This is a genomic window from Streptomyces sp. NPDC057854, assembly GCF_042797055.1.
Taxonomy (GTDB): Bacteria; Actinomycetota; Actinomycetes; order Streptomycetales; family Streptomycetaceae; genus Streptomyces.
The window spans coordinates 56529-113111 of the sequence record NZ_JBHVMF010000024.1 but is presented as its reverse complement, the minus strand read 5'-3'; the positions used below and the strand labels follow the sequence as shown (position 1 = coordinate 113111).

At 73.8% G+C, this 56583-nt stretch carries 55 protein-coding genes (2 of these 55 running past the window's edge); 40 read left to right on the top strand and 15 right to left on the bottom strand.

Annotation, left to right across the window (positions count from 1 at the left end; translation table 11 throughout):
• From leuS to ACFVQZ_RS29325, 9 genes are all read left to right on the top strand, one after another.
• A protein-coding gene (leuS, locus tag ACFVQZ_RS29365) for a leucine--tRNA ligase (protein WP_030494110.1) crosses the window boundary here: on the top strand, window positions 1–52 show its final stretch. It extends 2816 nt beyond the left edge of the window; the window shows 52 of its 2868 coding nt (coding positions 2817–2868); its start codon lies off the left edge, out of view; it ends in the stop codon at window positions 50–52.
• Between the two features lie 132 nt (window positions 53–184).
• Complete coding sequence (locus ACFVQZ_RS29360; RefSeq protein ID WP_383627699.1) at window positions 185–970, top strand: hypothetical protein; 786 nt, start codon at window positions 185–187, stop codon at window positions 968–970.
• A gap of 100 nt (window positions 971–1070) precedes the next feature.
• Window positions 1071–1916, top strand: coding sequence for a DegV family protein (locus ACFVQZ_RS29355; RefSeq protein WP_030494112.1), 846 nt, complete (start codon window positions 1071–1073; stop codon window positions 1914–1916).
• A gap of 373 nt (window positions 1917–2289) precedes the next feature.
• Window positions 2290–3072, top strand: a complete 783-nt coding sequence (locus tag ACFVQZ_RS29350) for a ComEA family DNA-binding protein (protein WP_321192646.1) — start codon at window positions 2290–2292, stop codon at window positions 3070–3072.
• Window positions 3069–5591, top strand: coding sequence for a ComEC/Rec2 family competence protein (locus tag ACFVQZ_RS29345; RefSeq protein WP_383627696.1), 2523 nt, complete (start codon window positions 3069–3071; stop codon window positions 5589–5591). Before ACFVQZ_RS29350 ends, ACFVQZ_RS29345 begins: the two co-directional genes overlap by 4 nt.
• A gap of 108 nt (window positions 5592–5699) precedes the next feature.
• On the top strand, window positions 5700–6326 hold the full coding sequence (locus ACFVQZ_RS29340; RefSeq protein WP_030494114.1) for a helix-turn-helix domain-containing protein: 627 nt from the start codon (window positions 5700–5702) through the stop codon (window positions 6324–6326).
• A complete protein-coding gene (locus tag ACFVQZ_RS29335) occupies window positions 6323–7588 on the top strand; it encodes an MFS transporter (RefSeq protein WP_383627693.1) in 1266 nt (421 codons plus the stop codon). The genes ACFVQZ_RS29340 and ACFVQZ_RS29335 overlap by 4 nt, the downstream gene beginning before the upstream one ends.
• 27 nt (window positions 7589–7615) lie before the next feature.
• Window positions 7616–8443, top strand: coding sequence for an arylamine N-acetyltransferase (locus tag ACFVQZ_RS29330; RefSeq protein WP_030494116.1), 828 nt, complete (start codon window positions 7616–7618; stop codon window positions 8441–8443).
• A gap of 104 nt (window positions 8444–8547) precedes the next feature.
• On the top strand, window positions 8548–9438 hold the full coding sequence (locus tag ACFVQZ_RS29325) for a YceI family protein (RefSeq protein ID WP_030494117.1): 891 nt from the start codon (window positions 8548–8550) through the stop codon (window positions 9436–9438).
• A gap of 9 nt (window positions 9439–9447) precedes the next feature.
• On the opposite strand, the gene ACFVQZ_RS29320 is transcribed toward ACFVQZ_RS29325, so the two are convergent.
• Entirely contained in the window at window positions 9448–9690 is a 243-nt protein-coding gene (locus ACFVQZ_RS29320) for a hypothetical protein (RefSeq protein ID WP_030494118.1), read from the bottom strand.
• A gap of 77 nt (window positions 9691–9767) precedes the next feature.
• On the opposite strand from ACFVQZ_RS29320, the gene holA reads away from it, so the two are divergent.
• Window positions 9768–10760 (top strand): DNA polymerase III subunit delta, encoded by a 993-nt coding sequence (gene holA / locus ACFVQZ_RS29315; protein WP_383627689.1) that lies wholly within the window; start codon window positions 9768–9770, stop codon window positions 10758–10760.
• Between the two features lie 445 nt (window positions 10761–11205).
• Here the strand turns inward: holA and rpsT are convergent, their stop codons facing one another.
• Window positions 11206–11472, bottom strand: coding sequence for a 30S ribosomal protein S20 (gene rpsT / locus ACFVQZ_RS29310; protein WP_030494120.1), 267 nt, complete (start codon window positions 11470–11472; stop codon window positions 11206–11208).
• Between the two features lie 207 nt (window positions 11473–11679).
• Between rpsT and lepA the strand changes: the two genes are divergently transcribed.
• From lepA to hemW, 3 genes are all read left to right on the top strand, one after another.
• A complete protein-coding gene (gene lepA / locus ACFVQZ_RS29305; protein WP_030494121.1) occupies window positions 11680–13548 on the top strand; it encodes a translation elongation factor 4 in 1869 nt (622 codons plus the stop codon).
• Window positions 13549–13727: 179 nt separating this feature from the next.
• Window positions 13728–15605 (top strand): AMP-dependent synthetase/ligase, encoded by a 1878-nt coding sequence (locus tag ACFVQZ_RS29300; RefSeq protein ID WP_383627686.1) that lies wholly within the window; start codon window positions 13728–13730, stop codon window positions 15603–15605.
• Between the two features lie 46 nt (window positions 15606–15651).
• Window positions 15652–16884, top strand: coding sequence for a radical SAM family heme chaperone HemW (hemW, locus tag ACFVQZ_RS29295; protein ID WP_383627683.1), 1233 nt, complete (start codon window positions 15652–15654; stop codon window positions 16882–16884).
• 26 nt (window positions 16885–16910) lie between these two features.
• On the opposite strand, the gene ACFVQZ_RS29290 is transcribed toward hemW, so the two are convergent.
• Together ACFVQZ_RS29290 and ACFVQZ_RS29285 are read right to left on the bottom strand one after the other, a co-directional pair.
• The gene (locus tag ACFVQZ_RS29290; RefSeq protein WP_030494124.1) at window positions 16911–17714 is read right to left on the bottom strand and encodes a DUF3097 domain-containing protein; all 804 of its coding nucleotides are present in this window, start codon (window positions 17712–17714) and stop codon (window positions 16911–16913) included.
• Between the two features lie 93 nt (window positions 17715–17807).
• Window positions 17808–18545, bottom strand: a complete 738-nt coding sequence (locus tag ACFVQZ_RS29285) for an MBL fold metallo-hydrolase (RefSeq protein ID WP_383627680.1) — start codon at window positions 18543–18545, stop codon at window positions 17808–17810.
• Between the two features lie 138 nt (window positions 18546–18683).
• On the opposite strand from ACFVQZ_RS29285, the gene hrcA reads away from it, so the two are divergent.
• The 9 genes from hrcA to ACFVQZ_RS29240 all read left to right on the top strand — a co-directional run bounded on the left by hrcA (window position 18684) and on the right by ACFVQZ_RS29240 (window position 27635).
• The gene (hrcA, locus tag ACFVQZ_RS29280; protein WP_383627677.1) at window positions 18684–19703 is read left to right on the top strand and encodes a heat-inducible transcriptional repressor HrcA; all 1020 of its coding nucleotides are present in this window, start codon (window positions 18684–18686) and stop codon (window positions 19701–19703) included.
• Complete coding sequence (gene dnaJ, locus ACFVQZ_RS29275) at window positions 19704–20840, top strand: molecular chaperone DnaJ (protein WP_030494127.1); 1137 nt, start codon at window positions 19704–19706, stop codon at window positions 20838–20840.
• A gap of 125 nt (window positions 20841–20965) precedes the next feature.
• Window positions 20966–22063 (top strand): nitronate monooxygenase, encoded by a 1098-nt coding sequence (locus tag ACFVQZ_RS29270; RefSeq protein WP_036414364.1) that lies wholly within the window; start codon window positions 20966–20968, stop codon window positions 22061–22063.
• A complete protein-coding gene (locus ACFVQZ_RS29265; protein WP_030494129.1) occupies window positions 22060–22803 on the top strand; it encodes a 16S rRNA (uracil(1498)-N(3))-methyltransferase in 744 nt (247 codons plus the stop codon). The genes ACFVQZ_RS29270 and ACFVQZ_RS29265 overlap by 4 nt, the downstream gene beginning before the upstream one ends.
• 57 nt (window positions 22804–22860) lie before the next feature.
• A complete protein-coding gene (locus ACFVQZ_RS29260) occupies window positions 22861–24177 on the top strand; it encodes an ATP-binding protein (RefSeq protein WP_383627672.1) in 1317 nt (438 codons plus the stop codon).
• Window positions 24174–25301 (top strand): tetratricopeptide repeat protein, encoded by a 1128-nt coding sequence (locus tag ACFVQZ_RS29255; protein WP_383627670.1) that lies wholly within the window; start codon window positions 24174–24176, stop codon window positions 25299–25301. Before ACFVQZ_RS29260 ends, ACFVQZ_RS29255 begins: the two co-directional genes overlap by 4 nt.
• 60 nt (window positions 25302–25361) lie before the next feature.
• Window positions 25362–25721: a histidine triad nucleotide-binding protein gene (locus ACFVQZ_RS29250; protein ID WP_030494132.1), complete on the top strand. Its 360-nt coding sequence runs from the start codon at window positions 25362–25364 to the stop codon at window positions 25719–25721.
• 4 nt (window positions 25722–25725) lie between these two features.
• Window positions 25726–26631: a ribonuclease Z gene (locus ACFVQZ_RS29245; RefSeq protein ID WP_383627666.1), complete on the top strand. Its 906-nt coding sequence runs from the start codon at window positions 25726–25728 to the stop codon at window positions 26629–26631.
• A gap of 2 nt (window positions 26632–26633) precedes the next feature.
• On the top strand, window positions 26634–27635 hold the full coding sequence (locus tag ACFVQZ_RS29240; protein ID WP_383627721.1) for an adenosine deaminase: 1002 nt from the start codon (window positions 26634–26636) through the stop codon (window positions 27633–27635).
• Here ACFVQZ_RS29240 and ACFVQZ_RS29235 read toward each other — a convergent pair.
• The gene (locus ACFVQZ_RS29235; RefSeq protein ID WP_383627663.1) at window positions 27602–28930 is read right to left on the bottom strand and encodes an MFS transporter; all 1329 of its coding nucleotides are present in this window, start codon (window positions 28928–28930) and stop codon (window positions 27602–27604) included. The two genes, ACFVQZ_RS29240 and ACFVQZ_RS29235, sit on opposite strands and share 34 nt — an antisense overlap.
• A 430-nt stretch (window positions 28931–29360) precedes the next feature.
• Between ACFVQZ_RS29235 and ACFVQZ_RS29230 the strand changes: the two genes are divergently transcribed.
• The 5 genes from ACFVQZ_RS29230 to ACFVQZ_RS29210 all read left to right on the top strand — a co-directional run bounded on the left by ACFVQZ_RS29230 (window position 29361) and on the right by ACFVQZ_RS29210 (window position 34828).
• The gene (locus tag ACFVQZ_RS29230) at window positions 29361–30434 is read left to right on the top strand and encodes a PfkB family carbohydrate kinase (RefSeq protein ID WP_030494136.1); all 1074 of its coding nucleotides are present in this window, start codon (window positions 29361–29363) and stop codon (window positions 30432–30434) included.
• Window positions 30435–30538: 104 nt separating this feature from the next.
• Window positions 30539–32647, top strand: a complete 2109-nt coding sequence (locus ACFVQZ_RS29225) for a PhoH family protein (RefSeq protein WP_383627660.1) — start codon at window positions 30539–30541, stop codon at window positions 32645–32647.
• A 13-nt stretch (window positions 32648–32660) separates the two neighbouring features.
• Complete coding sequence (gene ybeY / locus ACFVQZ_RS29220) at window positions 32661–33158, top strand: rRNA maturation RNase YbeY (protein WP_030494138.1); 498 nt, start codon at window positions 32661–32663, stop codon at window positions 33156–33158.
• Window positions 33159–33170: 12 nt separating this feature from the next.
• A complete protein-coding gene (locus ACFVQZ_RS29215) occupies window positions 33171–34478 on the top strand; it encodes a hemolysin family protein (RefSeq protein ID WP_030494139.1) in 1308 nt (435 codons plus the stop codon).
• Window positions 34475–34828 (top strand): MmcQ/YjbR family DNA-binding protein, encoded by a 354-nt coding sequence (locus ACFVQZ_RS29210; RefSeq protein ID WP_383627656.1) that lies wholly within the window; start codon window positions 34475–34477, stop codon window positions 34826–34828. Before ACFVQZ_RS29215 ends, ACFVQZ_RS29210 begins: the two co-directional genes overlap by 4 nt.
• 1 nt (window position 34829) lies before the next feature.
• On the opposite strand, the gene ACFVQZ_RS29205 is transcribed toward ACFVQZ_RS29210, so the two are convergent.
• Entirely contained in the window at window positions 34830–36233 is a 1404-nt protein-coding gene (locus tag ACFVQZ_RS29205) for an MFS transporter (protein WP_383627653.1), read from the bottom strand.
• Between the two features lie 91 nt (window positions 36234–36324).
• On the opposite strand from ACFVQZ_RS29205, the gene ACFVQZ_RS29200 reads away from it, so the two are divergent.
• From ACFVQZ_RS29200 to ACFVQZ_RS29170, 7 genes are all read left to right on the top strand, one after another.
• A complete protein-coding gene (locus tag ACFVQZ_RS29200) occupies window positions 36325–37212 on the top strand; it encodes a helix-turn-helix transcriptional regulator (RefSeq protein WP_383627650.1) in 888 nt (295 codons plus the stop codon).
• 27 nt (window positions 37213–37239) lie between these two features.
• Window positions 37240–37602: a cytidine deaminase gene (locus tag ACFVQZ_RS29195; RefSeq protein ID WP_030494143.1), complete on the top strand. Its 363-nt coding sequence runs from the start codon at window positions 37240–37242 to the stop codon at window positions 37600–37602.
• 200 nt (window positions 37603–37802) lie between these two features.
• Complete coding sequence (locus tag ACFVQZ_RS29190; protein WP_030494144.1) at window positions 37803–38285, top strand: hypothetical protein; 483 nt, start codon at window positions 37803–37805, stop codon at window positions 38283–38285.
• 220 nt (window positions 38286–38505) lie between these two features.
• Window positions 38506–39843 carry a beta-xylosidase gene (locus tag ACFVQZ_RS29185; RefSeq protein ID WP_383627647.1) on the top strand — a complete coding sequence of 446 codons (1338 nt, stop codon included), beginning with the start codon at window positions 38506–38508 and terminating at the stop codon, window positions 39841–39843.
• Window positions 39844–39933: 90 nt separating this feature from the next.
• Window positions 39934–40878 carry a WxL protein peptidoglycan domain-containing protein gene (locus ACFVQZ_RS29180; RefSeq protein ID WP_383627644.1) on the top strand — a complete coding sequence of 315 codons (945 nt, stop codon included), beginning with the start codon at window positions 39934–39936 and terminating at the stop codon, window positions 40876–40878.
• A 30-nt stretch (window positions 40879–40908) separates the two neighbouring features.
• Window positions 40909–41868, top strand: coding sequence for a GTPase Era (gene era, locus ACFVQZ_RS29175; protein WP_030494147.1), 960 nt, complete (start codon window positions 40909–40911; stop codon window positions 41866–41868).
• A gap of 53 nt (window positions 41869–41921) precedes the next feature.
• Entirely contained in the window at window positions 41922–42851 is a 930-nt protein-coding gene (locus ACFVQZ_RS29170) for a hypothetical protein (RefSeq protein ID WP_383627640.1), read from the top strand.
• 1 nt (window position 42852) lies between these two features.
• Here ACFVQZ_RS29170 and ACFVQZ_RS29165 read toward each other — a convergent pair whose 3' ends face one another.
• Together ACFVQZ_RS29165 and ACFVQZ_RS29160 are read right to left on the bottom strand one after the other, a co-directional pair.
• A complete protein-coding gene (locus ACFVQZ_RS29165) occupies window positions 42853–43101 on the bottom strand; it encodes a protealysin inhibitor emfourin (protein WP_030494149.1) in 249 nt (82 codons plus the stop codon).
• Window positions 43102–43122: 21 nt separating this feature from the next.
• Entirely contained in the window at window positions 43123–44154 is a 1032-nt protein-coding gene (locus ACFVQZ_RS29160) for a M4 family metallopeptidase (RefSeq protein ID WP_383627637.1), read from the bottom strand.
• A 297-nt stretch (window positions 44155–44451) separates the two neighbouring features.
• Here ACFVQZ_RS29160 and leuA point away from each other — a divergent pair, with 297 nt between their 5' ends.
• The 3 genes from leuA (at window position 44452) to ACFVQZ_RS29145 (ending at window position 48641) form a co-directional block, all read left to right on the top strand.
• Window positions 44452–46215, top strand: coding sequence for a 2-isopropylmalate synthase (gene leuA / locus ACFVQZ_RS29155; protein ID WP_030494151.1), 1764 nt, complete (start codon window positions 44452–44454; stop codon window positions 46213–46215).
• Window positions 46216–46453: 238 nt separating this feature from the next.
• Window positions 46454–47821, top strand: a complete 1368-nt coding sequence (locus ACFVQZ_RS29150; protein ID WP_383627634.1) for a choice-of-anchor A family protein — start codon at window positions 46454–46456, stop codon at window positions 47819–47821.
• A gap of 127 nt (window positions 47822–47948) precedes the next feature.
• Window positions 47949–48641 carry a TerB family tellurite resistance protein gene (locus ACFVQZ_RS29145; RefSeq protein ID WP_030494153.1) on the top strand — a complete coding sequence of 231 codons (693 nt, stop codon included), beginning with the start codon at window positions 47949–47951 and terminating at the stop codon, window positions 48639–48641.
• A gap of 70 nt (window positions 48642–48711) precedes the next feature.
• Here ACFVQZ_RS29145 and ACFVQZ_RS29140 read toward each other — a convergent pair whose 3' ends face one another.
• The 3 genes from ACFVQZ_RS29140 to ACFVQZ_RS29130 form a co-directional block, all read right to left on the bottom strand.
• Complete coding sequence (locus tag ACFVQZ_RS29140) at window positions 48712–50079, bottom strand: FAD-dependent oxidoreductase (RefSeq protein WP_383627631.1); 1368 nt, start codon at window positions 50077–50079, stop codon at window positions 48712–48714.
• A gap of 166 nt (window positions 50080–50245) precedes the next feature.
• The gene (locus ACFVQZ_RS29135) at window positions 50246–51052 is read right to left on the bottom strand and encodes a hypothetical protein (RefSeq protein ID WP_030494155.1); all 807 of its coding nucleotides are present in this window, start codon (window positions 51050–51052) and stop codon (window positions 50246–50248) included.
• Between the two features lie 32 nt (window positions 51053–51084).
• Complete coding sequence (locus ACFVQZ_RS29130) at window positions 51085–51492, bottom strand: hypothetical protein (RefSeq protein ID WP_383627628.1); 408 nt, start codon at window positions 51490–51492, stop codon at window positions 51085–51087.
• Between the two features lie 650 nt (window positions 51493–52142).
• On the opposite strand from ACFVQZ_RS29130, the gene ACFVQZ_RS29125 reads away from it, so the two are divergent.
• From ACFVQZ_RS29125 to ACFVQZ_RS29115, 3 genes are all read left to right on the top strand, one after another.
• On the top strand, window positions 52143–52358 hold the full coding sequence (locus tag ACFVQZ_RS29125) for a hypothetical protein (RefSeq protein ID WP_383627625.1): 216 nt from the start codon (window positions 52143–52145) through the stop codon (window positions 52356–52358).
• 239 nt (window positions 52359–52597) lie between these two features.
• A complete protein-coding gene (recO, locus tag ACFVQZ_RS29120) occupies window positions 52598–53347 on the top strand; it encodes a DNA repair protein RecO (RefSeq protein ID WP_030494158.1) in 750 nt (249 codons plus the stop codon).
• Between the two features lie 12 nt (window positions 53348–53359).
• Window positions 53360–54184, top strand: a complete 825-nt coding sequence (locus ACFVQZ_RS29115; RefSeq protein ID WP_030494159.1) for an isoprenyl transferase — start codon at window positions 53360–53362, stop codon at window positions 54182–54184.
• Window positions 54185–54244: 60 nt separating this feature from the next.
• Here ACFVQZ_RS29115 and ACFVQZ_RS29110 read toward each other — a convergent pair whose 3' ends face one another.
• The 4 genes in view from ACFVQZ_RS29110 to ACFVQZ_RS29095 are tightly spaced (at most 59 nt apart) and all read right to left on the bottom strand, a layout consistent with a single transcriptional unit that may run on beyond the window.
• Window positions 54245–54655, bottom strand: coding sequence for a Fur family transcriptional regulator (locus ACFVQZ_RS29110; protein ID WP_030494160.1), 411 nt, complete (start codon window positions 54653–54655; stop codon window positions 54245–54247).
• A 59-nt stretch (window positions 54656–54714) separates the two neighbouring features.
• Window positions 54715–55611: a metal ABC transporter permease gene (locus tag ACFVQZ_RS29105; RefSeq protein ID WP_383627621.1), complete on the bottom strand. Its 897-nt coding sequence runs from the start codon at window positions 55609–55611 to the stop codon at window positions 54715–54717.
• 1 nt (window position 55612) lies between these two features.
• Window positions 55613–56377, bottom strand: a complete 765-nt coding sequence (locus ACFVQZ_RS29100) for a metal ABC transporter ATP-binding protein (RefSeq protein ID WP_107645414.1) — start codon at window positions 56375–56377, stop codon at window positions 55613–55615.
• Window positions 56378–56403: 26 nt separating this feature from the next.
• Window positions 56404–56583: the final stretch of a metal ABC transporter substrate-binding protein gene (locus ACFVQZ_RS29095; RefSeq protein WP_383627616.1), read on the bottom strand. It continues 852 nt past the right edge of the window; the window shows 180 of its 1032 coding nt (coding positions 853–1032); its start codon lies off the right edge, out of view — the gene reads right to left on this strand; it ends in the stop codon at window positions 56404–56406.

Below are 56583 nucleotides of genomic sequence, written 5' to 3'. Positions count from 1 at the left end.
GATCCGCAAGGTGATCGTGCGTGCGCCGAAGCTGGTGAACATCGTGGCCTGAGTGCCACGAGGGGCCTAGGGGTTTCCCCTACGGGCAGGTTGGGGGTTCCGATGGAACCCTCGGCCTGCCCGCTCCGTTTACCGTGGAAGAACCACACCCGTGGGACGCCGACGGAGCTGAGGAGCGACGCACATGGAAGCCACGATTGTCACGATCCTGGCGCTGCTCTTCCTTTCGTTCGTGGCGCTCGGCGTGTACGCCACGGTGAAGGTGGCCAAGGCGGCGAAGCGCGGCGTCGACCGCACCCTCGACCAGGCCCGGCGCACCGTGGAGGACACCACGCTGCGGGCCAAGAGCCTCGGCCAGGTCGGCGTCGCCGCCGAACTGGCCCGGCTACGGCTCTCGCTGCGCACCTCGATGCGCGCCACCCAGGACGCGCTCCAGGCGGGGGTGGCCGAGGACGCCTCGCTGCGGGAGTCGCTCGACCTCTTCGGCCGGCTCAGCGCCCACGGCCGTGAGCTGGACGAGGACCTCAAGCGCCTGGAGCGGGAGCCCGACAAGGCGTACGTGGCCGGGCAGCTGCCCTCGCTCACCGAGCGGACCGAGCGGATCACCGGGTCGGCCGACGCGCTGCGGCAGGCCGCCGGCGACCGCGCCCGGCGGTTCGCCGAGGACGACCTGGACACGCTGAGCGCCCAGATCGACGTCGAGACGGGCGCGCTGCGGCACTGGACGACGACCCACGACACCGCCGGTTCCACCCAGACCGGGTACGGCGCGACGGCGCCGGGGGCGGGGGAGCCCGCCTGGTACGAGACCGCCCCGGGGGCGGAAGGGCCGGCCGGCTCGGAGCGGCCGGAGGCGGGGGGTGCTCAGGGTGCCGGCGGGGCGCAGGGGCCGCAGGCGATCACCGCTCCCGACCCGCGGACGACCGCTTATCCGTGGGAGAAGACGGCCCGGCCCGAGTCCGCGGGCTGACCTCCGCGAGCGGGCGGGCGCGCGTTCCGTGGGATCGTCGGACCGGCTGTGAGCGGGGCCGGGCTGCCGAGCGGCCGTCGCGGCGGGTAACCTCCCGCTCATGTCCCGGCATGTCGCGATCGTCACCGATTCAACGGCCTACCTGCCACCGCAGACGATGGAGCGGCACGGCATCACCGCGGTCCCGCTGACCGTCGTCATCGGCGACCGCGCCCTCCTGGAGGGCACCGAGATCTCCGCCAGATCGCTCGCCGAGGCGCTGCAGAAGCGACGGTCCGTCACCACCTCCCGGCCCAGCCCCGAGGTCTTCGCCGCCACCTACCGCGAGGCCGCCGAGGCGGGAGCGCGCGGTATCGTCTCCCTCCACCTCTCCGCCGAGGTCTCCGGCACCTATGACGCCGCCGTGCTCGCGGCGAAGGACGCGCCCGTCCCGGTACGGGTCGTGGACACGCGCATGATCGGCATGGCCCTCGGCTTCTGCGCCGTCGCGGCGGCGGAGGCCGTGGAGGCCGGCGGGTCGCTCGACGAGGCGGTCGCGGCGGCGGAGAAGCGCGCCGGGGACACCTCCGCCTACTTCTACGTCGACACGCTGGACTACCTGCGCCGCGGCGGACGGATCGGGACCGCGCAGGCGCTGCTGGGCTCCGCGCTCGCCGTGAAGCCGCTCCTCGAACTCGACGGCGGCCGCATCGAACTGAAGGAGAAGGTGCGGACCGCCTCCAAGGCGATCGCCCGGCTGGAGGAGCTGGCCGCCGAGCAGGCCGGCTCCGGTCCCGTCGACATCGCCGTCCACCACCTCTCCGCGCCGGACCGGGCCGACGCGCTGGCCGAACGCCTCCGGGAACGCGTGCCCGGCATCGCCGAACTGCACGTCAGCGAGGTCGGCGCCGTGATCGGCGCGCACACCGGGCCCGGGCTGCTCGCGGTGGTCGTCTCGCCGCGCTGAGCCGAGCTGCCGGGCGGCTGGGTGGCTGGGTGGCTTTCTCCCCCGGGAGGGTGCTTTCTCACCCGGGAGGGTGAGCGGGTTGTCCACAGGAACGCCGCTTTCCACAGAAGTCGGCGGGCGACGGCACGGGGTGGTGGCGGACCCTACCGTCGCAGGCATGGATCTTCGTACGACGTCTTCGTCTTCCCTGCGTTCCTCAGGCACCTCGACCGGGCCTGCCGGGCCTGCCGGACTCACCGGGCCCCGGCGAGGGGCGCCGCCCGGGCGCGCCCAGCGGCGGGCTCGGGTGAGGCGGGTGGTCGCGCCGCCGGGGCCCGTCGGGGGTGAGGCGGGGGTCGTACGGGAGCGGGGGGACGCGCTGTTCCCGCCGCCGGTGCCACCGGACGAGGTGGTGGCCGCGGAGCCGGTGACCGCCGGTGCGGGGGAGCGGCGGTGGCGGCAGGCGGTGCGGGAGCGGCTGCCGTGGTGGGTGCAGACGCGGTGCGGGCTCGAGCCGCGGTCGCTGGCGGCGCTCGCCGTGGTCCTGGTGGTGGCCGCCTGCGCGGCCGGGGGGTTCTACTGGGCGGGACGGCCGGAGGCGGTCCGTGCGCCGGAGGTCGTCGGGGTCGCTCCGGTGGTGGCCACGTCTCCGTCCTCGGTCCCGTCGGCGTCGGCCCCGGCGTCGGCCTCGGTGCCGGGTTCCGCCGCGAGCGGTGGGGGCTCGGCGAAGGTCGTCGTGGATGTGGCGGGGAAGGTCCGGCGGCCGGGGGTGCTGACGCTTCCGGCCGGGTCGCGGGTCGCGGACGCGCTGCGGGCGGCCGGAGGGGTGCGCGCGGGGGCGGATCTGACGGGGCTCAACCGGGCGCGGGTGCTCTTCGACGGGGAGCAGGTGCTGGTCGGCGTGCCAGGAGCGGTGGGAGCGGCGGCCGGCGGAGGGCCGGCCGGGGGCGGCGGGGGAGCCGCTGCGGGGACGGGCGGGGACGGGGTGCCGCTGAGCCTCAACACGGCGACCGTCGAGCAGTTCGACAGCCTTCCGGGGGTGGGGCCGGTGCTCGCGCGGCGCCTGGTCGAGCACCGGTCGGAGCACGGCGGGTTCCGTTCGGTGGAGGAGTTGCGCGAGGTCGACGGGATCGGCGAGCGGCGTTACGCGGACCTCCAGCCGCTGGTGCGGCCATGACCGGGGGCGAGCAGGTGGCGGACCGGGAGCGGGAGGCGCGGGCGCCCCGGGAGGAGGCCGCCGATCTGCGGCTGGTCCCGCCGGCGCTGGCCGCGTGGGGTGCCGCTGCCGTGGCGCTGGGCGTGGCGGGCTGGTGGGTGGTCGCCGGGGTGGGGGTCTGCCTCGCTGCGGCCGGGGTGCTGCTGACGCCGGCGGTGGCGCGGCGGCTGACCAGAGGGCGGGATGCGGCGCCGGACGCCGGGCCGGGGCGCGGTCGGGTGGGGGTGGTGCCGGGGTGGCGGTTGAGGGCGACCGCCTGGGGCGGGGTGCTGCTGTGTGCCGCCGCGGGGGCGGCGTCGGCGGGGCTGCACGCGGCGGATCTGCGGCGCGGTCCGGTGCCCGTGCTGGCGCAGGAGTACGGCAGGGCCTCGGTCGAGGTGACGGTCACCTCGGATCCCCGGCTCACGCGGCCCCGGGTGAGCGGGCGGGCGATGGTGCCGGTGTCGGTGGTGATGGACGCGGAGGTGGTGCGGGTCGAGAGGGCGGGCGGTGCGGCCGTACGGACCCGGGCGCCGGTGCTGCTGATCGTGCCGCCGGGGGAGCGGCGGGAGGAGTGGCTGGGGCTGTTGCCGTCGACGCGGCTGCGGGTCGGGGCGCGGTTCACGCCGCCGCGGGAAGCGGGCGATCCGTACGCGGCGGTGCTCAAGGCCGGATCGGGGCCGCCGCGGATCGTGGGGCCGCCGAGCGCGCTCCAGCGGACCGCCGGTGATCTGCGGGCCGGGCTGCGGGAGGCGACCGACGGGCTCGCGCCGGACGCGCGGGCGCTGTTGCCGGGGCTGGTCGTCGGGGACACCACGCGGATCGGCACCGACCTGCGGGACGCGTTCGAGGCCACCGATCTCACGCACCTGCTGGCCGTGTCCGGCAGCAACCTGTCGATCGTGCTGCTGCTGTTCGTCGGGCGCCCGGGACGGGCGCGGCGGGTGGAGCGGGGCGGACTCGCGCCCCGGATCGGGCTGTCGCTGCGGGGGACGGCGCTGGTGGGGGTGGGACTCACGCTGGCGTTCGTGGCGGTGTGCCGGCCCGAGCCGAGCGTGTTGCGGGCGGCGGCGTGCGGACTGGTCGCGCTGCTGGCCGTCGCCACCGGACGCCGCCGGTCGCTGATTCCGGCGCTGGCGGCGGTGGTCCTGCTGCTGGTGCTGTACGACCCGTGGCTGGCGCGGAGTTACGGGTTCCTGCTGTCCGTGCTGGCCACCGGGGCCCTGCTGGTGGTGGCGCCGGGGTGGAGCGAGGGGCTGCGGCGGCGCGGGGTGCCGGGGCGGCTCGCGGAGGCGCTGGCCGCCGCGCTCGCCGCGCAGGCGGTGAGTGCGCCGGTGGTGGTGGTCTTCGCGGGCCGGATGAGTCTGGTGGCGATTCCGGCGAACCTCTTCGCGGAGCTGGCGGTGGCGCCCGCGACGGTGTTCGGGTTCGCGGCGCTCGCGCTGGCGCCGGTGTGGGCGGCGGGCGCGTCGGGGGCGGCGTGGGTCGCGGGCTGGCCGGCGGGGTGGATCGCCGCGGTGGCCCGGGCGGGTGCGGAGCTGCCGGGGGCGGAGGTGGCGTGGCCAGGGGGCTGGTGGGGCGGTGCGGCGCTGGCGCTCGTCACGGTGGCGGTGGTGGCAGCGGTCCGGCGGGTGCGGTGGCGGCGCCGGCTGGTGGTCGCGGTGGCCGTGGCGCTGGTGCTCGTGGTGGCGCGGCCGGTGCCGCTGGTGCGCTGGGTCACCGGATGGCCGCCGCCGGGCTGGCTGTTCGCGATGTGCCAGGTGGGGCAGGGGGACGCCCTGGTGCTCGCGGCGGGACCGGGGTCGGGGGTGGTGGTGGACGCGGGGCCGGATCCGGCGGCGGTGGACCGCTGCCTGCGCGAACTGGAGGTGAGACACGTGCCGTTGCTGGTGCTGACGCACTTCCACGCCGACCATGTGGCCGGGCTGCCAGGGGTGTTGAGGGGGCGGGGTGTGGGGGCGGTGCAGGTGACGGGGCTCGACGAGCCGCCCGGGCAGGCGGAGTTCGTCCGGCGGGTGGCGGGAGCGTCGGGGGTGCCGGTGGTGCGGGCGGTGCCGGGGGAGGTGCGGCGGGCCGGGGCGCTGGAGTGGCGGGTGCTGTGGCCGCCGGCGGGGCCGGGGCCGCCGGACGGCGGGCCGAACGACGCCAGCGTCACGTTGCTGGTCCGGGGGCCGGGCGGGGTGAGCCTGCTGCTCCTCGGTGATCTGGAGCCGCCGGCGCAGCGGGCGCTGTGGCGGGCGCATCCGGAGCTGGGGGCGGTGGACGTGCTGAAGGTCGCGCACCACGGGTCCGCGCACCAGGACCCGGGACTGACGGCGGCGGTGCGGCCCCGGCTGGCGCTGGTCTCGGCCGGGACCGGGAATCCGTACGGCCACCCGCACCCGAGGACGCTGGAGGCGCTGCGGGCGGGCGGGGCGCGCGTGCTGCGGACCGACCGGGACGGGGCGATCGCCGTGGCGGGTGCGGGGAGGGAACTGGTGGCTGTGGCGAGGGGGTGGTGACCGGGGCGGCGGAGCGCTCCCGGGAGATGGCTTGTAAACGAGCGCTTGTAAATGAATGCTTGTAAACGAGTCCTTGTAAAGGAGTCTTTCTATAGATAGCTTGGGAACATGCCCGAGAACAGTGCTCCGTCCGCCGGGGGCGAGCAGCCCCGCAGCATCCAGCTGACCGACCCCCTGGCCCTCCGGGCCTACGCCCACCCCCTGCGGATGACCCTGGTCGGGCTCCTCCGCAGGCACGGGCCCTTCACCGCCACCCGGGCCGCCGAGCTCACCGGCGAATCGGTGGCCAGCTGCTCGTACCACCTGCGGATACTCGCCAAGTACGGGCTGGTGGAGGAGGCGCCGGGCGGGCGCGGCCGGGAGAAGCCCTGGCGGGCGACCGCGCGGTACACGGAATGGCCCGGCTACAGCGACGACCCGTCGGTCGCGCAGGCGGCCGACGACCTCAACGTGGCGGTCGCCGAGCGCTACTTCGGGCGGTTCGCCAAGGTGCTGGAGAACCGGGCCGGGGTGCCGAAGGAGTGGCGCGAGGCCGAACTGTTCGGGGACGCCCTCGTCTACCTCACGCCCGAGGAACTCGCGGACCTCGGGAAGCGGATCGACGCGCTGATCGGCGCCTACGCGGACCGCGAGGACGACCCGTCGCTGCGGCCCCCGGGCGCCCAGCCCGTCAGTTTCCTGAAGATCGCCTACCTGGACCCGGACGTCGACGAGAGCGAGGAACGGCAGAGATGAGCCTCACCGCACGGGTTCCGGCGCTGCTGCGCGAGCGGACCTTCCGCCGCTACTGGACGGGCCAGACCGTCTCGCTCGTCGGCGACCAGATCTCCCTCATGGCGCTGCCGCTCGCCGCCGTGCTCGTGCTCGGCGCGGACGCGGCCCAGATGGGCTGGCTCAAGACCCTCGAACTCCTCCCGGCCCTCCTCCTCAACCTGCCGTTCGGGGCCTGGGCGGACCGGCGGGCCGACCGCCGCCGGATCATGATCGCCACGGATCTGGGCCGGGCCGCCCTGCTGGTCTCCCTGCCCGTCGCGTACGCCCTCGACCTGCTGACGCTCGGACAGCTCTACGTCGTCGCCCTCGGGGTCGGCTCGCTGTCGGTGCTCTTCGAGGTCTGCAACTCCACGATCTTCGCGTCCCTCGTCACCACCGACCGCTTCGTGCAGGCCAACTCGCTGGTGAACGGAAGCCGTTCGATGGCCTGGCTCGCCGGCCCCAGTATCGGCGGCGTGCTGGTGCAGGTGCTCACCGCCCCGCTGGCGCTGCTGGCCGACGCCGTCACCTACCTGGTGTCCGCCGGCTACCTGGCGAAGATCCGGCCGGTCGAGCCGGCCCCCGCGCCCGTGACCAAGGGGCACTTCAGCGAGGGGATCCGCTGGGTGGTGCGGGAGCCGTCGATGCGGGCGCTCTTCGCCGCCTCCGGCACCGTGCAGTTCTTCAACTACATGTTCCACACCCTCTTCGTCCTCTACGTGACCAAGGACCTCGGTCTCGGCGCCGGGCTGCTCGGCCTGGTGCTCGGCACCGGAGCCGTCGGCGGGCTGATCGGCGCGGCGGTCAGCGGCGCCGTCGTCCGCCGGATCGGCATCGGCGGCTCCCTCGTCGCCGGCTTCACCGGCTTCACCCTGCCGCTGGTGCTCATACCCGCCGCCGGCGGTCCGCTGCCGGTCGTCGTGGGAGTGCTGTTCGCCGCCGAGTTCCTGTCCTGCGCCGGCGTGATGATCGTCGACGTGGCCGCGGGCTCCTTCCAGATGGCCCTCATACCCGAGACCATGCGGGCCCGGGTCATGGGCGCCTTCCGCACCCTCAACCACGGCTTCCGGCCGATCGGCGCCCTCGTCGGCGGCCTCCTGGGCACCGCGCTCGGCGTCCGCCCCACCCTCTGGATCGCCACCGTGGGCGCGGTCTTCGCGGTCCTGTGGCTGCTGCCCTCGCCGCTCCCGCGCATGCGCGAACTGCCCACCCCGGCACGGGAGCAGGCCACCGCCGCTCCCTGACGGCCGGCGAGCGGGCACACTGCCGGTATGACCGATCATGAGAAGCCGGCGGGGCTGCCCGAGGCCGTCGTGGAGCGGTACCTGGCGCGCATCGGCGCCGCGCGGCCGGACCGGGCGGACGCCGGGGCGCTGCGCGAGCTGCACCTGCGGCACCTGCTGACCGTGCCCTTCGAGAACCTGTCGCTGCACCTCGGGCAGGACGTCGTCCTCGACGAGGAGGCCCTGGTCGACAAGGTGACCGTGGCCCGGCGGGGCGGGTTCTGTTACGAGCTGAACGGCGCGTTCGCCGCGCTGCTGCGGGCGCTCGGCTACCGGGTCGAGCTGCTCCAGGCGCGGGTCGTCCGCCCGGACGGGCGGCTGGGGATCCCGTACGACCACATGGCGCTGCGGGTGGAGACCGAGGACGGGGAGCGGTGGCTGGCCGACGTGGGGTTCGGCGACCACAGCCACCACCCGCTCGCCCTCGACGAGCGCGGCGAGCAGGCCGACCCGTCCGGGGTCTTCGTCGTCCGGGAGGTACCCGGAGCGGACGGGGACCTCGACGTGGTGCGGGACGGCGGCCCGCAGTACCGGCTGGAGCCGCGGCCGCGGGAGCTCGCGGACTTCGCGGCCGGCGCCTGGTACCACCGGACGTCGCCGGAGTCGCACTTCACCCGCGGGGTGATCTGCTCGCTGCTCACCGAGGACGGCCGGGTGAGCATCGCCGGCCGGAAGCTGTACCGGACCGTCGCGGGCGAGCGCACCGAGCGGGAGCTCGGCACGGACGAGGAGCTGCGGGAGGCGTACCGGGACCTGTTCGGGATCGTGCTGGACGAGCTGCCCGTCGTCCCCGTGGCGGACAAACGGAATCCGTAATTCGGACTCCTCGGTAACAAGGGCGCGTTTGCCTCGAACACCTCAGGGATGATCGAATGCCGACTCGTTGCATAGTGAACGAGTCGCACGGGGGTGCGTGAAGGATGTTCGGTGGTCTCTTCGGGAAGCGCGGGAACGGCGCGGCCGGCGGCCGGGGCGGTGCCCTCGCCGGGGTCGCCGTGCCCGCCTCGGCCGGAGTGCTGAGCTGCCGGGTGCTCGACCCCGTGCACGAGCCGGTGCGGCAGGCGGAGGTCGTGCTCTCCGACCCGGCGGGCCGCCGGGTGCTGGGCGGGGAGACCGACCCGTACGGCACCCTGCTCGCCACCGTCCCGGCCGGCGAGTACCGGATCGCCGTCACCTCCGACGGCTACACGCCGCACCACGCCACCGCCGTCGTGGACCAGGGCGCCCACGCCGACCTCGGCGACGTCATGCTCCAGGTCGCCCCGCAGCCGCCGCTGCCCGAGCCCGGCGACTGGGAGATCGACCCCAGCCACTCCCAGATCGGCTTCACCGCCCGGCACATCGGGCTGGCGCGGATCCACGGCCGGTTCAACAGCTTCGCCGGCGCGATCCGGATCGCCGAGCGCATGGAGCAGTCCGCGATGCACGTCGTCATCGACGCGGCCTCCATCGACACCGGCGTCCAGATGCGCGACGACCATCTGCGGTCCGGGGACTTCCTCGACGTCGGCGTCCACCCGACCATCGAGTTCTTCAGCGAGCGCTTCACCCACCGCGGCGGCACCCGCTGGAACGTCACCGGGGCGCTCAGCCTCCACGGCGTGAACCGCACCGTCACCCTGGACACCCAGTACCTCGGCCTCGGCAGCGGCCTGGAGGGCGAGACCCGCTGCGCCTGCCGGGCCACCACCGAACTCCACCGCGAGGACTTCACCCTCACCTGGCAGACGCTGCTCGCCCGCGGCATCGCCGCGGTCGGCTCCAGCATCTCCATCGACCTCGACGTGCAGATCGTGCCGAAGACCCGCTGAGGCGGGCCGTCAGGGGGCCTCCAGCCAGCCCTCGTACTCGGCGGCGAAGGCGTCCAGGGCCGTCGGGTCGAGCCGGCCCTCCGGGTCCTCGACGACCACCAGCCACTGGGCGTCCTCGGCGTCGTCCTCGCCGGCCAGCGCGTCCCGGACCAGCTGCGGCTCCTCGGCCACGCCGAAGCGGCCGGCCAGTTCCTCGGCGACCTCCTCGGCCGCGTCGCGGTCGGGGAGCACCAGTACGTGTCGTTCACTCACCGGGCCATTCTCGCCCGGGTGGGGGAGGGGGGCGGGGCCGGGGGCGGTGTCGGTGAGGCGTGGGATGCTGGAGCGCGATGGCCACCAGAAAGACTTCCAGCGACGATCTCCTCGGGCCCGTCACGCTCGCCGTGGGCCAGGAGGAGCTGCTTCTCGACCGCGCCGTCCGGGAGGTGGTGGCGGCCGCGCGGGCCGCCGACGCCGACACGGACGTACGGGACCTCACCGCCGACCAGCTCCAGCCCGGGGCCCTCGCCGAGCTCACCAGCCCCTCGCTCTTCGCCGAGCGCAAGGTGCTGGTCGTGCGCAACGCGCAGGACCTGTCGGCGGACAGCGTCAAGGACGTCAAGGGGTACCTCGACGCGCCCGTCGAGGACATCACGCTCGTCCTCCTGCACGCCGGCGGCGCCAAGGGCAAGGGACTGCTCGACGCGGCGCGCAAGGCCGGGGCGCGGGAGGTGGCCTGCCCGAAGACGACGAAGCCCGCGGAGCGGCTGACCTTCGTCCGGCAGGAGTTCCGGGCCATCGGACGGTCGGCCACGCCCGAGGCGTGCCAGGCGCTCGTCGACTCCATCGGCAGCGACCTGCGGGAGCTGGCCTCCGCGGTCACGCAGCTGGCGGCGGACGTCGACGGGACGATCGACGAGGCCGTCGTCGGGCGGTACTACACCGGGCGGGCCGAGGCGTCGTCCTTCACCGTGGCCGACCGGGCCGTGGAGGGGCGGGCGGCGGAGGCGCTGGAGGCGCTGCGGTGGTCGCTGTCGACCGGGGTCGCGCCCCTACTGATCACCAGCGCGCTCGCCCAGGGCGTACGGGCCATCGGCAAGCTGTCGTCCGCGCGCGGGGGGCGGCCCGCCGACCTCGCGCGCGAGCTGGGCATGCCGCCGTGGAAGATCGACCGGGTGCGGCAGCAGATGCGGGGCTGGACCCCGGACGGCGTCGCCCTGGCCCTGCGGGCCGTCGCGGAGGCGGACGCGGGGGTGAAGGGCGGCGGGGACGATCCCGAGTACGCCCTGGAGAAGGCGGTCGTCGCGGTGGCGCGGGCGGCGAGGGCGGGACGGGGGCGCTGAGCCTGCGGCGCGGGGGCGGGGGCGGGGGCGGGTGCGGGGGCGTAGGCGCTGGGCGCTGGGTCGGTGCGGCCGTCGTCGGATGACCGCTTCGGAGTCCCCCACCCCGACCCTTCCCGAAACCCTGCCGGGGGCGCCCCGGGGCTCCGCCCCGGACCAAGACGGCCCGCACCCCGGCCCCCTCTCCGCGCCCGTCCACGGGGCTCCGCCCCGGGCCCCGGGGGCCGGCCCCCTACCTCCGCACCCCCACCCCCACCCCCACCCAAGCCAAAAGCCCCGCCAACCCCTGGGGAAGGGGTGAGCGGGGCCTTGGGGTACTGCTAGGGGTGGTCCGTACACGCGTGGCGAACGCGTCTCGCGTACGGGCCGGGGGGCCGGGTGGGAGCGGTAGAGAGGGTCCGCTGGGTCCCGTGCGGCCGGGTACAGCCTGAGATCAGGAGATCCGGACTCAGCCCTGGAGGGAGGCAACCTTGATCGCCAGCGCCGACTTCTTGTTGGCGGCGGCGTTCTTGTGGATGACACCCTTCGAGACGGCCTTGTCGAGCTGACGCGAGGCGGCACGGGCGGCCACGGTGGCCTTCTCGAGGTCGCCGGCGGCGACAGCCTCACGAGCCTTGCGGATCGCGGTCTTGAGCGACGACTTGACGGCCTTGTTGCGCAGGCGCGCCTTCTCGTTGGTCTTGTTCCGCTTGATCTGGGACTTGATGTTCGCCACTGAGAGAGCCTTTACAGGTTCGATGTTTCTTCAGGTATGTGCCACGCAGCTGAGAGGGCACACGAGACACAGCTGTCCACGGTATCAGGCGCCCTCGCGGCCGCCCAAACGGGCAGCGGGAGCGCCCGAACCGGACGCCCGGCGGCGGGCATGGGACGATGGGGGCTACGTATCCGTTCCGAACACCGCCCGAGACGAGAACCCTGCGTGCCCGCGACTCCTACCAACGTGCCCGAGCCGAGCCGTACCGACCCGGCTCTGATCCGCAACTTCTGCATCATCGCGCACATCGACCACGGCAAGTCCACGCTCGCCGACCGGATGCTCCAGCTCACCGGTGTGGTCGACCAGCGGCAGATGCGCGCCCAGTACCTCGACCGGATGGACATCGAGCGTGAGCGCGGCATCACGATCAAGTCCCAGGCGGTCCGGCTGCCCTGGGCCCCCTCCGAGGGGCCGGAGCAGGGGCGTACGCACATCCTCAACATGATCGACACCCCCGGGCACGTCGACTTCACGTACGAGGTGTCGCGGTCGCTCGCCGCCTGTGAGGGCACGATCCTGCTGGTCGACGCGGCCCAGGGCATCGAGGCGCAGACCCTCGCCAACCTCTACCTGGCGATGGAGAACGACCTCACGATCGTTCCGGTGCTCAACAAGATCGACCTGCCGGCCGCCCAGCCGGAGAAGTTCGCGGAGGAGCTGGCGAACCTCATCGGCTGCCAGCCGGAGGACGTCCTCAAGGTCTCGGCGAAGACCGGCATGGGCGTCGAGGCGCTGCTCGACCGCGTCGTCCGGGACATCCCGGCGCCCGTCGGTGTCGCCGACGCGCCCGCCCGCGCGATGATCTTCGACTCCGTGTACGACTCGTACCGGGGCGTCGTGACGTACGTCCGGGTGGTCGACGGCCAGCTCAACAAGCGCGAGCGCATCAAGATGATGTCGACCGGCGCCACCCACGAGCTGCTGGAGATCGGCACCAACTCGCCCGAGATGCTGCCGGCCGACGGCCTCGGCGTCGGCGAGGTGGGCTACCTCATCACCGGTGTGAAGGACGTCCGGCAGTCCAAGGTCGGTGACACCATCACCTCGCAGTCCAAGGGCGCCACCGAGGCGCTCGGCGGCTACAAGGACCCGAAGCCGATGGTCTTCTCCGGTCTGTACCCGCTGGACGGCTCGGACTACCCGGAGCTGCGCGACGCGCTCGACAAGCTCCAGCTCAACGACGCCGCGCTGGTCTACGAGCCGGAGACCTCCGCCGCGCTCGGCTTCGGCTTCCGCGTCGGCTTCCTCGGCCTGCTCCACCTCGACGTGATCCGCGAGCGCCTGGAGCGCGAGTTCGGCCTCGACCTGATCGCCACCGCCCCCAACGTGGTCTACCGCGTGGTCATGGAGGACGGCAGCGAGCACACGGTCACCAACCCGAGCGAGTTCCCCGAGGGCAAGATCAGCGAGGTGTACGAGCCGGTCGTGCGCGCCACGATCCTCGCGCCCACCGAGTTCATCGGCTCGATCATGGAGCTGTGCCAGAACCGGCGCGGCACCCTCCTCGGCATGGACTACCTCTCCGAGGACCGGGTCGAGATCCGCTACACGCTGCCGCTCGCGGAGATCGTCTTCGACTTCTTCGACCAGCTGAAGTCGAAGACCCGCGGCTACGCCTCGCTGGACTACGAGCCCACCGGCGAGCAGTCCTCCAGCCTGGTCAAGGTCGACATCCTGCTGCACGGCGACAAGGTGGACGCCTTCTCGGCGATCACCCACAAGGACGCCGCGTACGCGTACGGCGTGCGGCTCGTCGCCAAGCTGCGCGAGCTCATCCCGCGGCAGGCGTTCGAGGTGCCGATCCAGGCCGCCATCGGCTCCCGGGTGATCGCCCGCGAGACCATCCGCGCCATCCGCAAGGACGTCCTCGCCAAGTGCTACGGCGGTGACATCTCCCGCAAGCGGAAGCTGCTGGAGAAGCAGAAGGAAGGCAAGAAGCGGATGAAGATGGTCGGCTCCGTGGAGGTCCCGCAGGAGGCGTTCATCGCCGTCCTGTCGAGCGACGAGTCCGCGGGGAAGGGCAAGAAGTAGCCGGCTCGGCCGGAGGGAACGGGTCCGTGTGCCACCGGCGCGCGGACCCGTTCGTTATCCACAGACCCTTACGCGCCGGACGCCGGAGCTCTAATCTGAAGCCCCCCGAGGTTACTCATGAGTTAGTTACGCATCCGTAGTTGCACCCCAACAGGCACCGCCGCCGCCCGGAGGACGACGTGAGCGACAACCAGACCCCGATCGACAACCGGCCGCCCTCCGTCGCGGCGCTCTTCCTCGAACGGGTCGAGCGCACCCCCGACGCGGAGGCGTACCGCCACCCGGTCCCCGCCGCCTCCGGCACGGGCCCGGACGACTGGAAGTCGCTCAGCTGGGGGCAGGCCGCACAGCGCGTCTTCGCCATCGCCGCCGGCCTCATCGACCTCGGCGTGCGGCCCGAGGAGCGGGTCGCCCTCGCCTCCGCCACCCGGGTCGAGTGGATCCTCGCCGACCTCGGCGTGATGTGCGCGGGCGCCGCGACCACCACGGTCTACCCGCAGACCAACGCGGACGAGTCCGCCTTCATCCTCGCGGACTCCGAGTCGAAGGTGCTCATCGCCGAGGACGCCGCCCAGCTCGCCAAGGCGGTCGAGCGCCGCGCCGAGCTGCCCGGGCTCCACCACGTGGTGGTCGTCGACCCCGAGGGCGCCGACACCTCCGACGAGTGGGTCCTCACGCTCGCCGAGCTGGAGGCGCGCGGAGCGGCGTACCTGGAGAAGCACCCCGAGGCGGTGAAGGAGCGGGTCGCCGCGATCACCGCCGACCAGCTCGCCACCCTCATCTACACCTCGGGCACCACCGGCCGCCCCAAGGGCGTCCGCCTCCCGCACGACAACTGGTCGTACATGGCCAAGGCCATCGCCGCCACCGGCCTCGTCACCCGCGACGACGTCCAGTACCTGTGGCTGCCGCTCGCCCACGTCTTCGGCAAGGTCCTCACCTCCGGCCAGATCGAGGTCGGCCACGTCACCGCCGTCGACGGCCGCGTCGACAAGATCATCGAGAACCTGCCGGTGGTCCAGCCGACCTACATGGCGGCCGTCCCCCGCATCTTCGAGAAGGTCTACAACGGGGTCGCCGCCAAGGCCCGGGCCGGCGGCGGCGCCAAGTACAAGATCTTCCAGTGGGCCGCCGGCGTCGCCCGCGAGTACGCCAAGGTCACCCAGGACAACTTCCGCCGCACCGGCACCGCCTCCGCGCCCTTCGGCCTGAGCGCCAGGCACAAGGTCGCCGACGCGCTCGTCTACGCCAAGATCCGCGAGGCGTTCGGCGGCCGGCTGCGCGCCTGCGTCTCCGGCTCCGCCGCCCTCGCCCCCGACATCGGCTACTTCTTCTCCGGCGCCGGCATCCACATCCTGGAGGGGTACGGCCTCACCGAGTCCTCCGCCGCCTCCTTCGTCAACCCCGGCGAGGCGTACCGCACCGGCACCGTCGGCAAGCCGCTCCCCGGCACCGAGGTCCGCATCGCCGACGACGGCGAGATCCTGCTCCGCGGCCCCGGCATCATGGAGGGCTACCACGGGCTGCCGGAGAAGACCGCCGAGGTCCTGGAGGCCGACGGCTGGTTCCACACCGGCGACATCGGCGAGCTGTCCGCCGACGGCTACCTCAAGATCACCGACCGCAAGAAGGACCTGATCAAGACCTCCGGCGGCAAGTACATCGCCCCCGCCGAGGTCGAGGGCCAGTTCAAGGCCGTCTGCCCGTTCGTCTCCAACATCCTCGTGCACGGCGCCGACCGGAACTACTGCACCGCGCTCATCGCCCTCGACGAGCCCGCCCTCCTCGGCTGGGCCGCCGAGCACGGCCTCGCCGGAAAGCCGTACGCCGAGGTCGTCGCCGACCCGCGGACCGAGCAGCTCGTCCAGGGGTACGTGGACCGGCTCAACGAGGGCCTCCAGCGCTGGCAGACGATCAAGAAGTTCCGCCTGCTGCCCCGCGACCTCGACATCGAGCACGGCGAGCTCACCCCGTCGCTGAAGCTGAAGCGCCCGGTCGTCGAGCGCACGTACAAGGACCTCATCGAGGAGATGTACGCCGGGTCGCGCGAGGCCTGACCGCGCGGCGGGCCGCCACCTCGGGCGGTACGGGACAATGGACCCCATGCCTTCCGTACTGCCCGATGGTGAGCCCATGCCCGAGGACGGGGCGCTGCCCGCGCACGCCCTGGAAGGGGCCGGGGAGCGGCCGCTCGGGTTCTATCTGCACGTGCCGTACTGCGCCACGCGGTGCGGCTACTGCGACTTCAACACGTACACCGCGAGCGAACTGCGCGGTGCCGGCGGCGTGCTCGCCTCCCGGGACAACTACGCGGGGCAGGTCGCCGAGGAGATCCGGCTCGCCCGGAAGGTGCTCGGCGACGACCCGCGGCCGGTGCGGACGGTGTTCGTCGGCGGCGGCACGCCGACGCTGCTCGCCGCCGGCGACCTGGTGCGGATGCTGGGGGCGATCCGGGACGAGTTCGGGCTCGCCGACGACGCCGAGGTGACGACCGAGGCGAACCCGGAGTCCGTGGACCCGGCGTACCTGGAGGAGCTGCGGGCCGGCGGCTTCAACCGGATCTCCTTCGGCATGCAGAGCGCCCGGCCGCACGTGCTGCAGGTCCTCGACCGGAACCACACGCCCGGGCGGCCGGAGGCGTGCGTCGCAGAGGCCCGCGCCGCCGGGTTCGAGCACGTCAACCTGGACCTGATCTACGGCACGCCCGGGGAGAGCGACGACGACTGGCGGGCCTCGCTCGACGCCGCCCTCGGCGCCGGGCCCGACCACGTGAGCGCGTACGCCCTCATCGTCGAGGAGGGGACGCAGCTGGCGCGGCGGATCCGGCGCGGCGAGGTGCCGATGACCGACGACGACGTGCACGCGGACCGGTACCTGATCGCCGAGGAGACCTTCGAGGCCGCCGGGTTCTCCTGGTACGAGGTGTCCAACTGGGCCGCCTCCGAGGCGGGCCGCTGCCTCCACAACGAGCTGTACTGGCGCGGGGCCGACTGGTGGGGCGCGGGCCCCGGAGCCCACTCGCACGTCGGCGGGGTGCGCTGGTGGAACGTCAAGCACCCGGGCGCGTACGCCGCGGCGCTGGGCGCGGGCAGGTCGCCCGGCGCCGGGCGCGAGGTGCTGTCCGCGGAGGACCGGCGGGTCGAGCGGATCCTGCTGGAGCTGCGGCTGCGGGAGGGCGTCGAGCTGGACCTGCTGAAGCCCGCCGGCCTGGCGGCGTCGCGGAAGGCGCTGGACGACGGACTCCTCGACGCCGCGCCGTACGCCGCCGGGCGGGCCGTCCTGACCCTGCGCGGCCGGCTCCTCGCGGACGCGGTGGTGCGGGACCTGGTCGACTGACGGGCCCGCGGGGACCGCGTGGCGCCTCAGGCCGTCACGAAGTCGATCAGCTCCTCCACGCGGCCCAGGAGCGCCGGCTCCAGGTCCTTGTAGGACGTGACGCGCTTCAGGATGGCCTGCCAGACCGCGCCCGTGTTGTCGGCGGGCCAGCCGAGGGCCCGGCAGGTGCCCGTCTTCCAGTCCTGGCCGCGGGGGACCTCCGGCCAGGCGGGGATGCCGAGGACGGAGGGCTTCACCGCCTGCCAGACGTCGATGTACGGGTGGCCGACGACCAGGACGTGCTCCGAGGCGACCCCGGCGGCGATCCGGGACTCCTTGGAGCCCGGCACCAGGTGGTCGACCAGGACGCCCAGCCGGGCGTCCGGGCCCGGGGCGAAGCCGGCGACGATCTCCGGCAGGTGGTCCACGCCCTCCAGGTACTCGACCACCACGCCCTCGACCCGCAGGTCGTCGCCCCAGACCCGCTCGACCAGCTCGGCGTCGTGGCGGCCCTCCACATAGATGCGGCTCGCCCGCGCCACGCGCGCGCGTGCCCCGGGCACGGCGATCGAGCCGGAGGCCGTACGGGCCGGGCGGGCCGGGCCGCCGGACGGCGGGCGGACCAGGGTGACGACCCGGCCCTCCAGCAGGAAGCCGCGCGGCTCCAGCGGGAACACCCGGTGCTTGCCGAAGCGGTCCTCCAGCGTCACCGTGCCCGCCTCGCAGCGGATCACCGCCCCGCAGAAGCCCGTCGCCACCTCCTCCACGACCAGGTCGGTCTCGGCCGGGACCTCCGGGGCAGGCGCCGTGCGCTTCCACGGCGGGGTGAGGTCGGGGTCGTAGCTGCGCACGGGTTCCTGGTCCTCCGGGTGCACGGGCGGGTCGTCTCTGCCGGGCGGCCACGGCGGCGTCGGGTCCGGGCGGTGGCCGCGCACCCGGGGACGCTACGACACCGGGAAGCGGCGTGCCAGTTCCTCGCGCTGGCGTCGGACGAAAGCCGCGTCGACGGCCGCGCCGTGGCCGGGCACGTACAGGGCGTCCTCGCCGCCGAGGGCCAGCAGGCGGTCGAGGGCGTCGGGCCAGCGGGCGCCCACCGCGTCCGGGCCGGCCTGCGGCTCGCCGGACTCCTCGACCAGGTCGCCGCAGAACACCACCTCGCGCTCGCCCGGCACGCACACCACCAGGTCGTGGCCCGAGTGCGCCGGGCCCAGATTGGCCAGCAGCACCTGCCGGCCGCCCAGGTCGAGCGTCCACTCGCCGGTGACGGTGTGGCGCGGCGCCACCAGCGCCTCCGCCGCCTCGGCCGCTGCCCGCTCGTCCGCCCCGTGCCGCACCGCGTCCGCGCACAGCTCCTCGCGGGCCCGGGCCGAGCCCAGCAGCTCGTCGGTGCCGACCGCGCCGAAGACCTCCGCGCCGGCGAACGCGGCCGTGCCGAGGACGTGGTCGAAATGGGGGTGGCCGAGTGCGATGTGCGTCACGCGCCGGCCGCCGGTGACCGCCTCCGCCTGGGCCCGGATCGCGGCGCCCTCGGCGAGCGAGGAGCCGGTGTCGTACAGCAGCACGGCCCGTTCTCCCACGACGAGTCCGGTGGTGGCGTCCCAGCCGGGGAGCCGTCGCCGGCCCACTCCGGCCGCGAGCCGTTCCCACCCCTGAGCCGCCCAGACCGCTTCCTCGATGTCCATGCCGCCGACGCTAGCGGGTCCGCCTCCTTGCCAGGAGCGACCGGCCCGGCCGTACACTGGCCGGGGGTTTCCTGGCACTCGGACAGGGCGAGTGCCAAAAGCGGAGCAACCGGAACGGCTGGAACGGGAGGTGTGCGCGTGCTGAGCGAACGCAGACTCGAGGTGCTGCGCGCCATCGTCCAGGACTACGTCGGCACCGAGGAACCGGTCGGTTCCAAGGCGCTCACCGAACGCCACAAGCTCGGCGTCTCGCCCGCCACCGTGCGCAACGACATGGCGGTGCTGGAGGAGGAGGGGTACATCGCCCAGCCCCACACCAGCGCCGGGCGGATCCCCACCGACAAGGGCTACCGGCTCTTCGTGGACCGGCTGGCCGGCGTCAAGCCGCTCTCGACCCCCGAGCGGCGCGCCATCCACAACTTCCTCGACGGCGCCGTGGACCTCGACGACGTCGTGGGCCGTACGGTGCGGCTGCTCGCGCAGCTGACCCGGCAGGTCGCCGTCGTGCAGTACCCGTCGCTGACCCGCTCCTCCATCCGGCACGTCGAGCTGCTGTCGCTGGCCCCGGCCCGGCTGATGCTCGTCCTCATCACGGACACCGGACGGGTCGAGCAGCGGGTCATCGACTGCCCGGCGCCCTTCGGCGAGACCTCCCTCGCCGATCTGCGGGCCCGGCTCAACAGCCGGGTCGGCGGCCGTCGCTTCGCCGACGTGCCGCAGCTGGTGCAGGACCTCCCCGAGTCCTTCGAGGAGGCAGAGGAGCGCGCCACGGTCTCGGCCGTGCTCGCGACGCTCCTGGAGACGCTCGTGGAGGAGCACGAGGAGCGGCTGATGATCGGCGGCACCGCCAATCTCACCCGCTTCGGACACGACTTCCCGCTGACGATCAGGCCCGTCCTGGAGGCCCTGGAGGAGCAGGTCGTGCTCCTCAAACTCCTTGGCGAGGTCAAGGAATCGGGCATGACCGTACGCATCGGGCACGAGAACGCCTACGAGGGGCTGAACTCCACGTCCGTCGTCTCGGTCGGCTACGGTTCGGGCGGCGAGGCAGTCGCCAAACTCGGCGTGGTCGGACCGACCCGCATGGACTACCCCGGAACGATGGGAGCGGTACGCGCAGTGGCACGTTACGTCGGACAGATCCTGGCGGAGTCGTAAGTGGCCACGGACTACTACGCCACACTCGGCGTGCGCCGCGACGCGTCCCAGGACGAGATCAAGAAGGCGTTCCGGCGCCTCGCCCGCGAGCTTCACCCGGACGTGAACCCGGACCCGAAGACGCAGGAGCGGTTCAAGGAGATCAACGCCGCCTACGAGGTCCTGTCGGACCCGCAGAAGAAGCAGGTCTACGACCTCGGCGGCGACCCCCTGTCCAACTCCGGCGGGGGCGGCGCGGGCGGCTTCGGGGCTGGTGGCTTCGGCAACTTCTCCGACATCATGGACGCGTTCTTCGGCACGGCCTCGCAGCGCGGCCCGCGCTCGCGGACTCGCCGCGGCCAGGACGCCATGATCCGCCTGGAGATCGACCTCAACGAGGCGGCCTTCGGCACCACCAAGGACATCCAGGTCGACACGGCCGTCGTCTGCACCACCTGTTCGGGTGAGGGCGCCGCGCCCGGCACCTCCGCGCAGACCTGCGACATGTGCCGCGGCCGGGGCGAGGTCTCCCAGGTCACCCGGTCGTTCCTCGGCCAGGTCATGACCTCCCGGCCCTGCCCGCAGTGCCAGGGCTTCGGGACCGTCGTCCCGACCCCGTGCCCCGAGTGCGCGGGCGACGGCCGGGTCCGCTCGCGGCGCACGCTGACCGTGAAGATCCCCGCCGGCGTCGACAACGGCACCCGGATCCAGCTCGCGGGCGAGGGCGAGGTCGGCCCCGGCGGCGGCCCCGCCGGCGACCTGTACGTCGAGATCCAGGAGACCCCGCACGAGGTCTTCCAGCGGCGCGGCGACGACCTGCACTGCACGGTCACCCTGCCCATGACGGCGGCGGCGCTCGGCACGAAGGTGCAGCTCCAGACGCTGGACGGGCCGGAGGAGATCGACATCCGGCCGGGCACCCAGTCCGGGCAGTCGGTCCCGCTGCACGGCCGGGGCGTCACGCACCTGCGCGGCAACGGGCGCGGCGACCTGATCGTCCACGTCGAGGTCCAGACCCCGGGCAAGCTCGACGCCGAGCAGGAACGCCTGCTGCGCGAACTGGCCAAGCTACGCGGCGAGGAGCGGCCCCAGGGCCAGTTCCAGCCGGGCCAGCAGGGCCTGTTCTCCCGCCTGAAGGACGCGTTCAACGGACGCTGACGGGCGGCGCCCCCGGCTGCCGGAGGGCGCGCCCGACGGGCGCTGAGCACGGCGCTGTGATCGGGGCGGCACTCTGAGTGCCGCCCCTTTCCGCTGCCCGGGAACGGGCATGACACGATGCCCATATGTCCACCACCGCACTGAACGATCTCTTCCGGTACCCGATCGTGCAGGCCCCCATGGCGGGTGGCGCCTCCTGTCCCGCGCTCGTCGGAGCCGTCTGCGCGGCCGGCGCGCTCGGCTTCCTCGCGGCCGGGTACAAGACGGCCGGAAGCCTCTACCAGGAGATCAAGCAGGTCCGCGGGCTGACCGGACAGCCCTTCGGCGTCAACGTCTTCATGCCGCAGACCGGCCCCACGGCCGACCCCGCCGCCATCGAGGTCTACCGGCACCAGCTGGCCGGGGAGGCCGGCTGGTACGGGACCCGGCTCGGCGAGACCGACGACTCGCGCGACGACGGCTACGAGTCCAAGCTGGCGATCCTCCTGGAGGACCCGGTCCCGGTGGTCTCCTTCACCTTCGGCTGCCCGAAGCCCGAGACCTTCGAGGCGTTCGCGCGCGCCGGCACGTTCACGATCGTCACCGTCACCTCCGCCGAGGAGGCCCGTACGGCGCAGGCGGCCGGCGCCGACGCGCTGTGCGTCCAGGGCGTCGAGGCCGGCGGCCACCAGGGCACGTACCGGGACGACCCGGCCGACCAGCAGCCCGGCACCGGCCTGCTCGCCCTCCTCGCCCAGGTCCGCGAGGCCACCGCGCTGCCGCTGGTCGCCGCCGGCGGTCTGATGCGCGGCGCGCAGATCGCCGCCGTGCTCGCCGCCGGGGCCGGCGCGGCCCAGCTCGGTACCGCCTTCCTCGTCTGCCCCGAGTCCGGCGCCGACCCGCTGCACAAACGGGCCCTGACCGACCCGCTCTTCACCCGCACCGCCCTCACCCGGGCGTTCTCCGGCCGCCCGGCGCGCGGGCTCGTCAACCGCTTCATGCGCGAGCACGGCCCGTACGCCCCCGCCGCCTACCCCGAGATCCACCACCTCACCGCCCCGCTGCGGAAAGCCGCCGCCGGCGCCGGCGACGCCCAGGGCATGGCCCTGTGGGCGGGCCAGGGCCACCGGCTGGCGCGCGAGCTGCCCGCCGGGGAGCTGGTCGAGGTGCTGGCCGCCGAACTCGACACCGCCCTCACCGAACTCACCGAACCCGCCGGCCCGGCCCCCAGGAGTGCCCCATGACCGCCCCCGTCTTCGTCGTCGACGCCGTCCCCGGCGCCGGCCCCTTCGTCCTGGACGGCCCCGAGGGGCGGCACGCCGTCTCCGTGAAGCGCCTCCAGGCCGGCGAGGAGCTGGTCCTCACCGACGGCCGGGGCCGCTGGGCCGAGTGCGTGGTGCGGGAGACCGAGGGCAAGGACCGGCTGACCGTCGAGGTCACGGCGGACCACGAGGAGCCCGCGGAGGAGCCCCGGATCACCGTCGTCCAGGCCCTCCCCAAGGGCGACCGGGGCGAACTCGCCGTCGAGACCATGACCGAGACCGGCGTCGACGCGATCGTGCCGTGGGCGGCCTCCCGCTGCATCACCCAGTGGCGCGGCGACCGCGGCCTCAAGGCGCTCGGCAAGTGGCGCGCCACCGCCCGCGAGGCCGGCAAGCAGTCCCGCCGCACCCGCTTCCCCGAGGTCGCCGACCTGATGACCACCAAGCAGGTCGCGCAGCTGCTCGCCGCCGCCGACTTCGCGGCCGTCCTGCACGAGGACCGCGCCCACCCCAGCGGCGCCCTCGCCACCGCCGACCTCCCCGCGCGGGGCTCCGTCGTGCTGGTCGTCGGCCCCGAGGGCGGGGTGTCGCCGGACGAGCTGGCCGCCTTCGAGGCGGCGGGAGCGAAGCCGTACCGGCTCGGCCGGAGCGTCCTGCGGACCTCCACGGCGGGCACGGCGGCCACCGCCCTCGTCCTCGGCCGCACCGGCCGCTGGGGCTGAACCCCCCAGGGGGGACCGGCTGTCCGGGCGCGGCGGGCCTTTTCTAGGCTGGCCCCCATGGCCGACGAGTCCCCCCTGATCCGCAGTCTGCGCGCCGCGGTCGCCGCCGCGCCCGCCGACGTGCCCCTGCGCCTCCACTTCGCCGAACTCCTCCTCGCGGAGGGGCGGAACGACGAGGCCGTCACGGAGGCGGCCGTCGCCCTCCAGCACGCGCCGGGCGACGCCGCCGCCCGGGCCCTGATGGTCCGCGCCATGGGGATGCCGCCGGCCGCGCCGGAGCCGCCGCCCGGCCCCGTACCGCCGCCCGCGCCCGTGCCGGAGACCCCGCCCGTCCCGGAGACCCCGCCCGCCCCCGTACAGCCGTCCGACGCGAAGCCCGCGTTCGACTGGGCCGCCGCCGAGGAGCAGGTCGCCGACGTCGTCGGGCCGCGGTTCCTGGACGCGCCGCAGGCCGACGGCGGGGACGGGCTCGCCGGGGACGCCGCCGCCTGGGACGTGGACGCGCCCGGGGCCGTCCGGCTCGCCGACGTCGGCGGCATGACCGACGTCAAGGAACGGCTCGAAGCCGCCTTCCTCGCCCCCATGCGCAACCCCGAACTCCGCCGCCTCTACGGCAAGTCGCTGCGCGGCGGGCTCCTCCTGTACGGCCCTCCCGGCTGCGGCAAGACCTTCATCGCCCGGGCCGTCGCCGGCGAACTCGGCGCGAACTTCCTCACCGTCTCGCTCTCCGACGTCCTCGACATGTGGATCGGGGCCTCCGAGAAGAACATCCACGACATCTTCGAGACCGCCCGCCGCCAGGCGCCCTGCGTGGTCTTCCTCGACGAGCTGGACGCCCTCGGCGGCAAGCGCTCCCGCACCCACAGCAACGGGCTCCGCAACGTCGTCAACCAGCTCCTCACCGAACTCGACGGCATCGCGTCCGGCGCCGGCAACGAGGGGGTCTTCGTCCTCGCCGCCACCAACGTGCCCTGGGACGTCGACATCGCCCTGCGCCGCCCCGGCCGCCTCGACCGCACCCTGCTCGTGCTGCCGCCGGACGCCCCCGCGCGCGAGGCGATCCTCCGCTACCACCTGCGCGAGCGGCCCATCGAGGCCGTCGACCTCGGCAAGCTCGTCAAGGTCACCGAGGACTTCTCCGGCGCCGACCTCGCCCATCTGTGCGAGACCGCCGCCGAGTCCGCCCTCCTCGACTCCGCCCGCACCGGCAAGGTCCGCCTCATCACCACCAAGGACCTGCTCGGCGCAGCGAAGCAGCTCAGGCCGTCCACCGAACCGTGGTTCGCCGCCGCCCGGAACGTCGCCATGTTCGCCAACGAGGGCGGTCTCTACGACGACCTCCTCGCCTACCTGAAGCGGAAGCGGAAGCTGTGACCACCCCCGCCACGCCCACCGGTCCCGCCGCCCCCTCCGCGCTCGCCCGGGCCGAGGCGCTGTACGAGGCGGGCCGCCACGAGCAGGCCGGGGAGCTCGCCGCCCGGCACCTCGCGGAGGCCCCCGAGGACGCCGACGCCCTCGTCCTCCTCGCCCGCTGCCGGCACCGGGCCGGGGACCACCCCGCCGCCCTCGCCGCCGCCGAACAGGCGCTGCGCGCCGCACCCGAGCTGCTCGGGGCGCACCTGACGCACGCCCAGGTGCTGCTCGCCCTCAAGCGGTACGGGGACGCCGAGGCCGCCGCCCAGCGCGCGGTCCAGCTCGCCCCGCAGTTCTGGGGCAGCCACTACGCGATGGGCACCGCGCTCGCCGCGACCGCCGAGGCCGGCGGCGGACGCGACCGGGCCCGGCTCACCGCCGCCTACGAGGCCGCCAGGACCGCCGTCGCGCTCGGCCCCGAGGAGGACGCGGCGCACTTCCTCGTCGGGCTCACCGCCCAGCGCCGCGGCGACCACGCCACCGCCCGGCAGGCGTACGAGACGACCCTGCGGCTCAACCCGCAGAGCAGCGAGGCCCACAACAACCTCTCGCTCGTCCGGCTGCGCCGCCGCTGGCTGCGGCGCGGGGCCTGGACGCAGGCCGCCGAGGGCTTCGTCGCCTCCGCCGCGCTCGACCTCACCGACCGCAAGGCCCGCTTCAACCTGGAGGCCATGGCGTGGGGGACCGCGGCCGGCGCCCGCTGGGTCGCCCTCGTCGGGTTCCTCGCCTCCGCCGTCGGCACCGCCCCGATCCGTACCGGCGCGACCGGCGCCGACGCGTTCGTGCCGCTCGCCGTCGGGGCCGCCGTGCTGGCCGGCGCCTGGGGCGGCTGGGCCGTGTGGATGGCCCGCCGGGTGCCGCCGCGGCTGCGCCGCCCGCTGCTCCTGGTCGCCCGCAACTGCCGGCCGGTGCTCGCGATGGCCGCCGCCGTCGGCCTCCTCGGGCTGTACTCGGCGGTCTCCATGGCGCTGTGGACCGTCGACGCGGGGGCGGTCGCGGGGCTGGGCAGCCCGCTGTTCTGGGCCGTGGTCCTCACGTACTGGTTCAGCCGGTCCGCCCTGCGCCGGCGGATGCCGCAGGACTGAGCGGGGCCGCCCGATAGCATGCGCGGGTACTGATCCACCGGAGGCGAGGAGGCCCGGAGCATGGCCGGAGAGCCGCAGAGCGACTGCCTGTTCTGCAAGATCGTGGCGGGGGAGGTGCCGGCGACCCTCGTCCGCGAGACCGAGACCACGCTGGCCTTCCGCGACATCAACCCGCAGGCGCCCACCCACGTGCTCGTCATCCCGCGGCTCCACTACCCGGACGCCGCGTCGCTCGCCGCCGCCGCGCCGACCGTCGCCGCCGACGTGCTGCGCGAGGCCGGCGAGGTCGCCGCGCAGGAGAAGGTCGACGGCAGCGGCTACCGCATCACCTTCAACACCGGTGCCGGCGCCGGCCAGACCGTCTTCCACGCGCACGCGCACGTGCTGGGCGGCCGCGGCCTCAACTGGCCCCCCGGATAGGCACGTGTCCGTCCGCGAACTGGTCGTCCTCGGCACCGCCAGCCAGGTCCCGACCCGCCACCGCAACCACAACGGGTACCTGCTCCGCTGGGACGGCCACGGCCTGCTCTTCGACCCCGGCGAGGGCACCCAGCGGCAGATGCTGCGGGCCGGGGTCGCCGCGCACGACCTGAACCGGATCTGCGTCACGCACTTCCACGGCGACCACTCGCTGGGCCTGGCCGGGGTGATCCAGCGGATCAACCTCGACCAGGTCCCGCACCAGGTCACCGCCCACTACCCGGCGAGTGGGCAGCACTTCTTCGAGCGGCTGCGGTACGCCACCGCCTACCGCGAGACCGTCGAGCTGACCGAGGCCCCGGTCGCGGACGACGGCGTCGTCGCCGTCACCGGCGCCTTCACGCTGGAGGCCCGCCGTCTCTCCCACCCCGTCGAGTCCTTCGGCTACCGGCTGACCGAGCCCGACGGGCGCCGGCTGCTGCCCGAGCGGCTCGCCGCGCACGGCATCGCCGGCCCCGACGTGGGCCGGCTCCAGCGGGAGGGCCGCCTCGGCGGCGTCACCCTCGACGAGGTCAGCGAGGTCCGGCGCGGCCAGCGCTTCGCCTTCGTCATGGACACCCGGCTCTGCGACGGCGTGCACGCCCTCGCCGACGGCGCCGACCTGCTCGTCATCGAGTCGACCTTCCTCGACGAGGACGTCCGGCTCGCCCGCGACCACGGCCACCTCACGGCCGGCCAGGCCGCCGCCGTCGCCCGCGACGCGGGCGTCCGGCACCTCGTCCTCACCCACTTCTCGCAGCGCTACTCCGACCCGGCGGAGTTCGAGCGGCAGGCCCGCGCCGCCGGCTTCGACGGCGAGCTGAGCGTCGCCCGGGACCTCCTGCGGGTCCCCGTACCGAAACGAACGTGACCATGCCCCACCCCGCCGTCCTCCCCAAGGCCGAACTCCACCTCCACATCGAAGGCACCCTCGAACCCGAGCTGGCCTTCGCCCTCGCCGAACGGAACGGCGTCACCCTCCCGTACGCCGACACCGCCGCGCTCCGCGAGGCATACCGGTTCAGCGACCTCCAGTCGTTCCTGGACCTCTACTACGCGCTGATGGCGGTCCTGCGCACCGCCGACGACTTCACCGCGCTCGCCGACGCCTACCTGGAGCGGGCCGCCGCGCAGGGCGTCCGGCACGCCGAGATCTTCTTCGACCCGCAGGCCCACACCGCGCGGGGCGTCCCGATCGGCACCGTGATCGAGGGACTGACCGCCTCCCTCGACCGGTCCGAGGAGCGGTACGGGATCTCCACCCGGCTCATCCTCTGCTTCCTGCGCGACGAGTCCGAGGAGTCGGCGCTCGCCACCCTGGAGGCCGCGAAGCCGTACCTGGACCGGATCACCGGCGTCGGCCTCGACTCGGCCGAGGTCGGGCACCCGCCCGCCAAGTTCCGGGCGGTGTACGAGGAGGCCGCCCGGCTCGGTCTGCGGCGGGTCGCGCACGCCGGCGAGGAGGGCCCGGCGGCGTACGTCCGCGAGGCGCTGGACGTGCTCGGCGTGGAGCGGATCGACCACGGGCTGCGCTGCATGGAGGACCCGGAGCTGGTCGAGCGGCTGGTCCGCGAGCGGATCCCGCTGACCCTGTGCCCCCTGTCGAACGTCCGGCTGCGGGTGATCGACACGCTCGCCGACCACCCGCTGCGGGAGATGCTGGACGCCGGGCTGCTGGTGACGGTCAACTCCGACGACCCCGCCTACTTCGGCGGCTACGCGGGCGACAACTACGACGGGGTCCGCGACGCGCTCGGCCTCACCGCGGAGCAGCTGCGGGTGCTGGCCCGGCACTCCTTCGAAGCGGCGTTCCTCGACGACGACGAGCCGCGCCGCGCCCGCTACCTCGCCGAGGTGGAGGCCCACACCTTCTGACGGGCCCGGGAAGCCGCCCGAGGCGGCGGGATCGGGGCGATGGGCTGCTCCGGGGCGCCGACCTGGGGGAGGAGCGCCGTCGGGGCCGGCGACGCGCCCGCGACGTACGCCGCCGCGGCGCCCCCGCGGCGGCGGACCGAGCCGGGAACCAGCGGACGGCCGGAGGCGTGCCGGGCCACCGCGGCCATGGGGGCGGCCACCAGCAGCAGCAGGCCCGCGAGGACCGCGCCCATGCCGGGGTAGCCGGCCGTCTCCGACAGGACGCTGCCGGTGACCGGGCCGCAGGCCGTGCCGAGCGAGGACGCCGAGCCGACGAGGACCGCCCACCGGCCGCGCGGGTCGAGGGAGGCGGCGAGGCCGAGCAGATAGGACAGGACGACCGGGTAGAGCGCGTTCCAGAGGATCTCGCCGGCCGCGAAGGCGCCGAGGCCGTCCGCGGCGGCGCTGAGCAGCACGCAGCCCGCGATCAGAGCCGTGCCCGCGCCGATCGGCACCGCCCGGCCCAGCCGCGAGCCCAGCGCCCCCGCCGCCGTCACCCCGGCGAGACCCGCGCCGAGCGCCACCGCGAAGACCGCGCCGACGGTCACCTCGGACAGCCCGGCCTGGCCGGTGCCGATCCGCCCGCTCACGCCCCAGAGCGCGTTCTGGGCGAGCGACCAGCACAGCACGCACCCGGCCAGCACGGCGCCCGCCCGGCGGTACGGCAGCGGGCCGGAGGCCTCCGGGACGGCGGCGCCCCGGCACGCGCGCGGGGCACCCGGCAGCCGGCCCGTGACCGGCCACACCAGGACCGCCGCGCCCGCCAGCGCGAGCAGCGGCAGGGCGTGGCCACCGCCGAGCCGCGGCAGCGTCAGATAGAGCGCCCCGGCCGCCGCCGACACCGACAGCAGGCCCAGCGTGGACGCCCGCTGCGGATCCGGCTGCCCGGCGATCCCGGAGGCGGCCACCGCCGTCGCCGTACCGGAGCCGAAGCCGCCGAGGACCACCCCGGCGACCACCGGCGGCAGGCCGTCGGCCGCGGCGGCGCAGCCGTACCCCAGCGCCATGGCGAGCAGACCGAGGCGGGCGGCCCGGCGGGGGCCGATCCGCTCGACCCGCGCGGCGAGCGTGAAGCCGGCGGAGGCGGAGCCGAGCAGCAGCACCGAACCGGTCAGCCCCGCCTGGGACGGACCCAGGCCGAGCCCGGAGGCGAGCCGGCCGACGACGGTCGGCAGCAGGTACGGGGCGAGATAGCCGGCCGTGAAGAGGGCGACGAGGGCCGCGAGGGGCCCCCGGGCGCGCGGGCGCGCAGACATGGGCGTTCCAGGAACCGAACGGGGAGATGAGACGGCGCCCCGGTGATCCACGGGGGCGCGGCACCATGTGTATCAAGCGACCGAAGGGGCGGAGAAGGCACTCTCCCCCGATTCATCCTGTGAGACAGGACACCATCGGTTTGGCCGGGGTGATCCGGGGTAGGGACCGGCGATCCGCCGCGTCACCCCCGCCACGCCGGTCCCATCGGGCACACTGTCCGGATCGGCACCCGGTGCCGATCCCGCCGCACCACGACCGGGGAGTTTCGCCGTGAGCACAGCCAGCGGAGACCAGCGCGCACAGCGGTACGGAGAGGACACGCGGCCCGCCGCGACGGACCCCGCGGCGGACGGCGACCGGCGCGCCGGACGGCCCGGCGCCCGCCCCGAACCCGGCACGACCCCCGCGCGGCCCCGCCCCGAGCCCGGCATCGACCCGCTGGAGACCGTCCGCGAAGCCGCCGACCCGGCCTGCGACGTCTTCCTCACCGGCACCGTCTTCCTCGACATCGTCTTCACCGGCCTCGACAGCGCCCCCGTCCGCGGCACCGAGTCCTGGGCCCGCGGCATGGGCTCCAGCCCCGGCGGCGTCGCCAACATGGCCACCGCCCTCGCCCGCCTCGGCCTGCGCACCTCCCTCGCCGCCGCCTTCGGCGACGACCACTACGGCGAGTACTGCTGGGACGCCCTCGAACAGGGCGAGGGCATCGACCTCTCGCTCTCCCGCACCGTCCCCGGCTGGCACTCCCCGGTCACCGTCTCCATGGCCTACGAGGGCGAGCGCACCATGGTCTCCCACGGCCACGAGGCGCCCGGACCCGACGGACCCGCCGTCCGCCCCCCGCTCGCCCGCGCCGCCGTCGCCTCCCTCGCCCCCGGCCGCACCGAGGAGTGGGTCGCGCGCGCCGCCCGCGACGGCGCCCGGGTCTTCGCCGACGTCGGCTGGGACGACACCGGCCGCTGGGACCTGGCGGCCCTGGCCGACCTGGAGCACTGCGAGGCGTTCCTGCCCAACGCCGCCGAGGCGATGCGCTACACCCGCACCGACTGCCCGCGCGCCGCCGCCCGCGCGCTGGCCGACAAGGTCCGCTACGCCGTCGTCACCCTCGGCTCCGAGGGCGCCTACGCCGTCGACGGCGCCACCGGCGAGACCGCCGAGGTGCCCGCCATCCGCGTCGAGGCCCTCGACCCCACCGGCGCCGGCGACGTCTTCGTGGCCGGCTTCGTCACCGGCACCCTCGCCGACTGGCCGCTCGCCGACCGGCTCGCCTTCGCCGGCCTCACCGCCGCCCTCTCCGTCCAGGAGTTCGGCGGCTCCCTCTCCGCCCCCACCTGGACCGAGGTCGCCGCCTGGTGGCAGCACGTCCAGCACGACGACCGGCAGGACCCGGAGGCGCTGCGCGCCCGCTACGCCTTCCTCGAAGGGCTGCTCCCCGCCCCCGCGCGCCCCTGGCCGCCCCGCCGCGCCGTGCCCACCATCGGCTTCCGGGCCGCCGTCCCGTAAACCGCTTCGGGCACCCCGGTGCCAGGTCGTAGGCTGGGGGCGAGAGGTTGTCGAGCAGCGAGAACCCCGCAGCAGGAGGTATGCGCAGGCCAGAGGGCCGGCCCATGACGCAGACACCCACAGCCCCCAACGGAACGCCGGGCGAGGCCCGTGCCCACTTCGCGGTGCCCGCCAAGCACCCCATGGTGACCGTCCTCGGTTCCGGCGACTCCCTGCTCCGCGTGATCGAACACGCCTTCCCGGACGTCGACATCCACGTCCGGGGCAACGAGGTCAGCGCGGTCGGCGACGCCAGGGAAGTCGCCCTCATCCAGCGCCTGTTCGACGAGATGATGCTGGTGCTCCGCACCGGACAGCCGATGACGGAGGACGCAGTGGAACGCTCCATCGCCATGCTCAAGGCGACCGAGAACGGCGAAGGCGCCGAAGAGACCCCGGCCGAGGTGCTCACCCAGAACATCCTGTCCAGCCGGGGCCGCACCATCCGCCCCAAGACGCTCAACCAGAAGCGCTACGTCGACGCGATCGACAAGCACACGATCGTCTTCGGCATCGGCCCCGCCGGCACCGGCAAGACCTACCTGGCCATGGCCAAGGCCGTCCAGGCCCTCCAGTCCAAGCAGGTCACCCGGATCATCCTGACCCGCCCGGCGGTCGAGGCCGGCGAGCGCCTCGGCTTCCTCCCCGGCACCCTGTACGAGAAGATCGACCCGTACCTCCGGCCGCTCTACGACGCCCTGCACGACATGCTCGACCCGGACTCCATCCCCAAGCTGATGGCGAACGGGACGATCGAGGTCGCGCCGCTGGCATACATGCGTGGGCGCAGCCAGCCCGTCTTTACGAACGTGCTGACGCCGGACGGCTGGCGCCCCATCGGGACCCTTGAGGTCGGTGACCTCGTCATCGGCTCCAACGGCGAACCCACCCCTGTCCTCGGCGTCTACCCGCAGGGCGAGCGGGACATCTACCGGGTCTCCGCCCAGGACGGCTCCTGGACGCTGTGCTGCGGCGAGCACCTGTGGACAGTCAGGACGCGTGACGACGCGCGCCGGAACAAGCCGTGGCGGGTCCTGGAGACCCAGGACATGATCGGCAACCTGCGGGCCGCGCACGCCCGCCGGTACGAGCTCCCGCTGCTCACCGCGCCGGTGGCGATGCCCGAGCGCGAGGTCCCGATGGACCCGTACGCGCTGGGGCTGCTGCTCGGGGACGGCTGCTTGACCGGTTCCACCACGCCGACGTTCTCCACGGAGGACCCCGAGCTGGCGAAGGAGCTGGAAGCCGTGCTGCCCGGGGTCTCGGTCCGGGCGAAGGGCGGTCCTGACTACGTTCTGAACCGCGTCTCGGCCCCCGGCGATGTCATCACCCTCGAGAACCCCGTGACGAGGGTCCTCCGGCAGCTCGACCTCCTCGGCACCCGGTCCCATTCCAAGTTCGTTCCCGATGACTACCTGCAGAACACCGCCGAGGTCCGCCTCGCAGTGCTCCAGGGCCTCCTCGACTCCGACGGCGGTCCGGTCACGCAGAAGGACCGCACCTGCCGGATCCAGTACTCGACCGCCTCGATCGCGCTCCGCGACGACGTGATCGCCCTGGTCCAGTCGCTCGGCGGTGTCGCCTACACCAGGCGCCGCGCCGCCGAAGGGCGCCCTCAGGGGACGGCCCTGGGCAAGCACCGCCACGACTCCCACGTCGTCGACATCCGCCTCCCCGAAGGCATCGAGCCCTTCCGGCTCGCCCGCAAGCGGGACGCGTACCACGCGGCGGGCGGCGGCGGTCGTCCGATGCGGTTCATCGACTCCATCGAGCCCGCAGGGCGCGAGGAGACCGTCTGCATCCAGGTCGCGGCCGAGGACTCGCTGTACGTCACGCAGGACTACCTGCTGACGCACAACACCCTCAACGACGCGTTCATCATCCTCGACGAGGCGCAGAACACGAACCCCGAGCAGATGAAGATGTTCCTCACCCGCCTCGGCTTCGACTCGAAGATCGTCATCACCGGCGACATCACCCAGGTCGACCTCCCCGGCGGCGTGAAGAGCGGCCTGCGGCAGGTCCGGGACATCCTCGACGGCGTCCCCGATGTGCACTTCTCGACCCTCACGTCGCAGGATGTCGTCCGGCACAGGCTCGTCGGCCGTATCGTCGACGCGTACGAGAAGTACGACAGCGCCAACGAGCAGCGCACCGGCCGCAACGGGAAGTAGAAGAGCACCGCACATGTCGATCGACGTCAACAACGAGTCCGGCACCGAGGTCGACGAGCAGGCGATCCTCGACATCGCCCGCTACGCCCTCGGCCGCATGCGCATCCACCCGCTGTCCGAGCTGTCGGTGATCGTGGTGGACGCGGAGGCGATGGAGCAGCTCCACATCCAGTGGATGGACCTCCCCGGACCGACGGACGTCATGTCCTTCCCGATGGACGAGCTCCGCCCGCCGGCCAAGGACGACGAGGAGCCCCCGCAGGGGCTCCTCGGCGACATCGTGCTCTGCCCCGAGGTCGCCAAGAAGCAGGGCGAGGACGCCCCGACCAAGCACTCCATGGACGAGGAGCTGCAGCTCCTCACCGTCCACGGCGTCCTCCACCTGCTCGGCTACGACCACGAGGAGCCCGACGAGAAGGCCGAGATGTTCGGCCTCCAGGCGGCGATCGTCGACGGCTGGCGCGCCGAGAAGGGCCTCACCGGCCCGTCCCCCGCGCCGACCGTCAACTAACCCGCGCGCCCGATGAGCATCCAGCTGATCCTCGGCGCGGTCGCCCTGGTCGTCGTCGCCTGGCTCGCCGCCTGCGCCGAGGCCGGACTCGCCCGCGTCTCCAGCTTCCGCGCCGCCGAGGCCGTCCGCTCCGGACGGCGCGGCGCCGGGAAGCTCTCCCAGGTCGCCGCCGACCCCACCCGCTACCTGAACGTGGCGCTGCTCGTCCGCGTCGCCTGCGAGATGGCGGCCGGCGTCCTCGTCACGTACGCCTGCCTGGAGTACTTCCCGGAGACCTGGGAGGCGCTGCTGGTCGCGATCGCCGTGATGGTGCTGGTCAGCTATGTGGCGGTCGGCGTCTCGCCGCGCACCATCGGCCGCCAGCACCCGCTGAACACGGCGACCGCCGCCGCGTACGTCCTCCTCCCGCTGGCCCGGATCATGGGCCCGGTCCCGCAGCTGCTGATCCTCATCGGCAACGCGCTCACCCCCGGCAAGGGCTTCCGCAAGGGCCCCTTCGCCTCCGAGGCCGAGCTGCGGGCGCTGGTGGACCTGGCCGAGCAGGAGTCGCTGATCGAGGACGAGGAGCGCCGGATGGTGCACTCGGTCTTCGAGCTGGGCGACACCCTGGTCCGCGAGGTGATGGTGCCGCGCACCGACCTGGTCTCCATCGAGCGGTACAAGACCGTCCGGCAGGCGCTCACCCTCGCGCTGCGCTCCGGCTTCTCCCGGATCCCGGTGACGGGGGAGAACGAGGACGACGTCGTCGGGATCGTGTACCTGAAGGACCTGGCCCGCAAGACGCACATCAACCGCGACGCGGAGGCCGACCTGGTCTCCACCGCGATGCGGGCCGCGTCGTTCGTCCCCGACACCAAGAACGCCGGCGACCTGCTGCGCGAGATGCAGCGGGAGCGCAACCACGTCGCCGTCGTCATCGACGAGTACGGCGGCACGGCCGGCATCGTCACCATCGAGGACATCCTGGAGGAGATCGTCGGCGAGATCACCGACGAGTACGACCGGGAGCTGCCGCCGGTCCAGGAGCTCGGCGACGACCGCCACCGGGTGACCGCCCGCCTCGACATCGGCGACCTGGGCGAGCTGTACGGCTTCGGCCCGGACGAGTTCGACGACGAGGACGTGGAGACCGTCGGCGGACTGCTCGCCAAGGCCCTCGGCCGGGTCCCGATCTCCGGCGCCACGGCCGTCGTCGCCCTGCCGGACGGGCGGGAGCTGAAGCTGACCGCCGAGGCGTCGGCCGGCCGCCGGAACAAGATCGTCACCGTGCTCGTCGAGCCGGTCGCCCCGGCCGCGGCGGCGGGGGAGGAGCGGGCGTGACCCCGGAGCGGCTGCGCGCCTTCTGCCTGGAGTTCAACGACGCGACCGAGGAGTTCCCCTTCGGCCCCGACGTCTCCGTCTTCAAGGTGGCGGGGAAGCTCTTCGCGCTCTCCTGGCTCGACGCCGAGCCGCTGCGGGTCAACCTCAAGTGCGACCCGGAGGACGCCGTACGGCTCCGCGAGGAGTACCCGGCGATCACCCCCGGCTACCACATGAACAAGCGCCACTGGAACACCGTCGAGGTGGCCGGGCTCCCGGACCGGATGGTCCGGGAGCTCATCGAGGACTCGTACGACCTGGTCGTCGCCGGTCTGCCGAAGGCGGTACGGCTCCGGCTCGACCGGCCGTAGCTCACCGCGCGCGGCGCAGACCGAGGGCGACCAGCACCGCCGCGCCGAGCACGATCGCCGCGTCCACAGCGACGACGGTGCGCACCCCTTCGTACAGGCCGCCGCCGGTGGTGGCGAGGACGCCGAGCATCGGGATGCCGACGGTGAGGCCGACCTGCTGGGTGGTGGTGACGAGCCCGGTCGCCAGGCCCTGCTCCTCGTCGCGGACGCCCGAGGTGACCGTGAGGCCGTACGAGATGATCGCGCCGAGGTGGAACATCGAGGCGAGGGTGACCGCGACGGTCGCCACGACCGCGCCGGAGCGCTCGCCGATGCCGAGCAGCGCCGCCGTGAGGACCGCCTGTCCGGCGAGCGAGACGACGAGGGTGCGGCGGGCGCCGATCCGTCCGACGACCTTGGGCGTGAGCGTCCCGGCGAGGACCGAGAACAGGCCCTGGATCCCGAAGACGACGCCGGTCGCGAAGGCCGAGAGGCCCAGCGTCGACTGGAGGTAGAGCGTCAGGACGAAGACGATCGTCGACATCATCGAGAAGGTGACGAGGCCGCCGAGGTTGCCGAAGGCGACCGTGCGCCGGCGGAGCATCGGCAGCGAGACCAGCGGCGCCGGGTGGCGGGACTCGACGACGACGAAGGCGGTCAGCAGGAGCAGTCCGGCGGCCAGGGCGACGAGCACGTCGGTGCCGCCGAAGCCGCGTTCGGCGGCGGTCGTCAGGGCGTAGATGAGGGCGAGCAGGCCGCCGGTGACGGTGACCGCGCCGGGCACGTCGAGCCGGGGCCGGTCGGGGGTGCGGGACTCGGTGAGCAGGCCCGGCGCGAGCGGCAGCACGATCAGCGTGATGACGGCGAGCAGGCCCATGGTGGAGCGCCAGCCCAGGGTGTCGGTCATGACGCCGCCGAGGACCATGCCGACGGTGAAGCCCAGCGACATCAGGGTGCCGGAGATGCCGAGCGCCCGGTCGCGCAGCGGCCCCTCCGGGAAGGACGTGGTGAGCAGGGACATGCCGGTGGGCACGATCGCGGCGGCGCCGACGCCCTGGAGGGCGCGGCCGGCGAGGAAGGACGCCGGGTCCCAGGCGACGGTCGCGAGCACGGAGGCGGCGGCGAAGAGGCCGAGGCCGCCGAGGAAGAGCCGCTTGCGGCCGTAGAGGTCGCCGATCCGCCCGAAGAGCAGCAGGAAGCCGCCGGAGGGGAGGGCGAAGGCGGTGACGGCCCACTGGAGGGCGGACGGGTCGAGGCCGAGGTCGGCGCCGAGGACGGGCAGTGCGACGTTGAGGACGGAGAAGTCGAGCGCCACGATGAACTGGGCGGCGCACAGCACGAAGAGGACGAGCCGGGAGCGGCCGGTGAGGGCCGGGGGAGCCGGCGCGGTGCCGGGGGTGTCGGGGGCGGAGGTCACGGTTGCCATGCCCACGACTCTCACCGGCCGGGAACATCGCCGGGTAGCGGGAACTTATCCTGTTGGTCGCACCACCAGGCGACCGGGGGAGGAAGCACACGTGGTGACAGCGGTGGAGAGCGGCGGTGCCAAGGCGCACCGGCTGGCCGAGCTGCGCGAGTTCCTGATGAGCCGCCGGGCCCGGGTGACCCCGGCCGAGGCGGGCCTGCCGGACGGCGGCGGCAGGCGGCGCACGCCCGGCCTGCGCCGCGAGGAGGTCGCCGTCCTCGCGGGCGTCGGGGTCAGCTGGTACCAGTGGCTGGAGCAGGGGCGGGACATCACCGTCTCGCCGCAGGTCCTGGACTCGGTGGCGCGGGTGCTGCGGCTGAGCCCGGCCGAGCGCCGCCATCTGTACGTCCTGGCGGCGCTGAACCCGCCGGCCCTCGAACCGGCCCCGGAGGACCGGGGGATGTGCGACGGGCTGCGGCGGCTGATCGAGGCGTGGATGCCGTTCCCGGCGCACATCATGGACGCGTACTGGAACATCGTGATGTTCAACGAGGCGGCGGCGGCCGTCTTCGGGCTGCGGCCGGACGTGCACCGCAACTGCCTGATCGACTTCTTCACCGACGAGAGCTACCGGGGGCGGATGCGCGGCTGGGAGGAGCTGGCGCCGAAGGTGGTGGCGCAGTTCCGGTCGGCGTGCTCGGAGTGCCCGGACGACGAGGGCTTCCGGGCGGTGGTCGAGGAGGCGAAGGCGGCGAGCGCCGAGTTCGCGGAGCTGTGGGAGCGGCGGGACATCCTGCCCGGCGGCCAGAACCGCAAGGAGATGGACCACCCGGTGGCCGGTCTCCTGGTCGTGGAGGCCACCCAGCTGAGGGTGCCGGCCCGGCCCGACCTGGTGATCGTGCTGCACACGCCGCTGCCGGAGGCGGGGACGGCCGAGAAGCTGGAGTGGCTGGTGTCGCCGGAGGGGCGGCGGGGGGCCCTGTACCCGCTGGCGGGCTGACCGGGCGCCCCGACCTATGCTCGGTCCATGACACTCAGCAGTGAGCACGGCGACCTCGGCGCCGAGGACCTGAAGATCATCACGCTGGCGCGCAGCGCCCGCGCCCGCAACGGCGTGCCGGAGGGGGCGGCCGTACGGGACGAGACCGGCCGCACCTACGTGGCGGGCACGGTGGAGCTGGAGTCGCTGAAGCTGAGCGCCCTGCGGACGGCCGTGGCGATGGCGGTGGCGAGCGGGGCGCGGTCGCTGGAGGCGGCGGCCGTGGTGTCCGCCGCGGAGGCCGCGTCCGACGAGGACCGGGCGGCCGTGCGGGACCTGGGCGGTCCGGAGACGCCGGTGCTGCTCGCGGGGCCGGACGGGCAGCTGCGGTCGGCCGTCACGGCGGGCTGAGCGGAGCGCTTCCCGCGTGCGGGGTCCGGCCGCCGGCCGGGCCCTTGCGCGTTCGTGAAGGATCTCCGTGCCTTCTCTTGCCTTCCCCGGGTGTCTGCGCGTCAATAGGCGGCGGAAGGTCCGACGGACCGTCAGATCTCCGTCATTCCACGCAGTGCCCGCACCCCTGCGTCCGTCAACGGAAGGGGTACGAACCCGTCATGAGAAGAAGCACCTGGGGGGCGGCCGGAACGCTCGCCGCGGGCCTCGCCGCGGCCTCGCTCGCCTTCGCCCCCACGGCCTCCGCGGCCGTCTCGCCGGGCTCGGTCACGGCGTCGTACGACTGCGGCTCCTGGGGCGGCGGCACCGCCACGCTCACCATGACCCACTCCGGGACCACGGCCCAGGTCTCGATCAACGCCCCCGTCACCACCCCGATCGCGGTCGGCGCGGACACGATCAGTTCCACGCTGGTCCTGGACAACACCACGGGTCCCGACCGGGTCTTCACCGGAAAGAAGAACCCGGCGATCCCGGCCGGCGGGGCCGCCAAGCTCGGCCCGCTGACCGCCGCGAACGTGGTGACCGGCGACAGGCTCGACTCGTACTTCGCCGGCGTCGCCCTCAAGCTGGTCATCTTCGGCGTCACGGTGAACTGCGACGCGGTCACGTCGCAGTCCCCGGGCCCGTTCGTCATCAGCTGACCCCGGTCCCGATTCCGGTCCGCACCCGCTCGTCCCGACCGGTGCCGCCCCGCGCGGCGCCGGTCCCCGGCGTGCCCGCCGGCCGGCGGCAACGGCCCCTCCACCAGCGGATCTTGACAGGATCTGATGGGTCATCAGTCGAAGGGGTCCGTCGTTCTTGACTTCTCTCGCCCCGCCGCCGTCAATGGCGCCCTCTCGACCCTCAGGAGGGGGCACACCCATGGCATTCACCCGAACCCGGGCGGCGGCCCGAAGACGGCGCTGGACCGCCGTCCTCGGCGTCACCGCCCTCGCGTTCGCGGCCGGCGGCGCGCTCGCCGCCCCGGCGCACGCCTCCGGCACCGGGCAGTCGGTGGAATTCCCCACCCGCTGCGTCCCGCCGCCCATCGCCGGCATCCCGCCCATCGAGGGCGTCACCACCGCCGTGATCTCGGTCGACAACGCCAGCCCCGAGGTCGGCGACACCGTCGCCGTGACCTACTCGATCACCAAGCCGGCCGCGTCGAACCCGGTGGACCTCGCGCTCCCGGCCGACATCCTCACCCCCACCGGCAAGGTCGTCCTCGGCGGCGCCCAGACCGGCACGGTCAGCGTCACCGGCCCCAAGAAGAACCCGCCGGTCCCCGGCAAGGGCACCTTCCCCGGCTTCTCCATGACCGGCAGCTTCACGGTCACCGCCCCCGGCACGATCACCCTCTCGCCGGGCGACTACAACATCCACACCAGCTACATCATGGAGCTGGACACCCCCTGCACCGTCCTCAGCCCGCCCGCCCCCGTCTCCGAGACGGTCCGGGCCGGCGACCAGACCGTGCCCAACGAGCGGACCCTCGAACTCGGCGCCACCTCCGGCGCCCCCGGCGTCCGCGTCACCGTCACCGGCGCCAGGTTCACCCCGCTCAGCCAGGTGACCGTCGCCGCCCGGGCCGGAGCCGCCGAGACCGCCGACCGGATGACCGTCACCACCGACAGCGCCGGCGGCTTCACCGCCCGCCTCAAGGTGAACGACCCCGCCACCACCGGGATCGTGGCCTACGAGGGCGGCACCTGGGACGCCGACAAGGGCGCCGGCCCGGTCGCGTACCAGGTCGTCGACGACACCCCGACCCCGCCGAACAGCCAGAAGATCACCGCCTCGGTCACCGCGGGCGAGCTGTCCATGACCCAGGCCGGAGACGCCGTCGCGCTCTCCGCGGTCGACTTCGGCACCGGCGGCGCCGCCACCGGCGACCTCCGCACCGTGACGGTCAAGGACTTCCGCGGCGGCCCCGCGGGCTGGACCGTCACCGGCAAGGTCACCGACTTCACCGGACCCGGCGGCGCCATCGGCGCGGACCGGCTCAGCTGGACCCCCGCCTGCGCCGCCAAGCCGGGCAGCCCCAGCGCCTGCGCGGCCGGCTCCGCCGGACCCGTCGGCGCCGGAGCCACCCTCGCCTCCACGGCGAACGGCACCCTCACCGGCGGCGAGTTCACCCTCGACGCCCGGCTCTCGCTGGACGTCCCGGCGTTCACCGCCCCCGGCAGCTACGCGGGCGTCCTGACGCTGACGCTGTCCTGACCGCGACCGAAGGGCCGGCCGGGCGCACACCCCGGCCGGCCCCCGGGCCGCCCCTCCCGTCCCCTCCACCGCACCCGGGGGTTCCGCACCGTGCGACGCAAGCTGTACGCCCTCCTCCTGAGCGCCGCCCTGCTGCTCCTCGGGGCCCCGGCCGCCCAGGCCGCCGACAACGGCGAATGGGCCGTGTATCCGGCCGCCGCCCGCCTCGGCGAACGCCCGTACTTCTTCCTCACCGCCGACCCCGGCACCACCCTGCGCGACCGCGTCACCGTCGCCAACAAGACCGCCGCCCCGCTCACCTTCCGGCTGTACGGCGCCGACGCCTACAACACCGAGCGCGACGGCGGCTTCGCCCTGCGCACCCTCACCGAGCGGCAGACCGGCACCGGCGCCTGGATCAGGCCCGCGCGCACCACGGTCACCGTCCCCGCCCGCTCCTCCGCCACCGTCCCCTTCACCCTCACCGTCCCCGCCGACGCCGACCCCGGCGACCACCCCGGCGCCGTCGTCGCCCTCGACGAGCGGATCACCCCCGGTGGCGGCGCCGTCGCCATGGGCGTCCAGCGGGCCGTCGGCGCCCGGGTCTACCTACGGGTCAACGGCCCGGCCGTGCCCGCACTCGCCGTCGAGGACGTCACCCTGGAGCAGGACCGGCCGGTCGTCCCCGGCACCCGGGACTCCACCGCCGTCCTCACGTACACCCTCCACAACCGCGGCAACGTCACCCTCGACCCCAAGGTCGTCCTCACCGCCGAGGGGCTCTTCGGCCGCACCCTGCTCGACCGCGACCTCGCCCAGGTGCCGTCCGAACTGCTGCCCCGGCAGCGGATCCGGCTGACCGAGCGGTGGATCGGCTCGCCGCAGCTCGACTGGGGCGAGCTCACCCTCGTCGCCACCGCGAAGGACGTCCGGGCGAGCGCCGGCGTCGGCTTCCTCGCCCTGCCCTGGCTGCTCGCCGCGGTGCTGTTCCTGGGCGCCGCCGGCGGCCTCGCCGGGTGGCGGATCCGGCGCCGCCGGACCCGGCCGGGGCACTGATGTACGTGGGGCGCCCGCTCATCGGGGACAATGGCCCCCATGAGCGTGCGCAGTGAAGAGACCGTCGAGAACACCGCCCCCCACCGGGCGGGCTTCGCCTGCTTCGTCGGGCGCCCCAACGCGGGCAAGTCCACCCTCACGAACGCTCTGGTCGGCCAGAAGGTGGCGATCACCTCCAACCGGCCCCAGACCACCCGGCACACCGTGCGCGGCATCGTGCACCGGCCGGACGCGCAGCTGATCCTGGTCGACACCCCCGGCCTCCACAAGCCGCGCACCCTCCTCGGCGAGCGGCTCAACGACGTCGTCCGCACCACCTGGGCCGAGGTCGACGTGATCGGCTTCTGCCTGCCCGCCGACCAGAAGCTCGGCCCCGGCGACCGCTTCATCGCCAAGGAGCTCGCCGAGATCAAGAAGACCCCCAAGGTCGCCATCGTCACCAAGACCGACCTGGTCGACTCCAAGACCCTCGCCGAGCAGCTGATCGCCGTCGACCAGCTCGGCCGCGAGCTCGGCATCGAGTGGGCCGAGATCGTGCCGGTCTCCGCCGTCGGCGACAAGCAGGTCCAGCTCGTCGCCGACCTGCTCATCCCGCTGCTGCCGAAGTCCCCGCCGCTCTACCCGGAGGGCGACCTCACGGACGAGCCGGAGCAGGTCATGGTCGCCGAGCTGATCCGCGAGGCCGCGCTCGAAGGCGTACGCGACGAGCTGCCGCACTCCATCGCGGTCGTGGTCGAGGAGATGATCCCCCGCGAGGGCCGCCCCGCCGACCGGCCGCTGCTCGACATCCACGCCAACGTGTACATCGAGCGCCCCAGCCAGAAGGGCATCATCATCGGCCCCAAGGGCAGCCGCCTGAAGGAGGTCGGGATGAAGTCCCGCAAGCACATCGAGGCCCTTCTCGGCACCCCGGTCTTCCTCGACCTGCACGTCAAGGTCGCCAAGGACTGGCAGCGCGACCCGAAGCAGCTGCGCCGCCTGGGCTTCTGACCCTTCTCGCCCGACCGTGGACGTGCCCTGAACCGGCGTGCCAGCATGACGCCGTGACGCAGATCAGCAAGGGGGAGGAACCCCCGGTCCCGGCCGCCCTCCCGCACGTCGGCAAGACGGCGGGCCCGGATACGGGCTCCGGCGCGGGCCCGGGTACGGGGTCCGGCGCGGGCCCGGGTACGGGTACGGGGTCCGGCGCGGGCCTCGGCAAGGGACCCGGTGCCGGTGCCCCGCTGCCGGCGCTGCCCCCGCGCCGGGTCGACGCGGCGGACGCCGGGCCGTGGGCGGAGCTGATCGCCGCCGCGCCGGCCCCCGCGCCCGGGACGGCCGAGGCCGCCGCGGCCCTCGGCGGCACGTTCGACACCCTCGTGTACACCGGCCGGGGCGACGCCCGCTTCGCCATGGAGGAGAAGCCGCCGCCCGGCTACGTCCTGGTCGAGTTCGCCCGGACCGGCACCGGCTGGTTCGACCTGCACTCCATCGACTGGAACGGCCGCGAGGCCGTCGCCCTCGGCGGCGCGGACACGCCCGGGCGGTTCGAGCAGCGGACGATGTGGTGCGACAACCTCTATCCGCTGCGCTTCCGCGTCGACTGCGGGGAGCACGACGACTGGGTGATCGTGGTCCGGCCGGTGAGCGGCGCGCGGGCGCTCGGCGCGGGCGCCACCGGACGGGGCACCCAGGTGCTGCTCCACACCGGGCCCGCCGCCGAACTCGCCGCCCGGTTCGCCCCGGACAAGAACGGCGACCTGCGGGTCGACGGCCACCGGCCGCGCCGCCCCGACGCCCCCGCCCCCTCCCCGGACGTCCTCGCGAGCGCCTACCGGAAGCCGTACGAGGACGCCCGCGTGCTGCCCGAGGGGCCCGTCCTCGTGGCGGTCGTCCGCGGGGAGGGCGCGTGGTCCCTGGAGGTCCGGGAGCCCCGGCCGGAACCCGCGCCCGCGCCCCGCGGCGGGTTCTGGAGCCGCCTGTTCGGGCGGTAGGTCAGGCGCCTTCCTCGAGGACCCTCGTCACGAGGGTCCGCTGGGCGTCCGTGAGGTGCGGGTCCGCGCACCGCACGGTCCGGCCGTCGACCGTGATCTCGTACGCGAAGCCGTCCGGGACCACCCGGACGGCCTCCGGGTCGGTGAGGACGGCGGAGGCCAGGGACTCCCACTCGGGGCCCGAGACCTCCACCTCCGCCGACCGCTCGATGCCCGCGAAACCACCCGTGCGCCGCACTCGAATCCGCATGGGCCCTGTCTATCAGCCCGCTCAGTCGACCGGCACACCCACGGCCGTCCACGCCTTGGCGACGGCCTGGAGCTCCACCGCGTCGCCGTACCGGGCCTTCGCCGCCGCCACGGTCGCCGCCGCGAACTCGGTGAACTGCGTCTCCGGGGTCAGCGCGTCGCCCGTCATGACGTCGTACCAGATCTGCCCGGCCCGCTCCCAGGCGTTGCCGCCCAGCTCGGTCGCCAGCAGGTGGAAGGCGCGGTTGGGGATGCCGGAGTTGATGTGGACGCCGCCGTTGTCCCGGCTGGTGCGCACGTAGTCGTCCATGTGGCCGGGCTGCGGGTCCTTGCCGAGGACGTCGTCGTCGTACGCGGTCCCCGGCTCCTTCATCGAGCGCAGCGCCACGCCCCGGTCGACGCCCGGGCCGAGCAGCCCGGCGCCGATCAGCCAGTCCGCCTCGGCGGCGCTCTGGCCGAGGGCGTACTGCTTGACCAGCGCGCCGAAGACGTCGGAGACGGACTCGTTGAGCGCACCGGACTGGCCGTAGTACTCCAGGTTCGCGGTGTGCTGGGTGAAGCCGTGGGCGAGTTCGTGGCCGATGACGTCGACCGGGAGGGTGAAGTCGAGGAAGAGGTCGCCGTCGCCGTCGCCGAAGACCATCTGGGTGCCGTCCCAGAAGGCGTTGGCGTAGTCCACGCCGTAGTGGACGGTCGCGTCCAGGGGCAGACCGGTCCCGTCCATCGAGTCCCGGCCGTAGACCTGCAGGAAGAGGTCGAAGGTGGCGCCGAGGCCGGCGTGGGCGCGGTTGACGGTCGCGTCCCCGACGGGGCCGTCGCCCTCGCCGCGGACCTTGCGCCCGGGCAGGGTCTCGGTGTTCTCGGCGTCGTAGACGGTGCGCTGGGGGGTGCCGGTGGGCACGGACGGCGACGGCGTGAACCGCAGGGCGGTCACCCGGCGGCGGGTGCGGAGGGCGGAGTCGGCCTGCAGGGTGCGGGCGGCGGACTCGCGGCCGTCCTGGGCCAGCTTGTCGAGGATGTGGGGCGGGACGATCGTGCAGAAGACGGAGGTCATGCCCGCAAAGGTGGCACTGCGCGACGGCTCTGTCACGAGGTGTGACGGGGATTGGCGAAATGGAGTGATGGGTCACCATCCGGGCTTGACGCCGGCGTCGTCCCGCATACTGGAACGGGACGTCCGCCTTCCCGGAGCCTGGGCTATGGTGACGAACATCATGCGTTTCGGGCTGCTTCTCCTTAGCTGCCGCGGCGAGGGCCTGTAGTCGTAGGCCGACCCCCTCCCCGCGGGTTTCGGTGTTGCGTTCGACAGTCGGCCGTCCCTTCCAAGGACACCCCCGAGGAGCCCTACGCAATGTCTCAGTCGCCCTTCGTCAGCCGCCCGACGCCGGTCACCAACGCGACGCACACCCAGAAGCCGTCCGGGATGCCGATCCACAAGTACGGCCGGTACGAGGCCGTCGAGATCCCCGACCGCACCTGGCCCGAGCAGCGGATCACCAAGGCGCCCCGCTGGCTGTCGACCGACCTGCGCGACGGCAACCAGGCCCTGATCGACCCGATGTCGCCCGCCCGCAAGCGCGAGATGTTCGACCTGCTGGTACGCCTGGGCTACAAGGAGATCGAGGTCGGCTTCCCGTCCTCCGGCGAGACCGACTTCGCCTTCGTCCGCTCCATCATCGAAGAGGGCGCGATCCCGGACGACGTCACCATCTCCGTCCTGACCCAGGCCCGCGAGGACCTGATCGAGCGGACCGTGGAGTCCCTGGTCGGCGCCAAGCGCGCCACCGTCCACCTGTACAACGCCACCGCACCGACCTTCCGCCGGGTCGTCTTCCGCGGCTCCAAGGACGACATCAAGCAGATCGCCGTCGACGGCACCCGCCTGGTGATGGAGTACGCCGAGAAGCTGCTGGGGCCGGAGACGACCTTCGGCTACCAGTACAGCCCGGAGATCTTCACCGACACCGAGCTGGACTTCGCCCTGGAGGTCTGCGAGGCGGTCTGCGACGTGTGGCAGCCCGGCCCCGGCCGCGAGATCATCCTCAACCTGCCCGCCACCGTGGAGCGTTCGACGCCGTCCACGCACGCGGACCGCTTCGAGTGGATGTCCCGCAACCTGACCCGCCGCGAGTACATCTGCCTGTCCGTGCACCCGCACAACGACCGCGGCACCGCCGTCGCCGCCGCCGAGCTGGCCCTGATGGCCGGCGCCGACCGCATCGAGGGCTGCCTGTTCGGCCAGGGCGAGCGGACCGGCAACGTCGACCTGGTCACCCTGGGCATGAACCTGTTCAGCCAGGGCGTCGACCCGCAGATCGACTTCTCGCAGATCGACGAGATCCGCCGCACCAGCGAGTACTGCAACCAGATGGAGGTCCACCCGCGCCACCCCTACGCGGGCGACCTGGTCTACACCGCCTTCTCCGGCTCCCACCAGGACGCCATCAAGAAGGGCTTCGACGCGATGGAGGCCGACGCGGCCGCCCAGGGCAAGACCGTCGACGACATCGAGTGGGCCGTCCCGTACCTGCCCATCGACCCCAAGGACGTCGGCCGTTCCTACGAGGCCGTCATCCGCGTCAACTCGCAGTCCGGCAAGGGCGGCATCGCGTACGTCCTGAAGAACGACCACAAGCTGGACCTGCCCCGCCGGATGCAGATCGAGTTCTCCCGGATCATCCAGGCCAAGACCGACGCCGAGGGCGGCGAGGTCACGCCGGCGCAGATCTGGTCCGTCTTCCAGGACGAGTACCTGCCCAACCCGGACAACGCCTGGGGGCGCATCCAGCTGCGCTCCGGCCAGTCCACCTCGGACACCGACGGCACCGACACGCTGCGCGTCGAGGCGGTCGTCGACGGCGTCGACACCGTCCTGACCGGCTCCGGCAACGGCCCGATCTCCGCCTTCTTCGACGCCCTGCAGTCGATCGGCGTGGACGCCCGCCTGCTGGACTACCAGGAGCACACCATGAGCGAGGGCGCCTCCGCGCAGGCCGCCTCGTACATCGAGTGCGCCATCGACGGACGCGTCCTGTGGGGCATCGGCATCGACGCCAACACCACCCGCGCGTCCCTGAAGGCGGTCATCTCGGCGGTCAACCGCTCGGCCCGCTGACCTCCGGAATCTCACGCTCCGCCCGGCGCCCCGTTCCCTCGGTGAGGGGACGGGGCGCCGTCGTGTGTGAGGTGCGCCACGGTTTCAGGTTCGCTTAAGGAAGATCGTGGAGACATGACGGAATCGGCGTCATATGCGGTGAGTTGACGGCACATCACGGTCTGGCGGATGGTACAGACCACTCCCCACGGGCCCCCCTTTCTCTTCCCTCCCCGCACTCCCTGACCTGGAGTTCCGCATGCGCACGTCCGCTTCCGTGGCCACCGTCCTCGCGGTGACCGGAGCCGCCCTCGCCTGGGCCCCCGCCGCATCCGCCACCACCGCCTGCGCGCCGAACCCGCTCGGCACCGCCGGGCTGTACGCGGAGTTCGTGGAGAAGGACTCGGTGCGCCACTCCGACTCCGAGGGCGCCGTCGCGGTCGGCGGCGACGCGGCGTTCGGCGACCCGAAGGCGCCCTCCGGCTTCTCCGTCGGCTACCGGCTGACCTCCGGCGACCTGGCGGAGCTCCCCGGCGGCCACAGCCTCGTGGTCGGCGGCACCCTCTCCGCCAACCAGGTCGTCCTCACCCGGGGCACCGGCATCGCCGGCAAGGTCGTGAACGCCTCCGGCGGCAAGAACTTCGGCGTCGACGGTCCGATCACCGAGGGAGCCTCCCCGGTGGACTTCGGCAAGGAGTTCACCGCCCTGCGGACCCTGTCGTCCGGCTGGGCGGGCCAGAAGCCCAACGGCACGGTCTCCGCCTCCGGCGACGGACTCTTCCTCACCGGCACCGACACCGGCCTCAACGTCTTCGCCGTGGACGCCGCCGACCTCCAGAAGGCCCGCGCCATCACCCTGGACGTGCCCGTCGGCGCCTCCACCCTGGTCAACGTGCTCGGCGCCGCGTACGACATGAGCGCGCACGCCACCTACGGCGTCTACTACAAGAACGCCTCCGGCGGCCCCGCCGTCATCGACGACTACACCGTGCCGGACGCCTACCGGACGATCCGCTCCAAGCTGCTGTGGAACTTCCCGCAGGCCACCACGGTGAAGAAGAACTACACCTCCTGGCCGGGCACGATCCTCGCCCCGAACGCCACCGTCCACCTGGGCGGCCCGGGCGTCGGCCCCGGCCACGTCAACGGCGCCGTCATCGCCGAGAACCTGGTCAGCGTGCCCGGCGCCGAGACCCACCAGATGACCTTCGCCGGCTGCCTCCCGCAGGGCGAGACCCCCGGCCCGGCCGTCACCCCGGCGCCCCCGGAGCCGACCGAGACGCCCGTCCCCACCCCGCCGGCCACCACCGCGCCGCCCGCCACCCCGGCGCCCGCCACCTCCGCGCCCGGCGCCCCCGAGACCACCGGCCCCGCGCCCTCCGCGACGCCCACCGAGGCCCCGTCCGGTGCCCCCTCCGCCACCCCCACCGAGAACGCCGGCGGCACCGAGCCGCCCGCCGCCCCCGAGGAGACCGGGACGACGCCCGCGCCGTCCCCGACCACCCCGGAGGGTGATCTCGCCTCGACCGGTTCGGCCATCGGGCCCGGCGTCATCGGGGCGGCCGTCGGCGCCGTACTGCTCGGCGGAGGCGTCCTGGCCTTCGCGAAGCGCCGTCGCCGGGCCTGAAACCCCGGTGTCGTGTCTCGGCCAGATCCGGTGCGAAGTACGGACGAGGTGCTGACGCCACATCACGGATGTGGCTAACATCACGCCAACGCACCGGCAGTGCAGCCGGACCGTTGAGGAGGTGCGCGTGCGTTCTGCCCGGAAAACACGTGGTGGGAAGCTGACCGTCTGCGGCATCCGCACCTCCTGGAACACCATCGGGGACGGCGAGTTCTTCTGCGAGGAGTGCGGCGGCGACCGCAACTACCGGCGGCGCACCGGACGCCGCCGGTTCGCCGTCCTCGGCGTCCCGCTGCTGCCCCGGGGCTGTACCGGCCCGGTCGTGGAGTGCGCCGCCTGTCAGACCCACTTCGGCACCGAGGTCCTGGAGCGGCCGACCACCGGCCGCTTCTCCGGGATGCTGCGCGACGCCGTCCACACCGTCGCCCTCGCCGTCCTCGCGGCCGGCGGCACCGGCTCCCGCGAGGTCCTGGACCGGGCCGTGCACGCCGTCCGGTCCGCCGGGTACGCCGACTGCACGGCCGTCCAGCTCGTCGACCTGGTCGAGGCGCTGGAGGCCGACACCGGCCGGTTCATGCCGGAGATCAACCCCGAGGGCGCGCTGCTCGCCATCGAGATCCACGAGGCCGTCGCCCCGCTCACCCCGCACCTGGAGCCCGCCGGGCGGGAGGCGCTGCTGCTCCAGGCGGCCCGGATCGCGCTGGCCGACGGCGGCTACAGCCCGGCCGAGCAGGAGGTCCTGGGCACCGTCGGGACGGCGCTCGGGCTGCCGCCCGAGGACGTGCTGCGCCTGCTGGCCACGGCCCGGACGGTGTCCTGAGCCGGGTCCCGGACACGGTGAAGGGGGCACCCGCCGGGTGCCCCCTTCACCGTCGCGGTGAGGTGCCGCGTCAGTCGATCGCGCCGCTGGCGCGGAGCATGTCCTCGCGCTCGACGATCTTCACGCGCTCACGGCCCTGCGGCTCGCCGAGCGCCTTCTCGGCGGCGTCCAGCTTGTACCAGCCGTCCCACGTCGTGTAGGTGAGGCCCTTCTCCTCCAGGAAGGCGACGACCGCGTCGGTCTCCGGGCTGGCCGGGGTGAGGAGCCGGCCGGCCGCGAAGTCCTCCAGGAGGTTGGCGACCGTCTCGTTGGCGTCGCCCTTGGTGTGGCCGATGAGGCCGACCGGGCCGCGGCGGATCCAGCCCGTGACGTAGGTGGAGGCCATGTGCTCCTCGCCCTCCATCACCCGGCCGCCCTGGTCCGGGACGGTGCCGCTGACGGTGTCCCAGGGGAGCTTGGGCAGCTCGTCGGAGAGGTAGCCGACGGCGCGGTACACGGACTGCACGTCCCAGTCGGTGGTGACGCCGGTGCCCTTCACGTTGCCGGTGCCGTCGAGCTCGGTGCGCTCGGTGCGCAGGCCGACGACCTCGCCGTTCTCGCCGAGGATCTCGACGGGCGACTCGAAGAAGTGCAGGAAGAGCTTGTGCGGGCGGTCGCCGACGTCGCGGATCGCCCAGTTCTCCAGGGTCTTGGCGACCATGTCGGTCTGCTTGTTCTTGCGGCGCTCGGCGATCGAGCCCTCGTCGTAGTCGATGTCCTCGGGGTTGACGATGACCTCGATGTTCGGCGAGTGGTCGAGCTCGCGCAGCTCCATGGGGCTGAACTTGGCCTGCGCCGGGCCGCGGCGGCCGAAGACGTGGATCTCGACGGCCTTGTTGGCCTTCAGGCCCTCGTGGACGTTGGCCGGGATCTCGGTCGGCAGCAGCTCCTCGGCGGTCTTGGCGAGGATGCGGGCGACGTCGAGGGCCACGTTGCCGACGCCGAGGACGGCGACCTTCTCGGCGGAGAGGTCCCAGGTGCGCGGGACGTCCGGGTGGCCGTCGTACCAGGAGGCGAAGTCGGCGGCGCCGAAGGAGCCCTTGAGGTCGACGCCGGGGATCTTCAGCTCGCGGTCGAACATGGCGCCGGTGGAGAAGACCACCGCGTCGTAGAAGGAGCGCAGGTCGTCGAGGTGGATGTCGGTGCCGTAGTTCACGTTGCCGAAGAGGCGGACCTGCGGCTTGTCGAGGACCTGGTGGAGGGCGGTGATGATGCCCTTGATCCGCGGGTGGTCGGGGGCGACGCCGTAGCGGATGAGGCCGAAGGGGGCCGGCATCCGCTCGAAGATGTCGATGGACACGCCCGGCTCGGCGGCGGTGTCGGACTTCAGCAGCGCGTCGGCGGCGTAGATGCCGGCGGGGCCGGCGCCGACGATCGCGACCCGGAGGGGGCGGGGCATGACTGGGTTCCCTTCGCAAACGGGGTGCGGCGGAGCCGCCGACACTTAGGCCACCCTAATTAACCCCGCGGGCGAGGTGGTACCCGACCCCGGTCTATGCCCCCATAAGGCCAGCTTATGACTTCTCAAAGGCAAGGCTGGGGGCGGGGGTGCCGGGCGTCGGGCGTCAGTCGATGAGGAAGCCCACCGCCAGCGCGCCGTTCAGCAGGGCGAGGAGGGCGCCGCCGATGAGCAGGACCGGGCCGGAGAGCGTGTTCGCGAACTGGGTGAACGGAGTGGACAGCACCAGCACGTCGGCCGGGTTCCCCGGCGGGTGGGCCACCGTGAGCGCGGGGCCGGCGTCGGGGTGCGAGAAGCAGCGGTAGTCGCCGGTCCCGTCCGGAAAGAAGTAGCCCCCCGGGGTCGTGGCCCGGACGGCGGTCACCGTGACGCCGCGCTCGGTCAGGAACCGCTCCCGCCGGGCGCGCACCGTCCCGTACGTGCCGCAGCAGAGGGACAGCCAGGCGAGCCCGCCGAGCGGGATCAGGAAGAAGAGCAGCTCCCCCTCGCCCAGCACGGCGGCGAGGACGCACAGGGCGACGAACACCAGGAACGAGCCGAGCACGCCCCGCCAGAACCGGCGGCGGAAGGTGCTCCACCAGGTCGGCGCCAGCGAGCGGATCAGCGCGAACGGGGTCCCGTCGACGTCGTCGCTGTCCGTCCGGTTCGCCAGGATCGCGTTGACCCCCTCGGCGAAGCGGACGGCGTCCGCCGCGTCCACGTCGTCGATCCGGTGGACGCGCGGGGTCGTCCCCGCCTTCGCCCGCAGCTCGATCAGGACCGAGCGTCCCTCGGCGCGTATCCGGCCGAGACCGTCGGGGGTGAAGGTGATCTGCTCGCGCGGAAGGTCCAGGACCAGGCCCAGGTCTTCGGCGGTCAGGACGGCCCCGCCCCGGCCGCGCAGCACCGGGAGGGAGGAGATGGGGTTCGGCATGGGCATGATCGTAGAGCCGGCCGCCGCCCCGGTCAGCCCCTCGGGCCGCCGTCCCCCCGGCCCCTGCGGGGGAGGAGCGCGGCGAGGGCCGCGGCGATCCCCGGACGGCGGGGCCGGGGCGGCTCCGCGGGGCGGGGCGCGCTGGTCGTGACCAGGGCGGCGCCGTCGGGCGCGGGGACGGCGGGGAGGGCGGCGGTCACGGCGTCCGCGAAGGCGAGCGCGGCGGCCTCGTCGACGCCGGTGACCCGGTAGATCGTCGGCTCGTGGGTGCCGGAGGCCGTCAGCACGATCGCGACGGACGGCCCCTCGGCGTGCACGAACGAGATCGCCGGCAGCGGTATGTGGTGTTCCTTGCCGGGGCGGCGCAGGGTCACCGGGCCGCCCGCGAAGTGGAGAACCGATTCGCCACCGTGCAGGACCAGAGAGGGGGTGGCCGTCATCGTCCGTGTTCCTCCGCCGCCGCGCCGTCGGTCGGACCCGGGGCGCCGCCGGGCGACGGGACGGCGCTCCCGCCGATCGTAGGGGTACGGACCGCCCCGCACCACGTCCGGGGCGCCCGGCGCGGCGCGCGCCCCGGCGTGCGCCGGAGCGAAGGCGGGGGCGAACGTGAGGCGAAAGCGGGGGCGGACGCGCGGGCGGACCCGCGGCCCCGGGAACAATTCCGCACCCACCCCGGCACGGCCGTTCGACTTTCCCCCGGATTTACGGGACTTCACCGGGCGCCGAATTCCGCGCGCGGGCGGGTCCGGGGCCGGTGGCGTGCGGGAACGCCCGAACTCCCCTGGGCGGCCCCGTGATTCCGCGGCACGCGGATCAGCCGGGAGCGGGGAGGCGGGAAATGGATTCGGAAAGGCATACGTTGGTGAGGAAGACACCAGGAGAGAACGACCACGGGGGAAGTGGGAGCGGTACGGCACACGGAGCCGGAAATGCGCGGGAACGGCGTCGGCGGGAATGCCCGCCCGCCCGGGACCCGGCGTCCGGCCCCGGGCCCCGCCCTCCCCGCGGCCGCTCGTTCGCACAGGGACACCGCACGGCGGACCCGCCCGGCGCACCGCCGGGCCCGGACCGCCGGGGAGGAGGGCCGGTCATGACACTGCCGATCGGGGCGTACGTCGTGGAGATCAGCACCGGACGGGTCGCGAGGGTGATGGGCCACGAGGGCCCCTACGTCCAGATCCGCCCGCTCGGCGGCGGACGCGAGTGGGACGTGCCGCCCGAGGAACTCCGCGAGGCCACCTCCACCGAGCGCCTCCGCGCCGCCACGGCCCACGCCAACGCCCGAAGCCGCGGCGAAGTCCCCTGACCCCCGGGGCCGGCCCCCGTCCCCCGTTCCCCCTCGCGCCTCCGCACCCCCGGTCCCCCGACCTCACCCCTGGCCCTCCGGCCCGCCACCGGCCCCTTCGCCTCAGCCCCCGCCCGCCCTCGGCCCCGGCCCGGCCCCCGAACCCGGACCCCTGGGCCCATGCGCCCCCGGCCCCGCCCCAGGGGCGTCCAGGGCCCGGGCGGGTCGGCGGAGGGTGGGCGTGCGGGAGAATGGGGGGCATGAGTCTGTTCCGCGACGACGGCATCGTGCTGCGCACCCAGAAGCTGGGGGAAGCGGACCGCATCATCACGATCCTGACCCGCGGGCACGGACGGGTGCGGGCCGTCGCGCGCGGGGTGCGGCGGACCAAGTCGAAGTTCGGGGCACGGCTCGAACCGTTCTCCCACGTGGACGTGCAGTTCTTCGCCCGCGGCAGCGAGCTGGTCGGCCGCGGCCTGCCGCTCTGCACCCAGAGCGAGACCATCGCGGCGTACGGCGGCGGCATCGTCACCGACTACGCCCGCTACACCGCCGGCACCGCCATGCTGGAGACGGCCGAGCGCTTCACCGACCACGAGGGCGAGCCGGCCGTGCAGCAGTACCTGCTGCTCGTCGGCGGGCTGCGGACCCTCGCCCGCGGCGAGCACGCCCCCCACCTGATCCTCGACGCCTTCCTGCTCCGCTCCCTCGCCGTCAACGGCTACGCGCCGTCCTTCTCGGACTGCGCCCGCTGCGGACTCGACGGGCCGAACCGGTTCTTCTCGGTCGCGGCGGGCGGCGTCATCTGCGGCGACTGCCGGGTGCCCGGCAGCGTCGTACCCTCGGCGGAGGCCATCGGCCTGCTCAGCGCGCTGCTCACCGGCGACTGGGCGACGGCGGACGCGTGCGAGCCCCGTCACGTCAGGGAGGGCAGCGGGCTCGTGTCCGCCTATCTGCACTGGCACCTGGAGCGCGGCCTGCGCTCCCTGCGGTACGTAGAGAAGAGCTAGGAGATCCATCGCATGGCCATCGCACGACTCCTCGGGCGCCAGCGCCGGGAGTACAGGACCCCCGAGCCGCACCCGTCCGGCGCCCGGCCGCCGAAGCTCCAGCCGGAGCTCGTGCCGCAGCACGTCGCGATCGTCATGGACGGCAACGGCCGCTGGGCGAAGGAGCGCGGGCTGCCGCGCACCGAGGGCCACAAGGTCGGCGCCGAGCAGGTCCTCGACGTGCTCCAGGGCGCGATCGAGATGGGCGTCGGCGCGATCTCGCTCTACGCCTTCTCCACCGAGAACTGGAAGCGCTCCCCCGAGGAGGTGCGCTTCCTGATGAACTTCAACCGCGACTTCATCCGCAAGACCCGCGACCAGCTCGACGAGCTCGGCGTCCGGGTCCGCTGGGTGGGCCGCATGCCGAAGCTGTGGAAGTCGGTCGCCAAGGAGCTCCAGGTCGCCCAGGAGCAGACCAAGGACAACACGAAGCTGACGCTGTACTTCTGCATGAACTACGGCGGGCGCGCCGAGCTCACGGACGCGGCGCAGGCGCTCGCCGAGGACGTGAAGGCGGGCCGGCTCGACCCGGCGAAGATCACCGAGAAGACGATCCAGAAGTACCTGTACTACCCGGACATGCCGGACGTCGACCTGTTCCTGCGGCCCAGCGGCGAGCAGCGCACCTCCAACTACCTGATCTGGCAGAGCGCGTACGCCGAGCTGGTCTTCCAGGACGTGCTGTGGCCCGACTTCGACCGCCGCGACCTGTGGCGCGCGTGCGTGGAGTTCGCCCAGCGCGACCGCCGCTTCGGCGGCGTCGACCCGGCGGACCTCGCCGTGCTCGACAAGGCGTGACCTGACAGACACGGGGGCCCGCACCGGACGATCCGGTGCGGGCCCCTCGGGTATGTCAGGTCACTTCGCCGCGCACTCCGCGCAGGTGCCGAAGATCTCGACGGTGTGCGCCACGTTCACGAAGCCGTGCTCGGCCGCGACCGCCTCGGCCCACTGCTCCACCATCGGCCCCTCGACCTCGACGGCCTTGCCGCAGGCGCGGCAGACGAGGTGGTGGTGGTGGTCGTCGGACGCGCAGCGGCGGTAGACCGTCTCCCCGTCGCTGGTGCGCAGCGCGTCCACCTCGCCGGCGTCGGCCAGCGACTGGAGGGTGCGGTAGACGGTGGTCAGGCCGACGGAGTCGCCGCGGTGCTTGAGCATGTCGTGCAGCTCCTGGGCGCTGCGGAACTCGTCCACCTCGCTCAGCGCTGCCGCCACCGCGGCCCGCTGTTTCGTCGAGCGGCCGCGTACGGGGGGTCCTGCCGTCGCCACGGGGGCCTCCTTGATGTATCCGTTGCCCCCGCCATTCTGCCAGTACCCCCTGGGCCGGATCAGACGTTGACGTCGTCCGTGGCCCGCCGGCTGCCCGGGACGCAGCGGGCGTCGCACTCCTCGGTGGCCCGCGCGTCGGCCTTCGCCCGCCGCTTGGCGAGCGGCGCGGCCAGCAGCGTCAGCAGGACGAAGACCCCGATCGCGTACAGGACGATCGTCGCGCCGGGCGGGACGTCCTGGTAGTACGAGGTGACCGTGCCGGCCAGGGTGACGGCGACGCCCGTCGCCACGGCGAGGACGAAGGTCGCCCGGAAGGACTTCGACAGCTGCTGGGCCGCCGCGACCGGGACCACCATCAGCGCGCTGACCAGCAGCAGGCCGACGACCCGCATGGCGACGGTGACGGTGACGGCGGCGGTGACGGCGATCAGCAGGTTGAGCATCCGCACCGGAAGGCCGGTGACGCGGGCGAACTCCTCGTCCTGGCTGACCGCGAAGAGCTGCCGGCGCAGGCCGACCGTGACCAGCACGACGAAGGCCGCGAGGACGCTGATGGCGGTGACGTCCTCGGCGGAGACCGTGGACAGCGAGCCGAAGAGGTACGAGCTGAGGTTGGCGTTGGAGCCGGTCGGCGCGAGGTTGATCAGCAGGACGCCGCCCGCCATGCCGCCGTAGAAGAGCAGCGCGAGCGCGAGGTCGCCGCGGGTCTTGCCGTACGCCCGGATCAGCTCCATCGCGACCGAGCCGGCGACGGCGACCAGGGTGGCCATCCAGACCGGGCTGGAGTTCAGCAGGAAGCCGAGGCCGACACCGGTCATGGCGACGTGCCCGATGCCGTCGCCCATGAGCGCCTGCCGGCGCTGGACGAGGTAGATGCCGACGGCGGGCGCGGTGATGCCGACGAGCACGGCCGCGAGCAGCGCCCGCTGCATGAAGGCGGGTTCGAGGAAGTCCATGTCAGGTCAGCAGTCCCGTGCGGAGCGGCTCGCCGGCCGCGTGCGGATGTACGTGGTCGTGGCCGGGCAGCGCGTGCTGGCCGAGCGCCTCGGGCGGCGGGCCGTCGTGGACGACGCAGCCGTCGCGCAGCACGATCGCCCGGTCGATGAGGGGCTCCAGGGGGCCCAGCTCGTGCAGGACGAGAAGGACCGACGTCCCGCCGGCGACCTGCTCGCGCAGGGTCGAGGCGAGGACCTCCTGGCTGGCGAGGTCCACGCCGGCCATCGGCTCGTCCATGATCAGCAGCTCGGGTTCGGAAGCGAGCGCGCGGGCGATGAGGACCCGCTGGTGCTGGCCGCCGGAGAGCGCGGAGACCGAGTCGCCGGCGCGGTCGGCGAGGCCGACCAGCTCCAGGGCCCGCTGGACGGCGGCCTTGTCGGCCTTGCCGGGCAGGCCGAAGCGGCGGCGGGCGAGCCGGCCGGAGGAGACGACCTCGCGGACGGTGGCGGGCACGCCGGAGGCGGCGGTGGTGCGCTGGGGGACGTAGCCGACCCGGGCCCAGTCGCGGAACCGCCTCCGGTCGGTGCCGAACAGCTCGATCGTGCCGCCGGTCAGCGGGACCTGGCCGATGATCGCGCGGATGGCGGTGGACTTGCCGGAGCCGTTGGCGCCGAGCAGGGCGGCGACCTCACCGCGGCGGACGGTGAGGTCGACGCCCCGGAGGACGGGGCGGGCGCCGAGGGCCGCCGTGGCTCCACGGACGGAAAGGACGGGCTCGTCGCTCACGGGTGCCTCCTGCGTGCGGGGGTGGATCACTTGGCGCCGAGGGCCTTCTTCAGCGCGGCGAGGTTGGACCGCATGACCTCGATGTAGTCATCGCCCCGGGACGCGTCCGTGATTCCCTCCAGCGGGTCGAGCACGTCGGTCTTCAGACCGGTGTCGGCGGCGAGGGTCTTCGCGGTCTTGTCGCTGGCGAGGGTCTCGAAGAAGAC

Coding starts and splice junctions, on each gene's coding strand:
- ACFVQZ_RS29225 (WP_383627660.1), top strand. CDS start 30,539: ATGACGCAGACACCCACAGCCCCCAACGGAACGCCGGGCGAGGCCCGT.
- recO (WP_030494158.1), top strand. CDS start 52,598: ATGAGTCTGTTCCGCGACGACGGCATCGTGCTGCGCACCCAGAAGCTG.
- ACFVQZ_RS29140 (WP_383627631.1), bottom strand. CDS start 50,079: ATGCCCCGCCCCCTCCGGGTCGCGATCGTCGGCGCCGGCCCCGCCGGC.
- ACFVQZ_RS29340 (WP_030494114.1), top strand. CDS start 5,700: ATGCCCGAGAACAGTGCTCCGTCCGCCGGGGGCGAGCAGCCCCGCAGC.
- ACFVQZ_RS29115 (WP_030494159.1), top strand. CDS start 53,360: ATGGCCATCGCACGACTCCTCGGGCGCCAGCGCCGGGAGTACAGGACC.
- ACFVQZ_RS29160 (WP_383627637.1), bottom strand. CDS start 44,154: ATGACCTCCGTCTTCTGCACGATCGTCCCGCCCCACATCCTCGACAAG.
- ACFVQZ_RS29105 (WP_383627621.1), bottom strand. CDS start 55,611: ATGGACTTCCTCGAACCCGCCTTCATGCAGCGGGCGCTGCTCGCGGCC.
- leuA (WP_030494151.1), top strand. CDS start 44,452: ATGTCTCAGTCGCCCTTCGTCAGCCGCCCGACGCCGGTCACCAACGCG.
- ACFVQZ_RS29130 (WP_383627628.1), bottom strand. CDS start 51,492: ATGACGGCCACCCCCTCTCTGGTCCTGCACGGTGGCGAATCGGTTCTC.
- ACFVQZ_RS29335 (WP_383627693.1), top strand. CDS start 6,323: ATGAGCCTCACCGCACGGGTTCCGGCGCTGCTGCGCGAGCGGACCTTC.
- ACFVQZ_RS29355 (WP_030494112.1), top strand. CDS start 1,071: ATGTCCCGGCATGTCGCGATCGTCACCGATTCAACGGCCTACCTGCCA.
- ACFVQZ_RS29270 (WP_036414364.1), top strand. CDS start 20,966: ATGTCCACCACCGCACTGAACGATCTCTTCCGGTACCCGATCGTGCAG.
- ACFVQZ_RS29125 (WP_383627625.1), top strand. CDS start 52,143: ATGACACTGCCGATCGGGGCGTACGTCGTGGAGATCAGCACCGGACGG.
- ACFVQZ_RS29185 (WP_383627647.1), top strand. CDS start 38,506: ATGGCATTCACCCGAACCCGGGCGGCGGCCCGAAGACGGCGCTGGACC.
- ACFVQZ_RS29135 (WP_030494155.1), bottom strand. CDS start 51,052: ATGCCGAACCCCATCTCCTCCCTCCCGGTGCTGCGCGGCCGGGGCGGG.
- ACFVQZ_RS29205 (WP_383627653.1), bottom strand. CDS start 36,233: ATGGCAACCGTGACCTCCGCCCCCGACACCCCCGGCACCGCGCCGGCT.
- era (WP_030494147.1), top strand. CDS start 40,909: ATGGCCCCCATGAGCGTGCGCAGTGAAGAGACCGTCGAGAACACCGCC.
- ACFVQZ_RS29360 (WP_383627699.1), top strand. CDS start 185: ATGGAAGCCACGATTGTCACGATCCTGGCGCTGCTCTTCCTTTCGTTC.
- ACFVQZ_RS29235 (WP_383627663.1), bottom strand. CDS start 28,930: ATGTCTGCGCGCCCGCGCGCCCGGGGGCCCCTCGCGGCCCTCGTCGCC.
- ybeY (WP_030494138.1), top strand. CDS start 32,661: ATGTCGATCGACGTCAACAACGAGTCCGGCACCGAGGTCGACGAGCAG.
- ACFVQZ_RS29165 (WP_030494149.1), bottom strand. CDS start 43,101: ATGCGGATTCGAGTGCGGCGCACGGGTGGTTTCGCGGGCATCGAGCGG.
- ACFVQZ_RS29265 (WP_030494129.1), top strand. CDS start 22,060: ATGACCGCCCCCGTCTTCGTCGTCGACGCCGTCCCCGGCGCCGGCCCC.
- ACFVQZ_RS29325 (WP_030494117.1), top strand. CDS start 8,548: ATGTTCGGTGGTCTCTTCGGGAAGCGCGGGAACGGCGCGGCCGGCGGC.
- holA (WP_383627689.1), top strand. CDS start 9,768: ATGGCCACCAGAAAGACTTCCAGCGACGATCTCCTCGGGCCCGTCACG.
- ACFVQZ_RS29215 (WP_030494139.1), top strand. CDS start 33,171: ATGAGCATCCAGCTGATCCTCGGCGCGGTCGCCCTGGTCGTCGTCGCC.
- ACFVQZ_RS29150 (WP_383627634.1), top strand. CDS start 46,454: ATGCGCACGTCCGCTTCCGTGGCCACCGTCCTCGCGGTGACCGGAGCC.
- ACFVQZ_RS29195 (WP_030494143.1), top strand. CDS start 37,240: ATGACACTCAGCAGTGAGCACGGCGACCTCGGCGCCGAGGACCTGAAG.
- ACFVQZ_RS29250 (WP_030494132.1), top strand. CDS start 25,362: ATGGCCGGAGAGCCGCAGAGCGACTGCCTGTTCTGCAAGATCGTGGCG.
- ACFVQZ_RS29190 (WP_030494144.1), top strand. CDS start 37,803: ATGAGAAGAAGCACCTGGGGGGCGGCCGGAACGCTCGCCGCGGGCCTC.
- hemW (WP_383627683.1), top strand. CDS start 15,652: ATGCCTTCCGTACTGCCCGATGGTGAGCCCATGCCCGAGGACGGGGCG.
- ACFVQZ_RS29260 (WP_383627672.1), top strand. CDS start 22,861: ATGGCCGACGAGTCCCCCCTGATCCGCAGTCTGCGCGCCGCGGTCGCC.
- ACFVQZ_RS29285 (WP_383627680.1), bottom strand. CDS start 18,545: ATGGACATCGAGGAAGCGGTCTGGGCGGCTCAGGGGTGGGAACGGCTC.
- ACFVQZ_RS29330 (WP_030494116.1), top strand. CDS start 7,616: ATGACCGATCATGAGAAGCCGGCGGGGCTGCCCGAGGCCGTCGTGGAG.
- ACFVQZ_RS29345 (WP_383627696.1), top strand. CDS start 3,069: ATGACCGGGGGCGAGCAGGTGGCGGACCGGGAGCGGGAGGCGCGGGCG.
- ACFVQZ_RS29240 (WP_383627721.1), top strand. CDS start 26,634: ATGCCCCACCCCGCCGTCCTCCCCAAGGCCGAACTCCACCTCCACATC.